At 58.9% G+C, this 57,160-nt stretch carries 53 protein-coding genes, 1 tRNA gene and 3 pseudogenes (1 of these 57 cut by a window edge); 25 read left to right on the forward strand and 32 right to left on the reverse strand.

The genetic code is table 11. The features are described from left to right. Positions 1-118, forward strand: a pseudogene (locus K1W69_RS27195) (IS630 family transposase); the annotation flags it as partial. 6 nt (positions 119-124) lie between these two features. Here K1W69_RS27195 and K1W69_RS27200 read toward each other — a convergent pair. From K1W69_RS27200 to ggt, 10 genes and pseudogenes are all read right to left on the reverse strand, one after another. Then, a pseudogene (locus tag K1W69_RS27200) lies at positions 125-1,069 on the reverse strand (dihydrodipicolinate synthase family protein). Next, on the reverse strand, positions 987-2,171 hold the full coding sequence (locus tag K1W69_RS24145; RefSeq protein WP_220231044.1) for a CaiB/BaiF CoA transferase family protein: 1,185 nt from the start codon (positions 2,169-2,171) through the stop codon (positions 987-989). Before K1W69_RS24145 ends, K1W69_RS27200 begins: the two are co-directional and overlap by 83 nt. A gap of 27 nt (positions 2,172-2,198) precedes the next feature. Then, positions 2,199-3,278 carry an S-methyl thiohydantoin desulfurase family protein gene (locus tag K1W69_RS24150; RefSeq protein WP_258571341.1) on the reverse strand — a complete coding sequence of 360 codons (1,080 nt, stop codon included), beginning with the start codon at positions 3,276-3,278 and terminating at the stop codon, positions 2,199-2,201. 7 nt (positions 3,279-3,285) lie between these two features. Continuing rightward, positions 3,286-3,900 (reverse strand): pyridoxamine 5'-phosphate oxidase family protein, encoded by a 615-nt coding sequence (locus tag K1W69_RS24155; protein WP_220231046.1) that lies wholly within the window; start codon positions 3,898-3,900, stop codon positions 3,286-3,288. Beyond that, on the reverse strand, positions 3,897-4,784 hold the full coding sequence (locus tag K1W69_RS27345) for an ATP-binding cassette domain-containing protein (protein ID WP_220231047.1): 888 nt from the start codon (positions 4,782-4,784) through the stop codon (positions 3,897-3,899). The genes K1W69_RS24155 and K1W69_RS27345 overlap by 4 nt, the downstream gene beginning before the upstream one ends. After that, positions 4,781-5,626 carry an ABC transporter ATP-binding protein gene (locus tag K1W69_RS27350; RefSeq protein WP_220231048.1) on the reverse strand — a complete coding sequence of 282 codons (846 nt, stop codon included), beginning with the start codon at positions 5,624-5,626 and terminating at the stop codon, positions 4,781-4,783. Before K1W69_RS27350 ends, K1W69_RS27345 begins: the two co-directional genes overlap by 4 nt. Beyond that, positions 5,623-6,507 (reverse strand): ABC transporter permease, encoded by an 885-nt coding sequence (locus K1W69_RS24170; protein ID WP_258571342.1) that lies wholly within the window; start codon positions 6,505-6,507, stop codon positions 5,623-5,625. The genes K1W69_RS27350 and K1W69_RS24170 overlap by 4 nt, the downstream gene beginning before the upstream one ends. Continuing rightward, entirely contained in the window at positions 6,507-7,529 is a 1,023-nt protein-coding gene (locus K1W69_RS24175; RefSeq protein ID WP_220231049.1) for an ABC transporter permease, read from the reverse strand. Before K1W69_RS24175 ends, K1W69_RS24170 begins: the two co-directional genes overlap by 1 nt. 105 nt (positions 7,530-7,634) lie before the next feature. Then, the gene (locus K1W69_RS24180) at positions 7,635-9,191 is read right to left on the reverse strand and encodes an ABC transporter substrate-binding protein (RefSeq protein WP_220231050.1); all 1,557 of its coding nucleotides are present in this window, start codon (positions 9,189-9,191) and stop codon (positions 7,635-7,637) included. A gap of 72 nt (positions 9,192-9,263) precedes the next feature. Further along, positions 9,264-10,973, reverse strand: coding sequence for a gamma-glutamyltransferase (ggt, locus tag K1W69_RS24185; RefSeq protein WP_220231051.1), 1,710 nt, complete (start codon positions 10,971-10,973; stop codon positions 9,264-9,266). 206 nt (positions 10,974-11,179) lie between these two features. Between ggt and K1W69_RS24190 the strand changes: the two genes are divergently transcribed. Continuing rightward, on the forward strand, positions 11,180-11,971 hold the full coding sequence (locus K1W69_RS24190; protein ID WP_220231052.1) for an IclR family transcriptional regulator domain-containing protein: 792 nt from the start codon (positions 11,180-11,182) through the stop codon (positions 11,969-11,971). 12 nt (positions 11,972-11,983) lie between these two features. Here the strand turns inward: K1W69_RS24190 and K1W69_RS24195 are convergent, their stop codons facing one another. The 6 genes from K1W69_RS24195 to K1W69_RS24220 form a co-directional block, all read right to left on the reverse strand. Then, on the reverse strand, positions 11,984-12,955 hold the full coding sequence (locus tag K1W69_RS24195) for a phosphatase domain-containing protein (protein WP_220231053.1): 972 nt from the start codon (positions 12,953-12,955) through the stop codon (positions 11,984-11,986). A 145-nt stretch (positions 12,956-13,100) separates the two neighbouring features. Continuing rightward, positions 13,101-14,393 (reverse strand): TRAP transporter large permease, encoded by a 1,293-nt coding sequence (locus tag K1W69_RS24200; RefSeq protein ID WP_220231054.1) that lies wholly within the window; start codon positions 14,391-14,393, stop codon positions 13,101-13,103. After that, positions 14,386-14,916, reverse strand: a complete 531-nt coding sequence (locus K1W69_RS24205) for a TRAP transporter small permease (RefSeq protein ID WP_220231055.1) — start codon at positions 14,914-14,916, stop codon at positions 14,386-14,388. Before K1W69_RS24205 ends, K1W69_RS24200 begins: the two co-directional genes overlap by 8 nt. Before the next feature lie 57 nt (positions 14,917-14,973). Continuing rightward, a complete protein-coding gene (locus K1W69_RS24210) occupies positions 14,974-15,987 on the reverse strand; it encodes a TRAP transporter substrate-binding protein (RefSeq protein ID WP_220231056.1) in 1,014 nt (337 codons plus the stop codon). Between the two features lie 189 nt (positions 15,988-16,176). Next, the gene (locus K1W69_RS24215) at positions 16,177-16,818 is read right to left on the reverse strand and encodes a Vgb family protein (RefSeq protein WP_220231057.1); all 642 of its coding nucleotides are present in this window, start codon (positions 16,816-16,818) and stop codon (positions 16,177-16,179) included. A gap of 9 nt (positions 16,819-16,827) precedes the next feature. Next, the gene (locus tag K1W69_RS24220) at positions 16,828-18,048 is read right to left on the reverse strand and encodes an HTH domain-containing protein (protein ID WP_220231058.1); all 1,221 of its coding nucleotides are present in this window, start codon (positions 18,046-18,048) and stop codon (positions 16,828-16,830) included. 104 nt (positions 18,049-18,152) lie between these two features. Between K1W69_RS24220 and K1W69_RS24225 the strand changes: the two genes are divergently transcribed. The 3 genes from K1W69_RS24225 (at position 18,153) to K1W69_RS24235 (ending at position 20,140) form a co-directional block, all read left to right on the forward strand. Further along, positions 18,153-18,446, forward strand: coding sequence for a hypothetical protein (locus K1W69_RS24225; RefSeq protein ID WP_220231059.1), 294 nt, complete (start codon positions 18,153-18,155; stop codon positions 18,444-18,446). Between the two features lie 2 nt (positions 18,447-18,448). Further along, a complete protein-coding gene (locus K1W69_RS24230; protein ID WP_220231060.1) occupies positions 18,449-19,141 on the forward strand; it encodes a DUF899 domain-containing protein in 693 nt (230 codons plus the stop codon). A gap of 303 nt (positions 19,142-19,444) precedes the next feature. Then, positions 19,445-20,140 (forward strand): Ntn hydrolase family protein, encoded by a 696-nt coding sequence (locus tag K1W69_RS24235; protein ID WP_220231061.1) that lies wholly within the window; start codon positions 19,445-19,447, stop codon positions 20,138-20,140. Positions 20,141-20,215: 75 nt separating this feature from the next. Here the strand turns inward: K1W69_RS24235 and K1W69_RS27210 are convergent. Then, a pseudogene (locus K1W69_RS27210) lies at positions 20,216-20,435 on the reverse strand (transposase); the annotation flags it as partial. Positions 20,436-21,007: 572 nt separating this feature from the next. Between K1W69_RS27210 and K1W69_RS24245 the strand changes: the two are divergent. The 3 genes from K1W69_RS24245 (at position 21,008) to K1W69_RS24255 (ending at position 22,771) form a co-directional block, all read left to right on the forward strand. After that, positions 21,008-21,652, forward strand: a complete 645-nt coding sequence (locus K1W69_RS24245) for a DUF433 domain-containing protein (protein ID WP_220231063.1) — start codon at positions 21,008-21,010, stop codon at positions 21,650-21,652. Next, complete coding sequence (locus K1W69_RS24250) at positions 21,649-22,032, forward strand: DUF5615 family PIN-like protein (protein WP_220231064.1); 384 nt, start codon at positions 21,649-21,651, stop codon at positions 22,030-22,032. The genes K1W69_RS24245 and K1W69_RS24250 overlap by 4 nt, the downstream gene beginning before the upstream one ends. A gap of 214 nt (positions 22,033-22,246) precedes the next feature. Then, positions 22,247-22,771, forward strand: coding sequence for a hypothetical protein (locus K1W69_RS24255; protein WP_220231065.1), 525 nt, complete (start codon positions 22,247-22,249; stop codon positions 22,769-22,771). 53 nt (positions 22,772-22,824) lie between these two features. Here the strand turns inward: K1W69_RS24255 and K1W69_RS24260 are convergent, their stop codons facing one another. Then, positions 22,825-23,304, reverse strand: a complete 480-nt coding sequence (locus tag K1W69_RS24260; protein WP_220231066.1) for a DUF2569 domain-containing protein — start codon at positions 23,302-23,304, stop codon at positions 22,825-22,827. A gap of 231 nt (positions 23,305-23,535) precedes the next feature. Here K1W69_RS24260 and K1W69_RS24265 point away from each other — a divergent pair, with 231 nt between their 5' ends. Next, positions 23,536-23,784 (forward strand): CpaF/VirB11 family protein, encoded by a 249-nt coding sequence (locus K1W69_RS24265; RefSeq protein ID WP_220231067.1) that lies wholly within the window; start codon positions 23,536-23,538, stop codon positions 23,782-23,784. A gap of 91 nt (positions 23,785-23,875) precedes the next feature. Here the strand turns inward: K1W69_RS24265 and K1W69_RS24270 are convergent. Then, positions 23,876-23,951: transfer RNA gene (locus tag K1W69_RS24270), tRNA-Thr, on the reverse strand. A 141-nt stretch (positions 23,952-24,092) separates the two neighbouring features. Between K1W69_RS24270 and K1W69_RS24275 the strand changes: the two genes are divergently transcribed. Together K1W69_RS24275 and K1W69_RS24280 are read left to right on the forward strand one after the other, a co-directional pair. After that, a complete protein-coding gene (locus K1W69_RS24275; RefSeq protein ID WP_220231068.1) occupies positions 24,093-24,866 on the forward strand; it encodes an NAD kinase in 774 nt (257 codons plus the stop codon). An 86-nt stretch (positions 24,867-24,952) separates the two neighbouring features. Then, positions 24,953-25,453 (forward strand): hypothetical protein, encoded by a 501-nt coding sequence (locus tag K1W69_RS24280; protein ID WP_220231069.1) that lies wholly within the window; start codon positions 24,953-24,955, stop codon positions 25,451-25,453. Between the two features lie 13 nt (positions 25,454-25,466). Here K1W69_RS24280 and prfB read toward each other — a convergent pair. From prfB to K1W69_RS24295, 3 genes are all read right to left on the reverse strand, one after another. Further along, a protein-coding gene (gene prfB / locus K1W69_RS24285) for a peptide chain release factor 2 (RefSeq protein ID WP_220231070.1) occupies positions 25,467-26,595 on the reverse strand; the annotation gives its coding sequence in 2 pieces (ribosomal slippage) (positions 25,467-26,525 and positions 26,527-26,595; 1,128 coding nt in all). A 112-nt stretch (positions 26,596-26,707) separates the two neighbouring features. Then, the gene (locus tag K1W69_RS24290; protein WP_220231071.1) at positions 26,708-29,176 is read right to left on the reverse strand and encodes a penicillin-binding protein 1A; all 2,469 of its coding nucleotides are present in this window, start codon (positions 29,174-29,176) and stop codon (positions 26,708-26,710) included. A gap of 174 nt (positions 29,177-29,350) precedes the next feature. Continuing rightward, a complete protein-coding gene (locus K1W69_RS24295; protein ID WP_220231072.1) occupies positions 29,351-30,694 on the reverse strand; it encodes an N-acetylmuramoyl-L-alanine amidase in 1,344 nt (447 codons plus the stop codon). Positions 30,695-31,423: 729 nt separating this feature from the next. On the opposite strand from K1W69_RS24295, the gene K1W69_RS24300 reads away from it, so the two are divergent. Continuing rightward, positions 31,424-34,228, forward strand: a complete 2,805-nt coding sequence (locus tag K1W69_RS24300) for a ribonuclease E/G (RefSeq protein ID WP_220231073.1) — start codon at positions 31,424-31,426, stop codon at positions 34,226-34,228. Positions 34,229-34,266: 38 nt separating this feature from the next. Here the strand turns inward: K1W69_RS24300 and K1W69_RS24305 are convergent, their stop codons facing one another. Then, positions 34,267-35,424, reverse strand: coding sequence for a pyridoxal phosphate-dependent aminotransferase (locus K1W69_RS24305; protein ID WP_220231074.1), 1,158 nt, complete (start codon positions 35,422-35,424; stop codon positions 34,267-34,269). A gap of 270 nt (positions 35,425-35,694) precedes the next feature. Between K1W69_RS24305 and K1W69_RS24310 the strand changes: the two genes are divergently transcribed. The 5 genes from K1W69_RS24310 (at position 35,695) to aat (ending at position 39,557) form a co-directional block, all read left to right on the forward strand. Further along, a complete protein-coding gene (locus tag K1W69_RS24310) occupies positions 35,695-36,450 on the forward strand; it encodes a DsbA family protein (RefSeq protein WP_220231075.1) in 756 nt (251 codons plus the stop codon). A gap of 197 nt (positions 36,451-36,647) precedes the next feature. Continuing rightward, positions 36,648-37,088, forward strand: a complete 441-nt coding sequence (aroQ, locus tag K1W69_RS24315) for a type II 3-dehydroquinate dehydratase (RefSeq protein WP_220231076.1) — start codon at positions 36,648-36,650, stop codon at positions 37,086-37,088. A gap of 21 nt (positions 37,089-37,109) precedes the next feature. Next, positions 37,110-37,583 carry an acetyl-CoA carboxylase biotin carboxyl carrier protein gene (gene accB, locus K1W69_RS24320; RefSeq protein ID WP_220231077.1) on the forward strand — a complete coding sequence of 158 codons (474 nt, stop codon included), beginning with the start codon at positions 37,110-37,112 and terminating at the stop codon, positions 37,581-37,583. 9 nt (positions 37,584-37,592) lie between these two features. Beyond that, positions 37,593-38,939: an acetyl-CoA carboxylase biotin carboxylase subunit gene (gene accC / locus K1W69_RS24325; RefSeq protein WP_220231078.1), complete on the forward strand. Its 1,347-nt coding sequence runs from the start codon at positions 37,593-37,595 to the stop codon at positions 38,937-38,939. A gap of 9 nt (positions 38,940-38,948) precedes the next feature. Next, the gene (gene aat / locus K1W69_RS24330) at positions 38,949-39,557 is read left to right on the forward strand and encodes a leucyl/phenylalanyl-tRNA--protein transferase (protein WP_220231079.1); all 609 of its coding nucleotides are present in this window, start codon (positions 38,949-38,951) and stop codon (positions 39,555-39,557) included. Between the two features lie 8 nt (positions 39,558-39,565). On the opposite strand, the gene K1W69_RS24335 is transcribed toward aat, so the two are convergent. Next, on the reverse strand, positions 39,566-39,949 hold the full coding sequence (locus K1W69_RS24335) for a DUF2155 domain-containing protein (protein ID WP_220231260.1): 384 nt from the start codon (positions 39,947-39,949) through the stop codon (positions 39,566-39,568). Positions 39,950-40,128: 179 nt separating this feature from the next. Then, the gene (locus K1W69_RS24340) at positions 40,129-40,527 is read right to left on the reverse strand and encodes an NADH:ubiquinone oxidoreductase subunit NDUFA12 (protein ID WP_220231080.1); all 399 of its coding nucleotides are present in this window, start codon (positions 40,525-40,527) and stop codon (positions 40,129-40,131) included. A 224-nt stretch (positions 40,528-40,751) separates the two neighbouring features. On the opposite strand from K1W69_RS24340, the gene K1W69_RS24345 reads away from it, so the two are divergent. Beyond that, entirely contained in the window at positions 40,752-41,387 is a 636-nt protein-coding gene (locus K1W69_RS24345; RefSeq protein ID WP_220231081.1) for a cytochrome b/b6 domain-containing protein, read from the forward strand. A 6-nt stretch (positions 41,388-41,393) separates the two neighbouring features. Here the strand turns inward: K1W69_RS24345 and K1W69_RS24350 are convergent, their stop codons facing one another. Next, positions 41,394-41,852 carry a GNAT family N-acetyltransferase gene (locus K1W69_RS24350; protein ID WP_258571343.1) on the reverse strand — a complete coding sequence of 153 codons (459 nt, stop codon included), beginning with the start codon at positions 41,850-41,852 and terminating at the stop codon, positions 41,394-41,396. 47 nt (positions 41,853-41,899) lie between these two features. Continuing rightward, positions 41,900-43,399 (reverse strand): Asp-tRNA(Asn)/Glu-tRNA(Gln) amidotransferase subunit GatB, encoded by a 1,500-nt coding sequence (gene gatB, locus K1W69_RS24355; protein WP_220231082.1) that lies wholly within the window; start codon positions 43,397-43,399, stop codon positions 41,900-41,902. Between the two features lie 204 nt (positions 43,400-43,603). Between gatB and K1W69_RS24360 the strand changes: the two genes are divergently transcribed. The 5 genes from K1W69_RS24360 (at position 43,604) to cyoD (ending at position 47,982) form a co-directional block, all read left to right on the forward strand. After that, on the forward strand, positions 43,604-43,900 hold the full coding sequence (locus K1W69_RS24360) for a DUF6455 family protein (protein WP_220231083.1): 297 nt from the start codon (positions 43,604-43,606) through the stop codon (positions 43,898-43,900). Positions 43,901-44,120: 220 nt separating this feature from the next. Next, complete coding sequence (gene cyoA / locus K1W69_RS24365; RefSeq protein WP_258571359.1) at positions 44,121-45,050, forward strand: ubiquinol oxidase subunit II; 930 nt, start codon at positions 44,121-44,123, stop codon at positions 45,048-45,050. Next, positions 45,028-47,067, forward strand: coding sequence for a cytochrome o ubiquinol oxidase subunit I (gene cyoB / locus K1W69_RS24370; RefSeq protein ID WP_220231084.1), 2,040 nt, complete (start codon positions 45,028-45,030; stop codon positions 47,065-47,067). Before cyoA ends, cyoB begins: the two co-directional genes overlap by 23 nt. Position 47,068: 1 nt before the next feature. After that, positions 47,069-47,671, forward strand: coding sequence for a cytochrome o ubiquinol oxidase subunit III (gene cyoC / locus K1W69_RS24375; protein ID WP_220231085.1), 603 nt, complete (start codon positions 47,069-47,071; stop codon positions 47,669-47,671). Continuing rightward, positions 47,671-47,982 carry a cytochrome o ubiquinol oxidase subunit IV gene (gene cyoD / locus K1W69_RS24380; RefSeq protein ID WP_220231086.1) on the forward strand — a complete coding sequence of 104 codons (312 nt, stop codon included), beginning with the start codon at positions 47,671-47,673 and terminating at the stop codon, positions 47,980-47,982. The genes cyoC and cyoD overlap by 1 nt, the downstream gene beginning before the upstream one ends. Before the next feature lie 9 nt (positions 47,983-47,991). On the opposite strand, the gene K1W69_RS24385 is transcribed toward cyoD, so the two are convergent. Genes K1W69_RS24385 through K1W69_RS24400 form a run of 4 tightly spaced genes read right to left on the reverse strand, consistent with a single transcriptional unit; the run spans position 47,992 to position 51,506 of the window. After that, on the reverse strand, positions 47,992-49,095 hold the full coding sequence (locus K1W69_RS24385) for an SGNH/GDSL hydrolase family protein (RefSeq protein WP_220231087.1): 1,104 nt from the start codon (positions 49,093-49,095) through the stop codon (positions 47,992-47,994). Between the two features lie 13 nt (positions 49,096-49,108). Beyond that, positions 49,109-49,258 carry a DUF5989 family protein gene (locus K1W69_RS24390; protein ID WP_220231263.1) on the reverse strand — a complete coding sequence of 50 codons (150 nt, stop codon included), beginning with the start codon at positions 49,256-49,258 and terminating at the stop codon, positions 49,109-49,111. Between the two features lie 2 nt (positions 49,259-49,260). Then, a complete protein-coding gene (locus tag K1W69_RS24395; RefSeq protein ID WP_220231088.1) occupies positions 49,261-49,668 on the reverse strand; it encodes an SxtJ family membrane protein in 408 nt (135 codons plus the stop codon). Further along, on the reverse strand, positions 49,665-51,506 hold the full coding sequence (locus K1W69_RS24400) for a carbamoyltransferase family protein (RefSeq protein WP_370688309.1): 1,842 nt from the start codon (positions 51,504-51,506) through the stop codon (positions 49,665-49,667). Before K1W69_RS24400 ends, K1W69_RS24395 begins: the two co-directional genes overlap by 4 nt. A gap of 218 nt (positions 51,507-51,724) precedes the next feature. Between K1W69_RS24400 and K1W69_RS24405 the strand changes: the two genes are divergently transcribed. Further along, positions 51,725-53,275, forward strand: coding sequence for a glycosyltransferase family protein (locus K1W69_RS24405; RefSeq protein WP_220231089.1), 1,551 nt, complete (start codon positions 51,725-51,727; stop codon positions 53,273-53,275). Between the two features lie 5 nt (positions 53,276-53,280). On the opposite strand, the gene K1W69_RS24410 is transcribed toward K1W69_RS24405, so the two are convergent. After that, positions 53,281-54,801 carry an AMP-binding protein gene (locus K1W69_RS24410; RefSeq protein WP_220231090.1) on the reverse strand — a complete coding sequence of 507 codons (1,521 nt, stop codon included), beginning with the start codon at positions 54,799-54,801 and terminating at the stop codon, positions 53,281-53,283. Positions 54,802-55,091: 290 nt separating this feature from the next. Here K1W69_RS24410 and K1W69_RS24415 point away from each other — a divergent pair, with 290 nt between their 5' ends. Then, positions 55,092-57,160, forward strand: partial view of a hypothetical protein gene (locus K1W69_RS24415; protein ID WP_220231091.1) — the 5' portion only. The gene runs 430 nt beyond the window's last position; the window shows 2,069 of its 2,499 coding nt (coding positions 1-2,069); it begins with the start codon at positions 55,092-55,094; the stop codon falls past the right edge of the window.

Here is a 57,160-nt window from a genome sequence, read left to right on the forward strand (position 1 = left end):
TCAGAAACGCACCATCGAAGAGACATGGCGTCATGTGGGAAGTCTCATCGAGACAATCGCACCCGGCGAATTTGAAAACTATCTCAAAAATGCAGGCTACGCTTCAATCAAAACCTGACGTGCTCTAATACGAGAGCAAGCCCGCGCGTTCCAGAACGCCGTCAAGGCGTTTCTCTAGTTCGGGCGTCAACGGCGCCATCGGCAGATGATGTTCGTTGCGGGAAATGACGTTCGCGACGGAAATCATCGCGCCGGATACGCCCAGCGCCAGCATCGCCAGCGTCGGCGGTTCCATCCCCGAGAAGATTTTCATGTCAGGAAAGCGGTTGAAGATCGCTGTCACCAGACCCGTCGATTCATCGGTGTTTTTCAATCCGGCGAAGTTCGGCGCATGGTCCCTGATCGCCGCGATCGTATCGACAGTGAGCCGTACGCCAGCGCGACCCGGAATGTGATAGATCATGACAGGCAGCTCCGTGCGCGCCATCACATCAAGGAAATAGTCCACCATCGCCCGCTCCGGCGGCTTGCAGTAGAACGGCGTCACGATGACAATAACGTCGGGCTGAAGATCATTGTATCATCGGATCATCTCGACGGTCTGGGCATGCGATTCCGAGGCGGTCCCAACGCATACCGGAACCCGGCCGTCGGATACTTCGACGGCGACGCTCGCCAACCGACACCTTTCCTCCGTAGTCAGTGTCGTGGGCTCGCCGATGGTGGCGTTCGTCAAAAGACCATTTGCGCCGTTCTCGATCTGCCATTCGCAGAGCCTGGCGTAATCCTCATAGTCGACTTCGCCGTTCCTGAAGGGAACAACAAGCGGCGTAAAGGATCCTCGCAAAAAGTCGAGATTGTCATGGGCCATTGTCACGCCTCCATCGCAGATTGGCGTCACCCTATCACAGCCTGCAATTATTACGTGCAATTTACATTCAAAGATATTCCGGCCGAGAGGACACACGCCCCATGACCAGCTTGATTTATCGCGAGAGCACGCCTGCCTTGCGCAGTTCCGCGATCTCCTCGTCCGAGTAACCGAGATCCGCGAGTATCGCATCGGCATGAACGCCAAGTTCCGGCGGCGGCCCGTCCGGAGTCTCTTCGACATCCATGAATTTCACCGGCTGCGGAACTGATCGCAATCGACCCTCGAGACCGTCTGTCGGTCGGAAGAAATCCACGGCCTGCAGGTGCTCGTCGTGCATCAGGTCCTGCATCGTATTGACGACGGCGTGCGGAATATCGAGCCTCGAGAAAGTGTCGACCCATTCGGCCGTCGTTCGGCTTGGCAACGCCTTTACAAGCACTCCGTACAACGTTTCCGAATTGGCGTTGCGGCCTGCAGCCGTCGCAAACCACGTCTCCTTCATCACCGCCTCTTCTCCGATGTCGGCGAGTGTCTTTTCCCAATGCGCGCCGCTGTACGGCATGACGGCAAGCCATCCATCGGCGGTTTTGTAGGGTCTGCGGTTGGGATTGAGAAGCCGGACGTAGCCGGGCCTGGCGTCTTCATTGAAACTGGCGCCGTCGAGATGCTCGTTGAGCAGAAAAGCGGTGATCGCTTCGAACATCGGCACTTCCACGGCGCAGGCTTCGCCGGAGCGCTCGCGGTGCATCAAGGCCGCCAGAATGGAATATACGACATGTAGCGCCGCGACCTTGTCGGCCATGATCGTCGGCGCGTATTGCGGCTCCCGGCCCATTTCCAGAGGAAGGGCTGCGACGCCGGACACAGCCTGGATCACGTCGTCATAGGCCGCCCTGCCGGCGTAAGGACCGTCGCTTCCGAAGCCGACCGCCGCGCAGTGAATGATCTTCTCATTCGCCGCGCGCGCCGCATTCAGGGAAAGGCCGAGACGGTCGGCGGCTTTCGGACGCATATTGTGCAGCAGCACGTCCGAGCGCTTCATAAGTCGCTTCAGAACCGCCTGGCCTTCCGGTTTGCGCAGATCGACTGCTATGCTCTTCTTGTTGCGATTGTTGTTGGCGAACAGCGCGCCCATGCCGCTCGGGCCAACAGTGCCGGAATAGCGCGCGAGATCGCCGTCGAGAGGTTCGAGCTTGATGACTTCAGCGCCGAGATCGGCCAGAATTTGTCCCGCCAGAGGACCCATCACGATTGTCGTTATTTCGAGGATGCAAATCCCATCCAACAGTTTTTTCATTCAAAATCTCCAGCCGGCGACGAACCTTCAAGCCGCTAGCGGAGTAAATGTCAATTCCGGGTATCCGAACGCCTGCGGGCCGACCACTTCAAGGGCCCTGTCGGATTTCATCAGCGGGTGGGCCGGCATGCCGATAACAGCAACCCGCTGACCGAAGCGCAGCATCTCCGTTGTGATCGGCTCCCCCGTATCGATCTCGAGATTCATGATGAGGTCAGGCACCATGATCGCCGGTTCTCCATCGATCCAGAGCACCAGGTTTTCGTTCTGAATCGCGATTCGCGCTTCCGATCCCGACCATTGATCGAACCCGGACAGCAGGGCGTGTCCGCGGGCGAACCCGCCAGTCAACTCGCGTCTGACATCGGTAATTTTGCCCGTGAAGAATATCCGGCCGGCCGTCAAGTCGACGACACGCTCGATCACATTCAGCCGTTTTTGACGCGCGTCGAGCACCGTTTCTCCGATCTTCAGGGCAAGAGTCACCGTATCCGGCACGGCCGTTATGCGAACGACCTCCATGGAAAGCGGCGCTCCTGCGGCGCCCGCTCCGCCGCCCATATCCACGGCGACCGTTCGCGCGAAACGCTCCAGCCATCGGGAATCCTGCAGTTCCCTCAAGAGCACCACGTTTCCCTTGTCGTCCGCAAGCGCAGTCAGCGACGCCTGCGGTCCGTAGATGGAGAACGTTGTCATCTGCACTTCGGGAAAGGCCCTGCCCATCCCGTCGCCGTCAATCACCGGCAGACCGGCCTTGGCCGCCGTGATGATGGGAGCCATGGCGTTTGCGCCGCCGATTTCCGCCGCGATCAGCGCTGACATCCTTACGCCGGCCGCTTCCTCGATAGCGCGAAGAGCCCTGAAGCATTCGCCGCCTTCGGACAGCTTTTCGATCCCCACCACCGGCGCGCCGATGCTGCCCACACGCCCGACCCATGCATCGTCCGGCAGTTCGTCGAGCGACGCGATTTCCACTTTGGCGCCGCCGCGGATCATCTCCCGGGCGCGCAGCATCCCGATATAGGGATTGCCGCCTCCGCCGGTGCCAAGCAGGGCTGCGCCGATCGAGAGAGGCTGCAAATCGGATTCCTTCAGACAATACATCATCGTGAAGTCACCACATGGATTTCGCGTAGCCATCCGCCAGATTGGCGTCCAGTTCCTCGCCGCTCTGGGCAAGCGCAAGCTGGTCGCGCATGATCTGCCCAAGCGTCGGCAGTTCGGTCCGGTTCGGCCAGGTCTCGGGCTGCCAGAGCTGCGAACGCATGAACGCCTTGGCGCAGTGCATGTAGACGGCCTTGATCTCGACAACCATGACCGCCAGCGCCGGACGGCCGTCCACCGCGAACTCCTGGCGCAAGTCATCATCCGTGGTAAGCCGGGCGATACCGTTGATTCGCAGCGTTTCATTCATCCCGGGAATGAGGAAAAGCAGCCCGACGGCCGGGTTTTGAATGATGTTTTCCCAGGTGTCTAGACGATTGTTTCCCGGCCGGTCCGGAATGGCTATAGTGGTGTCGTCCAGAACTTTGACGAAACCCGGCTTGTCGCCTTTCGGCGTCGCGTCGGCGTTGCCTACCGCGTCCTGTGAGCCGATCACCACGAACGGACAACGAGAAAGGAAACCCTTTGCGTGCTGTTCAAGCTTTTTCAGTTCCTTGAGCACAGCGCCGCCTTTTGCTTCGCGATACACCGTCCTCAATTCTTCCCGTGTCTCGATAAATTTCATTGTTCCAACCTTTCGAAGCTTGTATTGCTCCCCACCGGCAACCTGTCCGAGGTGAGGACTTCCCCGTCAACCAGCGGCAGCGCCGGACGCATCGCCTCCTCTTCGGCCGACATCACGGGAACTGATGCAAGCAAAAGTTTTGTGTAGTCGTGACTGGGTTTTTCAAACACATCGGCGGTCGCCCCCGCTTCCACGATCCGGCCTAGATAAAGCACACCTACGTCCTGAGCGAAATTGCGCATGAGGCTCAAATCGTGGGAAATGAAAAGAAATGTCAGGTCGAGCCGCCGTCCAAGATCCACGAGGAGATCGATAACCTTCGCCTGCACGGATACGTCCAGCGCGGATGTCGGCTCGTCGAGCACAAGAAGTTTCGGGGGCATGGCAAGCGCACGTGCAATCGCGACGCGCTGTTTTTGCCCGCCTGAAAGCTCGTGCGGATAGCGTTCGGCGAACTCAGCCGGCAGCTGCACCATTTCAAGAAGTTCGTCGATCCGCCGCGCCCGGTCGTGGCGCGGATGACCGTGTGCATCCAGCGGCACCGAAATGGACTGTCCAATGGTGCGGCGTGCGTTCAGCGAAGATCCGGGGTTCTGAAACACCATCTGGACCTTGCCGCGCCTTGAGCGGCCGCTGCCGGCGTCGGTAATGTTCAGGCCATCGAGATATATATTTCCGGCGGTGGGGCGGGTCAGCCCCATGATCATGCGAGCGATGGTCGACTTGCCCGAACCGCTTTCTCCCGCCAGACCGTAGACCCGGCCAGGTTCGATGCTGAACGACACGTTGTCGACCGCTGTCACTTCGCCCGAAATCCGGCCGAAAGCGTTGCGCACGGGAAACGTCTTGGTCAGGTTTTCTATCCGGAGCATGGGACCGCTCATCGCGCCGCCTCCGACGTTCCGAACGTCATCCCGCCAGTCAGACGCGGCACCGCCGCGATCAACTGCCTTGTATAGTCTTCCTTGGGTTCAGCGAAGAGTTCGGCTGTCCGCCCCTGCTCGACCACCTTGCCCTTGTGCATCACGTAAACATAGTTCGACGTCTCGCGCACCACGCCGAGATTGTGGGTTATCATCAGCAACGCCAGATGCTGCTCCTGAACCAGCTTTTTCAGGAGCTTGAGGATCTGCGCCTGCGTGGTCACGTCGAGCGCGGTGCCCGGTTCGTCGGCGATCAGCAACCGTGGTTCGCTCAGCAGCGACATGGCGATCAGCACCCTTTGGCACATGCCTCCCGACAGCATCACCGGATAGGAGCGCGCGACCCGCTCTGGCTCGCGCATGCGGACCTGTCCCAGGACTTCGAGCACCCGATCCATGCGCTGCGTGCGCGTGCGCCGTCGACCAAGGCGGCGATCCGCGTATTTCAGGATCGTTCGCATCTGATCGCCGATCGAGAATACCGGGTTGAGGGAGCGCACCGGGTCCTGGAAGACCATGGCCATCGCGGTGCCCCGCAGCGCCAGCCGTTCCTTTTTCGGCATTGTCAGGAGATCGCGTCCGTCGTAGAGGATACGGCCTGCTGTAATAGTCGCAGGCGGTTGGCGAAGAATTCCCATAATCGCCTTGGTGGTCACCGTCTTGCCCGAGCCGGTTTCGCCGACAAGCGCGACTTGCGATTGGGCGGCGACATCGAGAGACACGTTTTTCAGCACACTGAGCGGTCGGCCATAGGTGGTGAAATCGACACAGAGATCACGGACGCTGAGCAAGGCTTCGCTCATCGGATCTCCTCCACGTCGAAGAGGTCGCGCAGACCGTCGCCGAGCAGAATGAAGCCGAGAGCCACGAACAGGATGGCGCAACCCGGTAGCACGGATTCCCACCAGTAATCCGGCAGGAAGTCGGATCCGGACGCGACCATAGTCCCGAGATCGGGCGTCGGCGGCTGTATGCCAAGGCCGAGGAACGACAAGGACGCGCCGACGATGATAACGAAGCCGCAATCCAGAGATGTCTTGACGGCAAGCGCTGAAACGCAATTGGGCAGGATCTCGCGAAACAGAATGTGCATCTTGCCGGCGCCGAGCGTCTCGGCCGCCTCAACAAACTCCTGACTGCGCAGTTGCCGTGTGATCGCGTAGATAAGCCGCGCGTGCCATGTCCACCAAAGGCCGGCAATGGCCAGCATCGCGTTGATGAGGTCGGGAGACAGGACGGCCGCCACGGCGAGCGCCATCACCAGCGCCGGAATGGCGAGAGCGATGTCGGTTATGCGCATGATGATGATATCGACCCAGCCGCCGAAATAGCCAGCGACCAGACCGAGAATAGTTCCGACAGGAACCGCGATGCCTAGCACTACCACCGCCAGAAGCAGCGATATGCGCATGCCGAATATCGTGCGGGAGAAAATATCGCGTCCGACATTGTCAGTTCCGAACCAGTAATCCGCAGACGGCGGAAGGTGACGGGAACGAAAATCCACCACTGCTCCAACATGCTCCGGATAAGGCGTGATGAACGGTGCGAAGATCGCTGCGAGAATGCACAAAATCACGATGCCGGCACCGATCAGCGCCGTCGGATTGCGCGTGAAGCGATACCAGTTCTGATCGGCGTTGGAGAGCCGGCGCGGTTGGGAAACTGATGTCGCGTCCGTCATCAGCGCGCTCCCCTGACACGAACGCGCGGATCGACCACGCCGAGCATGACATCGATCGCCAGATTGACCGCAACGAAGAAGACGCCCGAAACCATCACCACGCCCATGACGGCGTTGAGATCCTTCTGCATGATGGCGCGGACGCCGTAGGCGGCCATGCCCGGCCAGGAGAAGACCAGCTCCACGACAAAGGCGGAGCCGATCAGAGACGCGAAGGCGAGACCGAGAATGGTCATGGGAGGAACGAAGCTCGGCCGCAGCATGTACTTGAAGATCTGCACCCGTTCCGGAACTCCGAAAGCGCGACTCGCTTCAATATAGTCCTGGCTGGAGACGTCGATCATCGACGATCGCGTTGTCAAGGCGATCTGCCCGAGCGTGGCGGAGGACAGCGCAAGCGACGGCAGCAACAAATGCCTTACCGCCTGCACGAAGACGTCGGGACGTCCGAGTAGCAGGGAATCGATGGTCAACAGGCCGGTAATGCTCGCCGTAAAATCCATTCCGTGCGGCAGCCGCCCCGTGGTCGGCAACACATGCAGGACATAGCCTGCGAGGATCTGAAGCAGCAAGGCGAGAAAGAAAGCCGGCGCAACGGCGGAAAAAAGCGCCACCAGCCGCACCACGTTGTCCGGCCATCGATCCTTCCAGTAGGCGGCCGCCACGCCCATCGGCATGCCGAACAGGAAGGCGAGCGTGATCGTGAAGAGCACCAGTTCGAAGGTGGCGGCGAAGGTGTCTCGAATATCGTGGTTGACCGGCCGTTCCGTCAGCAGCGAATAGCCGAGATCGCCGCGCGCCAGACCGGCGACGAAAAGGCCGTACTGCTCAACCATCGGCTTGTTCAGCCCAAGCTTGTCCTGCAGCGCCTGCACCTGTTCCTGGCTTGCGCGCGGACCCAGCGCGAGCCGAGCCGGATCGCCGGGCACCCCGCGCGCGATGGTGAAGATCACCATCGACAGGCCGACAAGCACCAGCAGCGACCAGAGAATTCGCCGGACCAGGAAGAACAGGAATTCCAAGAAAGGGGCTCCTTCGACAGCGCCGGCTGAAGGCGACGGGCAACGGTTTCAAACGAAACAAACCATCATTGCCCGTCACACTAACACGTCAGCGGACTGACCGCTTTACTCGCAGTTCCAGCTCCAGCGCGTAAAGTCGTACGGCACCGACTGCATGGGCACATATTTGTAACCTGTCAGGCACTTGTCGATCGCAAGCTGCGCATCGAGGGTCAGCAGGAAAACGTCCGGCTGCATGTCCACCAGCTTGTGCTGCAGCGACCGGTAGATTTCCGCCTGCTTGTCGACGTCCGCCGTTCCGCGCGCCTCGTTGATCATCGCGTCGACTTCAGGGTCCAGCAGCCATTCCATCGACGCCCACGTGCCGGCTGAATCCGAGTGATACTGCGAGAAGAATATCGAATCCGGAGAGGGATAGACCGGGCCGAAGAAGATCTGGTTTACGGCCGGCGTCGTCTCCTCCTTCGTCGCAATCTCGGTGATCCGGTTCCAGGGATCCGCCTGCTGCGTGACCTTGAAGCCGAGCTGCTCGAGATTTGACTGCATCAGCAGGCTGATCTCCTCCTCGAACTTCGTGCCGGCGACATAACCGAGCGTGATCGGAATTTCCTGCCCGGCGTATTTCGACTTTTCGATTTCCGCCTTCGCTGCTTCCATGTCGAAAGCAGGCGCCGGGATGTCGTCCGCATGGAAATCCGCAAAGGCGGACGGCAAGGGCGTAGACAGCAATCCGCCCGGATAGATCACCTCGCGAATCGTGTCGTAGTCGGTGGCCAGAGCGATCGCCTTGCGAATGTGGATATCGTCGGTCGGCGCGATCTTCGTGTTGAGCTTCAACAGAAACACCGTCGCGGTACTGAACTTGTCGATATAGAAGCGGCCCATGTCTTCCAGCGCCTTGTAGGTGTCCGGCGCCTGGAATGCTCCGCTCACGGTCAGTTCACCGGATGCGGCGAGCGATCGGACGGTCGCCTCGTCGTTCACGACGATCCATCGGACTTCGTCTATTGGCTTGTCGTTGAAGCCTGCGAAGTAATCCTTGTTGCGCACGATCGTCAGACCGGTGCCGCGGTCATAATCCTTCACCAGGTAGGCGCCGGAGCCCGCGACGTTGGTCGACAGCCAGGTCTGGCCGTCATCGTCGCCTGCATTCTCCTTCACGATGTCGGCGTTGAGAATGAAGATCGAGGGGACCGTCGCAAGGAATGGCGAGAAGGTCTTGGACAGGGTGAACTTGACGGTCTTCGGGTCGACGGCCGTCACTGCGCCTTCGTCCAGAACGCCCTTGAAGAGGTTCGCCGGCCCCTGGTTGATGCGCTGCAGTCGTTCGATGGAGTAGACGACGTCGCTTGCCTCAACCGGGGATCCGTCGGTGAAGACAGCGTCGTCACGAATCTTGAACACGACTTCCTTCGCGTCGTCCGAGACCTCCCAGCTTTCAGCGAGCTCGGGCGCCAGCGCGCCGCCCTCCACCACCGTCAGCAACGCGTCATACAGATTGACAACGGCGGCGTAGTCGTTCTGGTCGGACATCTTTGCCGGATCGAGCGTGCGGAAAATCTGTCCCGTGCTCACTGTAATCATGTTGTCCGCCATCGATGGCGTCGCGCCCAGCAAAACTGCCGTTAACGCAGTCGCTGCGATAAAGCTCTTCCTGCTCATTGCATGTTCTCCTTGTTCATTTTCCAGTTCCCCGTTTGCGCCCGAAATCCATGGTCCCGGGTCCGCCGAACTTTATTGTTCCTTGTGCGCCTTCGTTGGGTCGGGCCAGAAGGTGACGCCCTCGCGCGCCAGCCCTCCGCCGATCGCCATGGGGGCGCCGTCCGCTCGCCAGCAGGCGGCGCCCTCCATGTGAGCGCCATCGAAACCGATCGCCGCCATCCCGCCGCCAACATGAGCAACCCCGCGCACCGTGTGTCCGAGTTTTGCAAGCGCCTCGTGAACATCAGGCGGGAATCCGAATTCAACTTCCGCTTCCTGGCCCTGGGTGAAAACCCGTGGCGCCTCCACGGCTTCCTGCAGGCTCATGTCATGGTCGATGATATTCATGATTGCCTGAAACACGCAGGCGGGAATGCGATGCGCGCCCGGCAGACCGAGGGCGAAAGCCAGATCGCCCTCCTTCATGCCGATAAATGCGGATATACCGCTGGTGATCCGCTTGCCGGGCTCCAGTGATAAAGCGTTGCCCGGATGCGGATCGAACAGATACATGTAGTTGTTCGGAATGATCCCCGTTCCGGGGAAAACCAGTCGTGCGCCGAACAGGCTGTTGATCGTTTGTGTGGACGTCACGACATTCCCTTCGCCGTCGGCGATCGTGACGTGGGTCGTATTGTCCGACTCGTTCAACAAAACCTGCGCCTTGTAATCACTCGCGCAATCCATGCTGATTTCCGCGCGCCGACGATCGGCGTAGGTCTTCGATACAAGTCGCGCGACCGGCACGTTGACGAAGGCAGGATCGGCCGTCGCCGCCCGCCGGTCGGATGCGGCGATCTTCAGCGCTTCCAGCACGAGGTGCAGCGTTTCGGGCGCTCCGAAGCCGCTGCCGGCAATATCGTAGCGCTCCATCAGGTTCAGCATCTGGATGACATGAACTCCGCCGGAACAGGGCGGCGGCGGGCCGATCAGATCGTAGCCGCGATAATTCCCATGGACCGGCGTGCGCCACTCGGTTGTGTATCCGGCAAGATCATCCGCAGTCACGAAGCCGCCATTGGCGGTCATGTATTCGGCGATTTGCCGGCCAAGCGCTCCATTGTACAGCGTCTCAGGTCCTTCCCGGGCGATCAGCCGGAGGGTTTGGGCGTAGTCGCGCTGGACGAGCTTGTCGCCTGCAGCCAGCGGCTGGCCTGCGGGAAGAAATATGGCGGCAATTGCCGGATCCCGCGACAGATCGGCGGTGTGCTCGGCGATACAGCTTGCAAGATAGGGCGTTACGAGGAAACCGTTTTCCGCCAGTCGCACAGCGGGTTCGACGACGTCCTGCAGTTTCAGCGTTCCGAATTCATCCAGCATCTCGCACCAGGCGCGAAGATTGCCCGGAACCGCGATGGAGCGAATACCCACCCTGTTTTCGCGGTTCGCTGTTTCCATATAATCCGGCCAGTCATCGGATACCGGCGTGTAGGTGTCAGGTGTACAGCCCATTGGCGCCGTGCACAGGCCGTCGATCACCGCTTCACGACCGTCCGCTGTGCGGACAACCGCACATCCGCCGCCGAAAAAGCCCACCATCATGGGTTCGACCACGGTCAGCGCGAACAAGGCCGCAACCGTGGCGTCGGCGGCGTTGCCGCCTCTCGCCATGATTTCGATCGCCGCCGCCGAGGCCAGCGGATGGTTGGTGACCGCCACGCCGCGGGACCCGGTAACCGGATCCTTTTCACAGGAAAATTGCGCTGCCCGTGCAACCGAAGGCGACACCTGTTGGCTGGACATTCACTCTACTCTCTATAAGGGTTCATCTAGTGAACCCGCTGTTCAAAAATAGATTAACAGACACATCAGCGCTGCTGTCAAGGTATCGGATACAAATAGACCGCATATCTGTTGATCTTCCTTTGCCTGGCGTTACAGGCGATGCTAGGGAGAATCGTCTGGTTCATCAGTTGAACCAATCAGTGCAGAACAGCAAGGGATTCAGAGTGGAAAAAAGCAGCAGGCAGCGCAGCCCGGTTTACAAAGCCGTCTCGGCGTCATTGAAGGTTCTGGAAGTCCTGGAAGCCCTCAACGATGTCGGACCTGCAGGTCTCACCGCGTTACACAAGCGCGCTGAACTTCCGAAAGCCACGACGCTTCGGATGCTCGAGACCCTCTGCTCAGCGGGTTTCGCCACATACGATCCCATCGACAAGACCTACGCCGTCGGCCTGCACGCCCTTGCGTTAAGCCGCGGTTACAATCCGACTGACGAAATCGTTGCGATCGCAAAACCGGTCGTCAACGAATTGCGCGCCGATCTCGGATGGCCGTCGGACATCGTGATCTGCCAGAACGACCGTCTTGTCATCGCCGATACGAACACGAAGCAGGCCCACTTCTCGATTGTGAGGCACCGGGGTCCCGGCTCACAGCTTCCGTTCACGATCTCGGCCACGGGACGCGCCTGGCTGGCCTTCTGTTCGCACGAAATGCGCGAACGCATCCTGGAGTTCGAAAACCCGCATCCCCAGGAATCACGGGATCTGCTCGCCAATCCGGAAAGAATGCGGGCGATCATCGACGAGACGCGCCGCAGGGGTTACGGTCTGCAATCGGGGGAATTCTTTGACGCCGAAGCGGGCGCCGGCGTGCCGGTCATCGTCAATGGCAGCTTGCGCTGCTGCATCAACATCGTCACCGCCCGCAACGCCGTTTCGGTCGAGCAGATCGAGCGGCAATACGTTCCGAAGATGCAAAAGGCTGCCGAAGCGATCGCCGCCACCGCCGGTAAGTGACGCAGACTCAGCCTATACCGACAGGATTCCGGTTTCGAATCGCTCTCTGGCGTGCGCTTCAACGCCCAGGCCGCGGATCTTCTCGATCCACTGGCGGTCGCGCGCGTCGACTTCACGCCCGGCGACACGAAACCATGCGGCCAGAAAACGATCCGGGTGGCGCGCCACCGCCGCATGATAGATCTCCGGATCGTGCTGACCCGTATCGCCGATCAGAATGAACCGAAGCGACGGGTTTGCTTCGAGCACCTTGTCGATCATGCTTCCCTTGTGCTCGCCGTGCGAACCCTTGATGAAGCGGTCTTCCGAAATTCCGAGGTCCCGCAGAAAAAGCGGACCATGTATGAGGTTGTTGCGTCTGAAGATTTCGACCAGGAATGCATGCAGGTTCCAGGGCGACGAACTGATGTAGAACACCGGATTGACGCCGTCATGGAGAGCCTTGAGAAACGCCACGGAGTCCGGAAAGACCTGACGGCTCGCGACATTTCCGGTCAGCGTATTGTAGATATTGCGCTTCAGCGACCAGGCCTGCGTCCGGATCAGCGTGTCGTCTATGTCAGAGATTATACCGAATCTGGCCTTGTCGTGAGGTATGACGACCGAAAGGCTGGCGCTTGCCTCATGACCCGGCAGGCTTGCTTCCACAGCCGTTCTTTCGCCGTCGCCGACAGGCACGTCGATCGCGAAATAACCCTCTTCGTCCGTGGTCGTCGATAGCCCCTCGACCACGACCTCGATATCCGGAATTTCATGCGTGATGAACCGGGCGATCATGTTGCGGAGGTTGCTCCACCTGGAACTGTCCGCCGGCAGGTCGGCGACGGGAGATCCGTTCAGAACCCTGCCCCGCACATGAAGGCCTTCAGGCGATGCGTACCCGATAAAGGGATCAATATAGACGGAATCGGTCTTTCTGCTGGGCTTCAGGCTGTCCCAGATCCGCTCACCGCGGATGGCGTTCTTGAGCAGGAAACGTTTCATACTCGGTCGGGTATATATTTATTCCTGAACTGTCCGCAATGACCCGCGCAACAAGTTTTCACATTCGCGTTTCAAGGTGTGACTGTTCAAACGACACAGGAACTCGCCGTAGCCGATGTCGTCGTGAAGGAACCTTGCTGATGCCCTACATCGAATTCGGCAAAAACAGCACCAGGCCGGGCAGCAGAATAAGGATCAGGAGCCGAATGAGGTCGGTCGCCACGAATGGCAGGACCCCGCGAAAGATGCTGCCTAGCTTCACGTCGCGCGCGATCGTGTTGATGACGAAGACGTTCATGCCGATCGGCGGCGTGATCAGACCGAGTTCCACCGTCATGACGATGATCACGCCAAACCAGATCGGATCGAAGCCCAGTTGCAGGATGACGGGAAAGACGATCGGCACCATGAGAATGATCATGGCCATGGCGTCCAGAAAACAGCCGAGCACCACGAATAGCGCCATGATCAGGAGCAGGGTTCCGTAGTCGCCAAGTCCGAGGTCAATAAGAAAGCGCGTCAGGTTTTGCGGCACCTGGGTCACGGCAAGAAAGTAGCCGAACAGGATTGCCCCGATCAGGATGGTGTAGATCGCCACCGAGGTTCTGAGCGCTTCGACAAGACCCTCGAGCAGTCCCGCGGCGTTGAGCCTGCCCCGCGCGAAGCTGATCAGCGCCGTCAGCACAGCTCCGACTGCGGCCGCTTCGGTCGCCGTGGCAATGCCGAAATAGATGGTGACGATCACCGCCACGAACAAAAGCGCCACCGCCCATACGCCGCGCAGCGCCGCAATCGCCTCGCGCAGATTGAAGGGCGCGTCCGCCGGCAGCCGCGCGCCGAACCAGATCCGCACCGTCGCCATATACATCAACACGGCCAGAATGCCCGGTACGATGCCGGCGATGAACAGCGTGCCGATATCCTGTTCCGTTATGTAACCGTAGACCGCCAGAACGACGGAAGGCGGAATGAGAATGCCCAGCGTTCCGCCTGCGGCGATGACGCCGGTCGCCACTTCGTCGCGATATCCGGCGCGTTTCATTTCCGGATAGGCGATATCGGTCATTGTCGCGGCCGTTGCGACGGATGAACCGCAAATTGCAGAAAATCCGGCGCATGCGCCGACCGTCGCGATGCCAAGTCCGCCCTTGAAAGAGCCGAGCGTGGCGTTGGCGGCGCGAAAGAGTTCCCGGCTCATGCCGGAGCGCGTCGCGAGCACTCCCATCAAAATGAAGAACGGAATGAGCGTCAGGTTGAAGTCAGTCACCGTCCGGATCGGCGAAGTGGCGAGCAAATTGAGCGCAGGCGTCCAGCCCACGACCAGGCCGAAACCTCCGATGCCGACGATGCCCATCGCAACGCCGATCGGTACGCGGATCAGCATGAGCGCAAACAGCGCAACGAAGCCGCCGGCGGCGATCAGGTCCCGCTCACTCATGCGGAGCCTCCTCGGGAATGGTCTCGTAATCCTCCAGATCTTCGTGATAGCGCCAGATGCGCCATATGCGGATCAATGTCATGATCAGCGCCGCGACAAGGCCAAGCACGATAGCGCTCAGAAACGGCCAGTGCGGAATGCGCAGGTCCATGGTGACCTCGCCGCCGGTCAATTGCGAAAGAACCCGTCCGCCGATTTTCCAGACAAGCGCGGCTGTAAAGATGAAAAGCACGGTCCAGGCGACGATGTCGAGCCAGCGGCGCAAGTCAGGGCGCAACATATGGGCCAGCAGATCGACCTTGATGTGGCTGCCGCGATAGGCGACGGAGGCGAAGCCCCAAATAATAGCTACCGCCAGGGTCAGCCTGGAAAGATCGAAAGCGTCCGGAAGCGGCGCTGTGAACAGGTAGCGCCCGATCGCCGATACGAAGATGATCAGCGTCACAACGCCCAGCATCACGGCGGCGATGCGTTCAATCCACAAAGCCACGCGATCCGTCGACCGCCGGCGATCAGAGGCCATGGCGTGTTTCCTCGTTGAAAAAGGAGAGGAGCGCGCCCCTCTCCTTCAGTGTCTGCGTTATTTGTTGAGCGTGCCGTTGGCCTCAAGCGCCGAACGCATGCCTTCCAGAACCGCGTCCGGATCATAACCGGCATTCTTGACGTCCGCCTTCCAGGCCTCAAGAGTCGGGACAGCAGCCTCGCGCCACAATGCGATCTCTTCGGCGGTCGGCGTGTAGACGGTATGCTCCGGATCGTTCATGATTTCCTGACGAACATTCGTGTCATACTCCGTCCAGCCGGCCGAGAACTGCTTCGACCATTCCGGCGTGCAGTGATCGTCGATCACCTTTTTCTGATCCGCGCTCAGTCCGTCATAGGTCGCCTTGTTGAACAGGATGACCTGGGCCGACAGATAAAGCGGCATGTCATTATGGAACTTGGTTTCCTCGCCGATCTTGAAGATCTTCATGGCCTCATAAGGAAAGGTCACGGCGTCCGCCGTGCCGCGGGCAATGGCTTCGCGGGCTTCCGGCGCCGGCACCTGCACCGATGAACCGCCAAGAGAGTTGACGAACCGGGCCATGGTCGAGTGGGCGGGGCGCACGCTCAGGCCTTTCACGTCGGCCGGAACCTTGATCTCGTTCTTGCCGTGGAAACGTCCCGGCTCGTGCGGATTGACCAGGCAAAAATAGACGTCGCTCATTTCCTTGTCGGCGTAGTCGAGATACCACTCGTGAATCGCCTTCGAGGCGTTCAGGCCGTCATTAGCCAGAAACGGAACGCCGACGAGTTCGAAAATCGGAAAACGGCCGGCGTTGTAGCCGGGATTGACGTATCCGATATCGGCGATCCCGTCGCGGGTCATGTCATAGTGGTCCGGCGCCGCGCCCAACTGCTGAGCCGGAAACACCTCGAAAGTGATGGAGCCGCCGGAAGCGTCGGTGATCGATTCCATCCATGGCGCCATGCCGGTCTGCGGCACAGCGTGCTGCGGCGGCAGCCAGTGAGCAAATCTAAGCGTGACGTCCTGCGCCTGCGCGCCGACGACGCTCATGCAGACAGCGGCCGCCGTTAAGAGTGTTCTCTTCATGTAATCCTCCCTTTCGCCCGGTAGCCCGGGCTCGATAGTCCAGTGATGCTCCTCCAGCATCGACCACAAAGTGATCGATAGCCGATCACGAGGCAAGAGGCAAAGAGAGTCAAGCCATAATAGCCCTGCACAAGAACAATTCTGATTGATAACAAAATCTGTCTGGATACCGGAAGGCGGGCAAGCCGCTCAGGATTCCGCTGTCGGCCGCCGAACTTCCCGTAATAAGCAGCTGTCGCCGCCGCCGCAGAAAAAGCGGTCGCCGCCGTCGGATTCCAGCCCGGAAACGCCGGCTCCGTCGGGCATCTCCAGTCGCTCAAGCACATCTCCCGTCGCCGGGTCTATGCGCCGGATATCGCTTTCCGTGCCTTCCCATGTGCCATGCCAGAGCATGCCGTCGACCCAGGTGACGCCGGTGACAAAGCGATCGGATTCGATCGTGCGGACCACCTTTCCGGTATCGGGTTCAACCTGATGGATCTTGCGTCCGCGATGCTGCCCGACCCACAAGAATCCTTCCGCCCAGGCGAGCCCGGAATCCCCTCCTTCGCCTGGCGCCGGGATCGTTGCCAGCACCTCGCCGGAACCGGGATCGATCTTGCGGATCACGGCTTCGGCGATCTGGTAGAGGTGTTTTCCGTCATAGGCTGTGCCGGCGTCGGCGGCGATGTCGAGCGACTGCGTTATCTCGCCGCCTTCGGGATCGAGCGCGTTCAGCTTTTTTCCGGTGGCGAACCATATCCGGTCGCCGTCAAAGGTGACTCCGGCCACGTTGGCGACGCCCGGAAACGGGCCATATTCTCTGAGGATTTCTGCAGGTGAGTGTTTCATAGGCGCATCCTAACCCGCGATGGTTGATGCGGGGAGTAACAAACTTGTCGGGAAACCCGGTACTTGCGGCGCCATCCACCGGCAGGCGCGCCCTCGCCCGAAAGATTCGACCCTGCCCGTTTCGGCGAGTTTATCGAGGGCGCGCAAAACCGTCCGCGAACTGACGCCGAGCGCCAGCGCCAGAGCCGAACTCGACCAGGCCTCCCCATCGGCAAGAAGCGCCAGCACCTCTGCGTGATCGCTATCGGCCGGCGGCGCAAGAACTGCGACCTTGTCAGCGCCATGCGGGATCAGCATAAACCCGTCTTTGGTCGCAACCACATCGGCCAGCAACTCGATTTCCTTGCGCAACCGCGCAATCTCCACACGCAGTCTCGCGCGATGCGAATCGTCGGATTGGCGCGCGCGAAAGGCGCGTTCAAGCAGCGTTTCCCGCGAAGCGTCCTCCGGCCACGCTTCCGCCAGCGCTCGAACGAGCGCCAGCAGGACTGGTCGCGTTGCAAGCGATACAGGTGTCTCTCTCCGGGATATGACATTGCGGCAGGCGTCCACGATGAGCGCATCTGTCGCCAGCAGCGCTTCCACCTCTGCGAGCCCGATCTCACGTTCTTCGTGGTTCGAGATCAGTCTCCCCGCGGGAGCGGAGAACGCGCGCATGGCGCGGTCAACCTCGACGCCCAGTGCCGGAATGGCCGTCTCGCTTGCATAATGCGCCGCCCTTTCCAGCGAAGCTCGCGCGTCGGACGCCCTGACGCGGCGGATTGCGACGCCGGCGGCCACCAGTTCAAAGCCGACGCGTGACGCCGGCGGCAAGGCGTCGGCGTCCAACTCCCTGATCATCCGTTCGGCCTCGTCCAGGCGACCGATCAGCAGATGCTGGCGCGCGTCAAGATAGCCGGCGTGGGCGGCGTTGACGCGATCGCCAAGCCTTTTCAGCGTCGCTTGCGCAGGGCCGAGCAAACGAAGCGACTGGTTGAGATCGCGCGACACGAACGCAATCTCCGCCTCGGCGACGATGCAACGCGCACGGGATATCTGTTCATTTTTGCCGAAGGCGCGCGCGGCCCTGCGCAACAGCTCCCTTGCGCGCGGCAGGTCACCGAGCTGCGCCATGGCGACGCCGCGCAAAGCCAGCGCCGGAGCGTCGTCGCGCAACGCTATCCGTTTCAGCGCGGCTAGAGGATCGCCAACAGAAAGCGCGCGTCCCGCAGAGTTGATCAGCGAGTCCATGCAAATCCCGTCATACTTGTAACTCTCACTTTCTCTGCCTGTTGGCCTACATCCTTGCTCATCCCGCAATGACCGCAAAGCCGGGAACGGACGGAGCAGAGAAAATGACACTATTTGCATTTACACGGAAGAGATCGTCACACAGCGGGCCGACGCGTAACCTTGCGGACTGGCTGGCGTTGGCCGCAGCGCCGACCTTCGCCATGATGGCCTGGCTTTCTGCGGTTGACGCGCAAGAAATGGCGATATGCGCGAGCGACTCCAGCTTTTCGCCAGTCAACACCATGGCCCTTATGTACCTCATTATGGGCCTTTTCCACCTGTCGCCGTGGCTGAAACTTGCCTTCACCCGTACGCAACGCCTCGACAAAACGACGATACCTACCAAAGGAGAGTAATCATGCAACACGCCATCGTTTCACATTCGGACTGGCTCGCAGCCCGCAAGGAGCTGTTGAAAGCCGAAAAGGACCTGACGCGCCTTCGCGACAAGGTCGCGCAAGACCGGCTCGCCCTGCCTTGGGCGCGCGTCGACAAGGCGTACCTTTTCGATACGCCGGAAGGACAACGTTCGCTCCCGGATCTTTTCGATGGCCGGTCGCAGCTTCTGGTGCAGCATTTCATGCTGGGACCGGGTTGGAAGGAAGGCTGTCCCAGTTGCTCTTTCATGGCCGACCATACGGACGGTATGAACCTGCACCTCGCCCACCACGACGTCACAATGATCGCCGTCTCGCGCGCGCCGCTCGATGAAATCGAACTTTATCGCAAGCGCATGGGCTGGAAGTTCAAATGGGTCTCGTCCTTTGGAAGCGACTTCAACTATGATTACCGGGTCAGCTTCACGCCGGAGGAAATCGCGAGCGACCGCATCGACTACAATTTCGGCGAATGGTCCATGGCGGGCGAGGAAATGCCAGGCGTCAGCGTCTTCTTCAAGGACGGGGCCGGCGACGTCTATCGCACCTACTCCACCTATGGCCGCGGCGTCGAGGTCATGATGGGCGCTTACGCCATGCTTGACCTCACGCCTAAAGGCCGCAACGAGGCCAGGGGCATGGACTGGGTGCGCCGCCACGACCGGTACGAATAGATCAGGCGCTATGAAGACAGTAACCGACCTAATAGCACAGTGATAGCGCTCGGGACGGCATTCTTGGGTTTGTAACTCCAGCCATCGATTGCCGTCCTGCCTTTTCAACGGCCGGCCATGTCAGAAACTCACGTCCCGGCTCTGACAGATTGGCGCGGAACCGCACCCTGACAGCCGTAATTGACGTCTCCCCTGTTGGAACCATTCATAGTGAATCAGGGTTTACTGTCTTAAGCACCTCGCGTCCCGCCCGGCATTTGGCGCGAGGGATGCCCAGGAAATCCGACTTGAGAGGATAGCTACATGACAGTTGTGCTTGCCACCGTGTGCCGAGATGGAGTCGTGCTTGGCTCGGACTCCCAGATCACGGACAAGGGGCGAGGCATGACATATCCCGCGGAGAAGATTCACCCCCTGGGCGAGCTTGCGGCATGGGGCGGAAGCGGCGCAAGATCGGTGCTTGCGGATGTAGAACGGAAATTCAACGAAAACAGCGCTGCAATCTTGGAAGCGCCCGACATTGGTCGCGCGCTGCAGGCGCAGGTGCTGCCTGTACTTGAGCATCACTACGACACGTTCATCCCGGACGTGCCGGGCGAAGAAGGCGGCGGAACCCCTTCGGCGTATGTTATGGCCGCCGGTTGGCGAAACGGGGAGCCATGGATCCTGGAAATCACGCCTTCGGGAATGATCGGGCACTACGCCGACATAGGTTTCCATGCTATTGGCAGCGGTGCGCCTATGGCCCAGCAGGCCGGTTCCCTGCTGTCCCACTTTCACCTCGCCGAGCGATCATTGCAATTCGGCTGCGCAGCGGTCCTGCGCGTGCTGAAGGCGCTCGACATGACCTCCGCCAGTGTCGGTGAGCCGTTTAGCCTGTGTCGCATCAACGAAGAAGGCGCCCACCACCTCAGCGACAAGGAAATTGAGAAGGTAAGCCATGTCGTGCGTCGATGGGAGGACGCAGAACAGGCCGTCATCGCCGATATTTTCGATTGAACGGCTCTATTCGAGGCAGGCAAGCAAATCTTCCAGCCAGTGCGCGCCAAGTCGGCTAGAGCCGCAGAGGCATCCCCCACCAGTCTGATGCCTGTCATACCAGGTGTAGAATGTTGATTCCGGGATGCCGGGTTTATCAAGCGTCTGTTTGGCGGACAGATGCGATTGTTCGACCGGCCGGATGATTTCAATCTTCTCGGATGCGGAATATCTCATTCCTCGTCTCCCCCATCCGTGAACATGCTTTTTTGAGAAGCCGAACTTCCAAGGCTTGCTCCGCCGTAATTTCCTTGAGAGGGCAGCGGACGTGCGAGACGGTATTTCGGGCAGATCATCGCGCGGATGGAAGCGCTAGCCAGCGCCATGCCGGAAGCTGACTACAAGACAGCTCAGACGTGGCTTCGTAGCCTGCCTCAGAGCCAACAGAAAGCGGCGCTGAAAGCGTTGATTAACTGAGTGGATATGTGGCGCTGCATTTCGGGTGGACTCCGCCTTTTGCTTCTGCAGCGACCAAAACCGCCATTACCGAAGGAATAGAATTGGCACGACTACCGACCAGGGATGATTTGGTCAACTTCAAGCCGCTCCAGGAGCTTCTGAAGAACGAAGCGGACACAATCGAGCGGATGATGGAGGCCAAATGAGTAGGATTGCTGCTGTGAGTCGAAGAGGTGCATGGACAGCCATGCGGATAATGCCTCGCAGCAAAGTTTGATCGATATGAGAGTGTTGAGAGTGTTGCTTATCGCCAACACTGACATAAATTCTTTGGTAAGTAATTGATTTCACTATATCACACAGACGCTTTGCCATCTTGCGCGTTCTACTACAAGGCGTAACATAGGGATTATCAGGGAACTCGCAGCTATGGCTGATTCGACGAACATAATATCAGCATTCAGCGAAGAACACGTTGAAAGGCTGACAGGGGTATCGAAGCAACAACTTCGATATTGGGACAGGACTGACTTTTATCGTCCTGAAATGAGCGACGACAACCGGCGCGTAGCATTCAGCCGGATATATTCGTTTCGAGATATAGTACAGCTTCGCATCCTGAATGTACTTCGCAACCAATACAATGTGCCACTACAGCACCTGCGCAAAGTATCTCAAGAACTAAGCTATCTATCCGAAGATAAATGGACGGCAACCGAGCTATTTGTTCTAAATAGACGGGTTATTTTTGCTGAACCTGGCACCGAAAAATACAGAGAAATAGTTAGCGGACAGTATATTATTGGCCTTCCACTTAGAACAGTAGTGTCGGATACACGTGAAGCAGTGGCCCAACTGTCCAAAAGAGAACCATCCGACATGGGTCAAATCGAAAAGAAACGGAATGTAAGTAGAAACGCTGCAGTCATAGCTGGTACTCGAATCCCCGTTTCAACCATTGTTGAATTCCACAAAGCTGGTTACAGTCCCGAACAAATCATAAAAGAATATCCGAGCCTTACTAAAGCGGATGTAGAAGCTGCTATAAAATTTGAAGGACGTAATGCTGCGTGAAGCTGCTACTGGATGAGGGGGTTCCGGTTTCGGTCGGGAAAGTATTCGAGAAGGCGGGCCATGATGTTACTTACTTTAACAACAGCGGCCTAGCTAAGGGCGCTGCTGATCCTATAGTTTGCGCCGCTGCAGCGGCAAGCGACGCTATTCTTGTTGCTGCAGATCACGACATGAAGACGCTCGCAAAAGGCCACGGAATTACAAATGCTCGGTTTAAGAAAATGGGCCTGATACGCTTCGAATGTGAAAAACCAAAAGCTTCTGAACGTTGCTCTGAAGCACTATCGTTGATCGAACATGAGGAACAACTAGTGCTTAAAGGGCTTTGTGAGCGGGTATTTGTCGTAGTCGCAAAGGCAACTCTTCGCGTACACCGATGACCCGATCAATGGTTGACGGGAAAAACGGGTTGTTAGCTACCGGAAATTGAAGCATACTGAACGCACCTGACAGGGATTGCCGTCCCCGCCAGGCACTTGCCACCACCAGCGTTGAAGCGCTGCCAGTGACCGACTTCCTTCTACATCACGAATCCGTCGAAGCAACGGCATTGCATCCTCCTGTGCTGGAAAATTTCCAAATGAGGAGAAGACAATGCAATCGACAAATGTGTACTTTACCACAGCGGACGGAAGTCCCGGCACGCTGCTTCAGGCATGCGACTTGCTGAACGAGGCCAAAAGATTGGCAGATGCGGTTTTCATGACTTGTGAAGCCATGTCAGACTATGAAGCCGGCGCTGTTCAAGCAGTGATGCTGCCGCTTAAAAGCAAGATGGAAGATTGCCATACCATCATTGATAGTATTCGTGGCGACAAGTGGAGTCCCGATTCGGAACTGCTCAAAGCCCAACAGGAGTTCATCGAGGCCGATGCTCATTGGCGTGAGCTCGTGAATGCCGACGATCTCGACGACCCTGATAAGGATGGCGCGGTTTCCGAAGCTTTGGACAAATGCAAGGAGATCGCCGACAGGCTTTTCGCGATGCCGGCCAGCACCATGGAAGGGGTTGCTGCCAAGGCTCGTGTAGGGGAACTTTCGGGCTGGGGCACTGACAATCCCGATCCGGATCACGTTCTGGCTTTAACAGCCGACCTCAAGCGGCTCAGCGCCCGATAAAACCGCAACCGTTGCGGATCTGGAGGCCCGTCATCTTGGCGGGTCATTTTTTGTTAGCGGGTGAACGTAGCTTTAACCCTCTCAGATACCAACATGTACGGAACCCATATGAACACAGTAGCACCAGACTTTGCTAACTCCGTTATGGTAGGGGTATCGAAAATTGGTTCACTAGGAAGCACAATCTTGATTGACATCGCATCTACAAAGACGAACACGAAACCAAAAACTGCGAGATATATGAATAGTCTTGGAAAGAACTCTCTTTTTCGAAAGAATAAATATATCAGGTAAACACCCCCTAAGAACAGTAGTGCGTTTATACAGACTTCACTCAATATAATAACAGCCCAAAGTGGATGATAGGCCTCTGTCCCTGGCGTGGTGACATACTGAAAAGTTCCGTCAGTAAAGATAGGTACATATATGGGCAGTAATTCTGCCGCCGTACGAATTGGCGTGACAACGATACCGATTCCAACCAGGATCAGCCAGCCACCCAATCCTTCATATTGTCCCCGAACATCAGACATGGAATTCCCCTTTTCCACTGCCCAAACAATTTTTTTTCAACTTAACCCTGAAAACAGTATCTACCGGAACGCGAAACGTCAAAGTTGATAGTCGTATAGTTTCGTTTTCGCGCCAATTCAGTCGGTGAAATTCATAAGCAGCCAAGCTTGTTGGCTATACCCCACTTTCTCTCTGCGAGTTAAACCAATATATTCCCCGTGCGGCAGACCTGAAAACCATGGAGCCGCATTGTGACCATTTCCCTCGAAACTCTCTCTGACTTCAAACGCTCAAACGGCATCACGCTGTATGGCAATTGCGGCGCTCACGGGTGCAGCCATGGCAGAGCGCTGCCGATCGATGGGCTGATAGAACGCTTCGGACCGGATTACGTCATCATCGGCGAAACCCGCATCGCGTCTGCATTGCGTTGTGAAAGATGCGGCCATCGCGGCGGCGTTATCACCATTTCAGCAAGCGGATATTCGGGAAGGAAGTGAAATGGAAATCCGGACATTATGCGGACACAATTTCGCGAAGACACAGAATAATTCTGATCAACCGTTCATTATGTTGTTTTTGTTGAGTTTTTGGTGCCCCCGGAGAGACTCGAACTCCCGACCGCCTGATTACAAATCAGATGCTCTACCAACTGAGCTACAAGGGCAACGCGGTGCACTTATCATAATCGAAAAGTGTGTAAAGTTAAAATCGTCGAAATTATACAATCCTTAATCGCTGTATCCGATAGCCCTTGTATCCGCGATCGCCGAACGCCATCCTAGAAAGAGCTCTTGAAGGATCAATCATGACAGGTCGGACACCGTCTCTGGCGTTTGTATACAGCGAAGCCGACAGCGCGCGGCGCGCGGCGAAAAAACTCGCCGCTCTGTACGGCCAGACGGACCCTGAACATGCCGATGTGATCGTCGTCCTCGGAGGCGACGGCTTCATGCTGCAGATGCTGCACGAGAACATGCATTCCGACAAATTGCTCTACGGCATGAACCGCGGCTCGGTCGGCTTTCTTCTCAATGAATATCACGAACAGGGACTGATCGAACGCATCGCGGACGCCGTCAAACACAACATCCACCCGCTCGAGATGGTGGCGACCGACACGGAAGGAAACGAAACAGCAGCCTACGCGATCAACGAGGTCTCCCTGCTCAGGCAGTCCTATCAGGCCGCCAAGCTGCGCGTGATGGTCGACGGACGCGAACGTCTCGCGGAACTGATCTGCGACGGCGTCATGGTGGCGACGCCGGCGGGTTCGACCGCCTATAATCTCTCGGCGCACGGGCCGATCCTGCCGCTGGAGGCCCCCCTGCTTGCTCTCACGCCGGTCAGCGCGTTTCGTCCCCGGCGCTGGCGCGGCGCGCTTCTGCCTAACCGCGTGAAGGTCGATATCGAGGTTTTGGAAAACAGGAAACGACCGGTCAACGCCGTTGCGGACCATACGGAAGTCAAATCCGTCGTTCACGTCAGCATCCGCGAATCCAGCGAAGTCACCGTTCAGATCCTCTCGGATCCGGATCACAGTTGGGAAGACAGGATCCTGGCCGAACAGTTTCTCTACTAGCGACGAAGGCTCGGATTCGGTCGCATTGTCGTGCTATAGAAGGTGCTCACAGGCCCTGAATCAGGAAAACAGCCCGGGAGGCCGAAATGCCAACTACGTCCCTACCCTCCGATTTGAAGTCCGGCGCGCGCGCAGCCCTTCTGTCCCTTTTTCTCGCGTCCGGTCCCGCTACCATCGCGATAGCGCAAGAGAATGCGCGTGAAGCCGCCGACGCCCTCTCGCCAAAGGTGGTCGCCGTGGTGAGCGGCGGTCGATGGGAGAGTTCAGCCGACGGCGACGCCGGCAGCGGGTATTACCGCGCCGTCGCGGTTCGTTCGCAGGACAACACCTCAAGGCTCTATCTGCAGAAGCTTGGTCTATCGGACGGCAGCCCGACCGTTCTCGATACAAGAGAGATCCAGGAACTGACCGACATGAGCGCCTACATCACCGACATGCGGCCGGAGAACTCCACCGGCGTGTCGGAAAACGCCGGTTTCGTCACCTATGTCTACCTGAAGGAAGACCCGTCCATCACGGAGCCAGACACCTGGGAGCTCTTTGTCGACGAGTTCGGCGACCACGAATTCCTGCCGGCGAGCAACTGATCCCGCAGCTTTATCAGGCGATATCCTCGACCACCTCGTCGCCGCCATGGACGCGGTGGGCGAGCGCTGCTTCCATGAACTCGTCAAGCGATCCGTCCAGCACGTCCTGGGGGCTCGTGCTTTCCACGCCGGTGCGAAGATCCTTCACAAGCTGATAGGGCTGCAGCACGTAGGAGCGGATCTGGTGGCCCCAGCCGATATCGGTCTTTGAGGCTTCCTGCTCGCTGGCCGCGTCCTCGCGGCGCTTCAACTCTTCTTCGTAGAGACGCGAGCGCAGCATTTCCCAGGCGGTGGCCCGATTCTTGTGCTGCGAACGCTCGTTCTGGCACTGCACCACGATATTGGTCGGAATATGGGTGATCCGCACCGCGGAGTCGGTCGTGTTGACGTGCTGCCCGCCGGCGCCGGACGCGCGGTATGTGTCGATACGCACATCGGAATCCGGAATGTCGATTTCAATCGAATCGTCGACCACCGGATAGACCCATACAGACGAGAACGAAGTGTGGCGTCTCGCCTGGCTGTCGAAAGGCGAAATTCTCACAAGCCTGTGCACGCCGGATTCGGTCTTCAGCCAGCCATAGGCGTTGTGGCCCTTGACCAGCATCGTCACCGACTTGATGCCTGCCTCTTCGCCGTCGTGGATTTCGAGGACCTCGACCTTCATCTTGTTCTTTTCCGCCCAGCGGGAATACATGCGCAACAGCATGTTGGCCCAGTCCTGGCTTTCCGTCCCGCCGGCGCCGGAGTGGATTTCAAGATAAGTGTCGTTCTCGTCCGCCTCGCCTGAAAGCAGCAATTCGATCTGCTGACGCTCGATATCGGTCTTCATCGCGCGCAGCGCGTCCTCGGCTTCGGTCACGACGTCGCCGTCGCCCTCTTCTTCTCCGAGTTCGATGAGGCCTATATTGTCGTCAAGCCGGGTTTCGAGTCCGCGCAGACCGTTGATCCGCTCTTCGAGTTGCTGACGCTCGCGCATCAGCTTCTGCGCTTCCTGCGGATCGTTCCAGATATCCGGATCTTCAGCCTTGACGTTCAGGAATTCCAGTCTTTTGAGAGCAGGTTCCCAGTCAAAGATGCCTCCTCAGCAGGCTTATGGCCTGCTTGATTTCGTCGACGAGAGACTGAATTTCCGAACGCATGATATACCCTGGTTTCTTACACGTGTGTTGTCGCCCTCAGGCAGAATCGCGCGGACCATAGCCCCTTTCAATTTCATAGAAAAGGGCTCTGTCCGTTGCGTGACTGATCAGATCAGTAAAGACCTCCGGCCCCGGAGCCGACAGCCCGGTTCGCCTGCGGAGAGATATCGAGAATTTCGGCGCCGGTGGCGTATTCCGCGCCGATGACGGAGAAGAAGTCGGCCGGTCCGGTGCCTGGCTTGAAGGATTCGTAAATCACATCCGGGTCGCCGGCTCTTGCTTCCATGCCGGTCTTCCGGTTGATCGGAATGAGTTTCAGACCGGGAGGAATGCGGAAGCCGATCGGCTGTCTGCCTTCCAGCGCCGCCTTCATGAACTCGTTGAAGACGGGCGCAGCAAGGCCGCCGCCGGTCGATCCCCGACCCATCGGCGTCGGATTGTCGAAACCGATAAAGACGCCGGCTACGAGATCGGGCGTGTAGCCGACGAACCAGGCGTCCTTTTCCTCGTTGGTCGTGCCGGTCTTGCCGGCGACGGGCCGATCGAGATTGACCTTGCTCGCCGCTGTACCGCGGGTCACCACGCCTTCCAGCATCGAGGTCACCTGGTAGGCGGTCATCGGATCGAGCACCTGCTCGCGCATGTCGATGATCTCCGGCTCAGGCTGGTTCTGCCATTCTTCAGCGTTGCACGCGTCGCAGCGGCGATCTTCGTGCTTGTAAATCGTATGGCCGTATCTGTCCTGGATCCGGTCGATCAGCGACGGGGTTATCTGCTTGCCGCCATTCGCCAGAACCGCGTAGGCGGTCACCATGCGCAGCACCGTCGTTTCGCCCGAGCCCAGCGCCATCGGCAGATAAGGCGGCATGTCGTCATAGATGCCGAAGCGCTCGGCGTATTCGGCGACGAGTTCGATGCCCATATCCTTGGCGAGACGCACTGTCATCAGGTTGCGAGAGCGCTCGATGCCGAGCCTCAAAGTGGAAGGGCCGGCCGATCCGCCGCCATAGTTCTTCGGCTCCCAGATCTCGTTGCCCGAAACAATCTGTATCGGCGCGTCGAGAACCACTGACGCCGGGCTGTAGCCATTGTCGAGCGCAGCGGCGTAGACGAAGGGTTTGAACGAGGAACCCGGCTGACGCATGGCCTGGGTGGCCCGGTTGTACTGCGAATTCGAGAAGGAGAATCCGCCGATCAGCGCGAGCACGCGTCCTGTGTGCGGATCCATTGCGGCGATCGCGCCTTCCACTTCCGGGACCTGGCGCATGACGAACTTGTTGGCCGCGTCCTGCTCGCCGCCGAGCACCTCTTCAACGTAGACGACGTCGCCGACCTTCAGAATATCCGAAACGCTTTTGGCCTTGGACGTCGCGCCGTCATTGTTAAGCCGGTAGGCCCATTCCATGTCAGAGCCGGAAATGGTGACGGTTTCACGCGCATCGTCGACTTCGCCGGACGCCGTGGTGACCGGCCTCAGGCCAAGTTGCGCCGTATCGGCGCCTGCTTCGAGAACGACGCCAAGCTGCCATTCCGGCACGTCGCGCAGCGGTTTGATTTCCGAAACCGCCAGACCCCAGTCGCCGCTGGCGTCCACAGTCGCGACAGGTCCGCGAAAACCGCGTTTCGTATCGTAGCCCATCAGGCCGCGCTGAAGCGCCTTGCGCGCCAGTTCCTGCAGGTGCGGATCAAGCGTCGTGCGTACGGAAAGCCCGCCCTCGTATAGCGACTTCTCGCCATAGCGCTCCATGATTTCGCGTCTGACTTCTTCGGAAAAATAGTCCGATGCGAACAGATAGGAGCCGAAGCGGCGGAGATTGACGCCAAGCGGCTGGGCCTTGGCGTCTTCGCCGTCCTGCGTATCGACGTAGCCGTTTTCAACCATGCGGTCGATCACCCAGTTGCGCCGCTCGACGGCGGCTTCCGGGTGCCGGTAGGGATGGTAGTTCGCCGGCCCTTTTGGCAGGGCGGCAAGATAAGCGGCTTCCGGCAGCGTCAGTTCGCTGACGGATTTGTTGAAATAGATCAAGGCGGCGCCCGCGATGCCGTAGGAGTTGAAGCCGAACGGGATCTCGTTGAGATAGAGCTCGAGGATCCTGTCCTTGGAATAGGCCTGCTCGATGCGGAAAGCGAGAACGGCTTCCTTGATCTTGCGCTCGATCGACTGCTCCGAGGTCAGCAGAAAGTTCTTGGCGACCTGCTGGGTGATCGTCGAGGCGCCGACGAGCCTTCTGCTGCCGGAGGAATAATTCTGGAGATTGGTGACGATCGCGCGCATCAGTCCACCGTAGTCGAGACCCGGGTGACTGTAGAAATTCTTGTCTTCGGCGGAGAGAAAGGCGGCTTTCACGCGGTCAGGCACCGCCTGTATCGGCAGATAAAGACGCCTCTCGCGGGCGTACTCCGCCATCAGGCTGCCGTCGGAGGCGTGGACGCGGGTGGTGACCGGCGGCTCGTAGCTGGCGAGAACCTCGTAGTCCGGCAGGTCCTGGGTCATGTTGCCCACGTATACCCAAACGCCCGCGGCGACGATCAGGAACAACACCGTTCCAATCCCGAAGAGATATCCTATCAGCCTGACCATGAATACTATACCGTTTCCGCGTTATGCATGCCGATTCGCCGTGAGGCTTCAGTATGCCCCAATTCCGAGACGAATGTGCGCAAAATAGGGCTGCGCGTCACACCGCCCGACCAATCGATCCCGTTGCGCCGACAATGTGGCGCCAAAGCAACACGACCACCAGATCGACCAACACTAGTCCCGGCTGAGGTTGACCTCCTCCGGCCCTTCTCCGTCGCCTCTGACAAGCACACGGAAATCGTCGACGGCTTTTGCCAACAAATCGGCCATTTCCGCAAGCCAATTCTCGTCCTGCAGCAGTTTCTCATCTTCCGCGTTGGAAAGATACCCGATCTCAACAAGAATTGAGGGGACGTCGGGCGCCCGCAATACCCGGAATCCGGCGTAACGATGCGGGTTGTTGATCAGTTCTACCTTGCCATCGAGATTTTCAATGACCGAATCCGCGAAACGTACCGAAAACAACTTGGTTTCGCGCCGCATGAGGTCAATCAGGATATCGGCAACGCGCTCCGGTTCGTCTTCGAACGACAGGCCGGCGATTGCATCGGACTTGTTTTCACGCTGCGCCAGGTCCCGGGCGTAATCGTCCGACGCCTTTTCCGACAGGGTGTAGACCGTGGCGCCCCTGATCTTTCTCAGACGGATCGAATCGGCGTGCAGCGACACGAAAAGATCGGCGCCTTGTTCCCTGGCGTAGCGCACCCGGTCGCCGAGCGAGACGAACCGGTCGTCAGTCCGGGTCATGAACACTTCCACGGCGCTGTTGTCGGCCAGCAGATCCTTCAGAGCGGTCCCGAGATTGAGCGTGACCTCTTTTTCCTCAAGTCCGTTTCGTCCGCGCGTGCCGCTGTCTATGCCGCCATGACCGGGATCGATGACGACGGTGAACTTGTGTGCAGGATCTGCAGCGGCGCCGGGAGCAGGCTCCTTGCTCTCGCCCTGCTCTTCCGAATACCACTGCTGTTTCGAAAGCAGGGCCGCGAATTCGTCGTGCGAAATGCTCTCCATATCGAGCACGAGCCGATAGCTGTCCGCCTCGTCGTCTTCGAGGACCAAACTCTCCGCGACCTGAACGGGACCGGACGCCGAGACGACCATGCGCGAACGCCCGGGCGCCATCGCGCCATAACGCACGTCGGTCAGCAGACCGCGCGGCTCTGCCTCCTTCCCGGAGAAACCGAAAACAGTCTCCGGAAAATCGACGACCACGCGGTGCGGAGCGTCAAGATAGTGGTAGGAAAACTCCGGCTTGTCCTCGAATTCAAGGACGATGCGCGTCCGGGTCGCATCGCCTGCAATGCGGATTTCGAAGGCGAACTGCGTGTCGCCGGCCGCATCCGTCGCGCTCGACGGCGTCGTTAGCGCCGCTTCCGTGGTCATCGCGACAGCCAATAGCGTAAGCATCAGTATCACGAACTTGTGATGGAGAGCGTCAGTCAGCACCGAAATTCCGCATTCGCATCTGTTCTTCTGGCAAGCGTCGATCCCGGCGCGACTCCAGGATTCGGACCGCATTTGTCGACACCTATACACGACGTTTCGCGAAGCTCAATTCAAACAAGGACGGCATCCTGCAATTTAGCCGGAGCGCCCTCGGAAAACCGCTATGGGGAGCCTCTCCCCCAACAGGTCCGCATGAGCCTTCCGCTGCTCGGGATATGTTTAGAACGTTTAGTTACATAACAGACGTAAATACTTAATATTAATCGAAAGTTTCGAGATCTATCTAAGAGGGCGCCATTCGCTCAATACAACTCATCATTTAGCAATAGCTGCATCTTGCCTCTTGCAAGACCGTCCGCAAGGACATAAAAGCGGACAGAGGGTTTGATAGGCTGACGAGATAGGATTGTCCAACCCGGGCTGCCACCTGAACCAGGAGAAATGGCGCCATCGGCCGATCCGTCTGACGTCCAAGTTGCTCAAATCCTTCAAGTAATCGATCAATCCTGGAGGATTCCAGGCATCGAGTAACAGCAAATGCTGAGGCTTGTCATCAAGCCAAAATTCATTGGTCAACATTGACCGCATGTTCGTAAATATCTGCTTGGATCAACATGCTACGAGAAACGCCTTCTGAAATCCCAAATACACCTGCATCGCGCGGCGCGTCAGGTGTGGAAGGTCGGCTCCGGCAGGGTTCAGCAGAACAATCAAAAATCGACGGTACAGGCTCCGGCTGGAAAAGGGCGAGATCGCCCGATTCGGCCGGGCGTCGGTATAACGTCGTGGAGCAAACAATTCATGGCAGACAAAATGCTGATCGACGCGTCCCACGAGGAAGAAACTCGCGTCGTCGTGGTTCGTGGAAACAGAATCGAGGAATTTGATTTCGAATCGCAGCACAAGAAACAGCTGCGCGGAAACATCTATCTGGCGAAAGTAACTCGCGTCGAACCTTCACTGCAGGCGGCCTTTGTCGACTATGGCGGTAATCGCCACGGCTTTCTCGCCTTTTCTGAAATTCACCCCGACTATTACCAGATCCCGGTCGCCGATCGTCAGGCGCTTCTTGAGGCGGAAGCCCGGGAATCGATGGACGATGACGACGACCAGCCTGAGGAAACGGAAAAGCCTGCCCGTCGCAAGAGCCGGCCAAGGCGAAGCCGCAGCAAAACGGCCGAATCCGCCGGCAAGACCGCAAAGAGCGAAAGTTCGGATGACGCTGTCGAGGCGACCGCAACTGACGACGGCTCAAGTCCTGAACCGGCTGAAGACGCAGTGCAGGCGTCTTCTGAAGATGTCGCAGCCCCTGCCCCGCAGGACGACCCGTCTGTAGACGCCCCGGAAAGCCAGGGCGCTGCAGACAATGAAGACGACGACAAGAACTCTCCGCCGGAAACGATGGCCGCGGTTATCGACGCCGACCAGGTGTCTGAAGCCGTTCGTCGGGAGCCCGGCGTCGATGATGAGGACGATGGCGACGACGACGCTTCAGAAGACGACAGCGACAGGAGCGTCGAACTCGTCGGCGCCGAAGACGCTCTGGAAGAAGTGCCCGACCGCGCGCGCAAGACGCGCAAGCAGTACCGCATCCAGGAAGTCATCAAGCGCCGACAGATCCTGCTTGTCCAGGTCGTCAAGGAAGAGCGCGGCAACAAGGGCGCGGCGCTGACGACATATCTGTCTCTGGCCGGCCGTTATTCCGTCCTGATGCCCAACACCGCGCGCGGCGGCGGCATTTCCCGCAAGATCACCAATGTGCAGGACCGCAAGCGTCTCAAGGAGATCGCGCGCGGACTGGATGTCGCGCAGGGCATGGGCGTCATTCTGCGCACCGCCGGCGCCAACCGCACCAAGTCAGAGATCAAGCGCGATTTCGAATATCTGATGCGCCTCTGGGAGACCGTACGTAACCTGACCCTAACCTCCATGGCGCCGTGTCTGGTCTATGAGGAAGGCAGCCTGATCAAGCGCTCCATCCGCGACCTCTACAACAAGGATATCGGCGAAGTCATTGTTTCCGGCGAGGAAGGATACCGGGAAGCCAAGGACTTCATGAAAATGCTGATGCCGAGCCACGCAAAGGCGGTGCAGCCCTATCGGGACGTGCAGCCGATCTTCGCGCGGTCAGGCATCGAAGCGCAGCTCGACAAGATGCTGCAGCCGCAGGTGACGCTCAAATCAGGCGGCTACATCATCATCAACCAGACCGAAGCGCTGGTCGCCATCGACGTCAACTCCGGCCGCTCGACCAAGGAGCATTCGATCGAGGACACGGCGCTGCGCACGAACATGGAAGCCGCCGAGGAAGTGGCGCGCCAACTGCGTCTTCGCGACCTCGCGGGCCTGATCGTGATCGACTTCATCGACATGGAGGAGAAGCGCAACAACCGGTCCGTCGAGAAGAAGCTGAAGGATTGCCTGAAGAACGACCGCGCGCGCATCCAGGTCGGACGCATTTCCCATTTCGGCCTTCTGGAAATGTCGCGCCAGCGCATCCGCGCCAGCGTTCTGGAAAGCACCATGCAGGTCTGCGAACACTGCGCAGGCACGGGTTACGTGCGCTCGCTGTCGTCCGTTGCGCTGCACGTCCTGCGCACTGCAGAGGAATATCTGCTGCGCAACACCAAGTACAACATCACCCTGCGCACCTTGCCGGAAACCGCGCTCTATGTGCTTAACCAGAAGCGCGACACGATCAGGGACCTGGAAACCCGGTTCGGCCTCACGATTACGCTCGAGGCCGATCCTTCTGTCGGCCAGCAGATGGTCACCATCGTCCAGGGCGAAAAAGTCGAAGACCCGGTCGTTGTCGAAGACATCGTCATCCCGTTTGTTGAAACCGAAGATGACACCGTCGCAGTGATCGAAAGCGCCGATGAGGAGCAGGATAACGGCGATTCCGAAGGCGAAGGCCGCAAGCGCAAGCGCCGCCGGCGCAAGCGGGGCGGCCGCGGCGGCGGTGAACAGCAGGAAGCCGCGACAGACGATGCGGCGTCGGACGAACAGCCGTCGACAGCAGAAGCCGATTCGGACGAGCAGGATGGCGGCGAAGGCGATCAAAGACGCAAGCGCCGCAGACGCGGAAAACGCGGTGGTCGGCGCAATCGCGACGGCGAAGCCGGCGGTCAGGAAAATGCAGTCGCCGCCGACAGCGACAGCCCTGACGCAACGGTAGCGGACAACGCCGGGGAATCCGCTGCGGAAGCGTCCGTTGAAGCGGAAACACCTGCCGCGACGCAACCGGCGGACGACGCCGCGCCTGCGGAAGAGGCGAAGGCCGAAGAGCAGGAAGCCGCGCCGCGCAAATCCCGTTCGCGTCGCAAACCACGCGCCAAGGACACGGAAGAAAAACCCGTCGCCGACGATGCGCCCGCCGTCGAGACGCCCGCAGTCGAGACGAATGCCGACGAAGTCGCATCGGCGCCCACAGAGACCGGGGCGGAAACTCCGGAAAAGCCCAAGCGCTCACGCCGCAAGACCGGTTCGGACGCAGCAGCAAACAGCGGACCGGTTCTGACGTCCAACGCGCCCGACGACGCTTCAGAGCCGGAAAAGCCGAAGGAGAAGAAAGTCGGTTGGTGGCAACGCCGCGGCTTCTTTTAAGATTTAAGCGAGACGGCCGAACCCTTGTTCGGCCGTTTCTATTTTGCAGTCAGCCAATCCTCGATACGGTCCAGCGCCTCCGCCATGTCCGCGCTCGAACCGGCATAAGAGAAGCGTATCGTCTTGTGTCCGTCGATCGGGTCGAAATCCTTGCCCGGCGTCGCCGCAACGTCGATTGCCTCCAGCATGGTTCGGGCGAATTCGGATGTGTCGTTGGTAAAACGGCTGGCGTCGGCGTAGGCGTAAAAGGCGCCGTCCATCGGTGAGGCGATGGAAAAGCCGATCTTCGGCAATCTTTCCAGAAACATGTTTCGGTTCTCGCCATAGACGGCCTTGACCGCCTCCAGTTCAGACGTCGCGTCGAACGCCGCGCAGGCCGCGATCTGGGAGAGTTCCGGCGCGCTGATATAGAGGTTCTGGCCAATGCGCTCGATCGGGCGAACCGCCTGCTGCGGCAGCACCATCCAGCCGATCCGCCACCCCGTCATGCAGTAATATTTCGAGAACGAGTTGATGACGACCGCTTCGTCGCCAAGCGAAAGCGCCGTCGTTTCGTCCCCGGAAAATGTCAGACCGTGGTAGATTTCGTCTGAAATGAAAGTGATTTCGTTTTCGCGGCAGTAGTTCATGACAGCTTCCAGCGCGCCTTTGCCCGTCACCGTTCCGGTGGGATTGGCGGGGCTGGCGAGCAACACCCCGTCAATCCTTCCATGGGTCCTGGCTGCGTCCTCCAGAACAGCCGGCGAGAGCGTGAAGTCGCTGGCGCGATCGACCGCTATCTCCACCACCTCAAGGCCAAGCGCCGCCATGATGTTCCGATAGGCCGGATAGCCTGGCCGGGTAATCGCAATCCGGTCGCCCGGATCGAAGAGCGCCAGAAAAGCCAGATTGAAACCGGCTGAGGAACCGGTCGTCACGGCGATCCTGGCAGGGTCGATATCAACGCCGTGTCTCCGCCGGTAATAGGCGGATATGGCCTGGCGCAGTTCGATCAGCCCGAGCGTATCCGTATAGCCCAGCCGCCCGACGACAAGCGCCTCGCGCGCGGCTTCCAGCACCGCCTTCGGCGCGGGGCTTGCCGGCTGTCCCACCGCCAAGGAGATAACCGGCCGGCCCTGCCGCTTGCGTTCGATGGCTTCGGCCAGCACATCCATCGCGTGGAATGGCTCTACCTGGCTGCGTCTGGAAATTTTCATGGAAGGTCGTGTCCTGCGTCGGATCCTGTGATCAGCCAGACACATGCCCTATCGGCGTCCTCATCACAACCGTTCCATGCTCTTCACATTCGTGCGAAATGGGAAGGCAAGTCTCTGTGCAAAGCGTGGAAACCGCGCTACATGTCGGCCCAGTCTCCAGGCCCTGTCCGGGAAACGTCGATCACAAAGGCGACGATATTTGTTTGTAACAACTGCAGAAGTAACCGCCGGTCTGGTTCGGCGCATCGAGAGGACCCAATGATTCGATCAATGACAAAACGCTTCGCGACACTCCTTTTTGCCGTCATCGCATCGATTTGCGTCGTGCTGCCTTCCCAGGCGCTCGACGATTCGGAAAAGGAAGAACTTGGCGCATTCATTCGGGAATACCTGATAGCAAATCCGGAAATCCTCTTCGAGGTCCAGAAAGCCTATGAGGCCAAGCAGGAAATCCTGCAGAAGGAAAAATCCAAGGACATCATCGCCAATGCGAGCGACGCCATTTTCAATTCGCCGAACAACGTCATTCTCGGCAATCCGGAAGGCGAAATCACGATCGTCGAGTTCTTCGACTACAACTGCGGATACTGCAAGCGCGCGCTCAAGGACATGGAAGACATCCTGGCGAACAATTCGGATGTTCGGTTTGTACTGAAGGAATTTCCGATTCTCGGAGAAGACTCGGTCGCGGCGCACCGGGTGGCGGGCGCCCTGCACATTGTGGCGCCAGAGCATTACGCGGAGTTTCACCGCTCCTTGCTAGGCGGTCACGGCAGGGCCAATGAAGAATCCGCCATGGAAATCGCGCTGTCGCTGGGCGTCGACGAAGACGCGTTGAAGGCGGCGATGGACGACCCGTCGATAGAACAGGGGTATCGTGAAACCTTCCAGCTTGCGGATATGCTGGGAATATCCGGAACGCCTTCCTACGTTGTGGGCGACGAAACAGTGTTCGGCGCGGTCGGCGTGCAGCAGCTTGCAAGCAAGATCGAAAACGTCAGGAATTGCGACAGCGCCACCTGCTGATCGCGCATCGTATGCGAACGGCGCCTGTGCGCGCCGTTCACGCGCCACGACAATGCTACGTTCGTTGAATTCGCCTGCCTTATAATTTCAACAAGTTTCGAATATCAATTAGCCAAGAACCCTAAGTCAGGGCTTTTCCTGCCGAATTTGCCCGTCTATATGTCGGGGTCTGCGACGATCGAGGATAGTCTGGCACAATGGTTTCCACCGTCTATGTCCTGAACGGACCGAATCTCAACGCCCTCGGCAAGAGAGAACCCGGAATCTATGGCGGGAAGACATTGGATGCCATTGAAGCCGACTGCCACAATCTCGGCGAAACACTTGGATTCAAGATCGATTTTCGGCAGAGCAACCACGAAGGCGTGCTGGTGGACTGGCTGCAGGAAGCCGGCGACAAGGCTAACGGCGTTGCGCTCAATCCAGGCGCCTACGGGCACACATCCATAGCGTTGCACGACGCAATCCGCTCTATCGACATCCCGGTCGTCGAGCTGCATCTGTCCAATATTCATGCTAGAGAAGCGTTCCGTCATGTTTCCATGACAGCCCCTGTGTCGAAGGGCGTCATTTGCGGTTTCGGCCCAGGCAGCTATATGCTGGCCCTGCGGGCGCTGGCCGACATGACAGGCAAATAAAAAAGTGAAGGGCCCATTTTTATGGCAACAAAAAAATCAGGGATCGATCAGGATCTCGTTCGCGATCTGGCGACGATACTGAACGAAACCGATCTGACCGAAATAGAAATCGAACAGGACGATCTTCGCATCCGGGTTTCCCGAAGCCGCGAAAGTTCCGTCACCTACTACGCGCCGCCGTCGCAACAAGCAGCGCCCGCGCCGGCGCCGACAGCAGCCCCCGCCGCCTCCGGCGTCGCCACGCCTGCGGCGAACGATCTTTCCAACGCCGTCACCGCGCCGATGGTCGGAACCGCCTATCTCGCGCCCTCGCCCGACGCGCGCCCCTTCGTCGAAATTGGCCAGGCGGTTTCGGAAGGCGAGCCGCTGTTGATCATCGAAGCCATGAAGACGATGAACCAGATACCGGCCCCGCGCTCCGGCAAGGTGACTGCGATACTTGTTGAGGACGCCCAGCCCGTCGAGTTCGGCGAACCGCTTCTCGTCATCGAGTAGGATCGCATGATGCTCTCGAAAGTTCTCATAGCCAATCGCGGCGAAATCGCCCTCCGCGTTTTGCGGGCCTGCAAGGAACTCGGCATAAGCACCGTTGCGGTCCATTCGACCGCAGACGCCGACGCCATGCATGTCAGGCTGGCCGATGAAAGCGTCTGCATCGGGCCGCCCGCAAGCCGTGACAGCTATCTCAATATCCACCAGATCGTGGCGGCCTGTGAAATCACCGGCGCGGATTCGGTTCATCCGGGATACGGCTTCCTGTCGGAAAACGCGAAATTCGCCGAAATTCTGGAAGCTCACGGCATCACATTCATCGGGCCGACCGCGGAGCACATCCATTTGATGGGCGACAAGATCACCGCCAAGAAAACGGCGGAGGAACTTGGCATACCGGTCGTTCCGGGATCCGACGGCGAAGTGACCGACGCAGCCGCCGGGAAACGCGTGGCCGCCGAAATCGGTTACCCGGTCCTGATCAAGGCGACCGCCGGCGGCGGCGGCCGCGGCATGAAAGTCGCCCGGAACGAAAGCGAATTGGCGGTGGCGCTTGCAACGGCGCAAAAGGAGGCCGAGGCGGCCTTTGGAAACAGTTCCGTCTATATCGAGAAATATCTGGGACACCCGCGTCACATCGAAGTTCAGGTGATGGGCGATGGCGAAGGCGCCGCAGTTCATCTCGGAGAACGCGACTGCTCGCTGCAGCGCCGTCACCAGAAGATCTGGGAAGAGGCGAATTCTCCCGCACTGACGCCGGAACTGCGCGACAAGATCGGCATGATCTGCGCGCGCGCCATGCAGAAGCTGAAATATCGCGGCGCAGGCACGGTGGAATTCCTGTACGAGAACGGCGAGTTCTATTTCATTGAAATGAACACCCGTCTGCAGGTCGAGCACCCCGTCACGGAAGCCATCACCGGCATAGACCTCGTCAACGAACAGATCCGCGTCGCTTCTGGCGACGGTCTCTCCGTCACCCAGGACGAGATCCACTTCACCGGCCACGCGATCGAGTGCCGGATCAACGCCGAGGATCCCAGGACCTTCACGCCGTCACCCGGCACGATTACGCACTACCACCCTCCTGGCGGTCTCGGCGTGCGCGTGGATTCGGGCGTCTATCAGGGGTACAAGATCCCGCCTTACTACGACAGTCTGATCGGCAAGCTTATCGTGCATGGCCGCACGCGTCCCGAGGCGATGATGCGACTGCGTCGCGCGCTTGGCGAATTCGTCATCGACGGCATCAATACCACCATCCCGTTGTTCAGCGATCTGCTTTCCAATCCCGATATCGCAAGCGGCGACTACGATATCCATTGGCTGGAGAAGTACCTGGCCGGAAACCAGGGGTAATCATTTACGATGCACGGGAGTGGTGATCGATCGAATATCACTCCGCAGCTCCTGCTGAAGGCCTATAGTTGCGGCCTTTTTCCGATGGCGGATTCAGCCGACGACCCGGACGTATTCTGGGTGGAGCCGGAGATGCGCGGGATCATCCCGTTCGACGACTTCCATATTCCGAAGAGCTTGAAGAAGGTCGTTCGGCAAAAGCGGTTCGAAATCCGCAGAAATACGGCCTTCACAGCCGTCATGGACGGATGCGCCGAACCGGCGCCGGGACGCCTCAACACCTGGATCAACGGCACAATACGGCAACTCTACACCGAGTTGCATCACATGGGCCATGCACACAGCGTCGAGGCGTGGAAAGACGACAAGCTCGTGGGCGGATTATACGGCGTTTCCCTCAGGGGCGCGTTTTTCGGAGAAAGCATGTTCTCCAGGACGCCCGACGCGTCCAAGGTCTGCCTCGTCCATCTGGTGCGCCATCTCATGGAGAGTGGCTTCGTGCTGCTCGACACGCAGTTCACGACGGAGCATCTGGAGCGTTTCGGGGCGATTGAAGTGCCGAAAAGCGTCTATCGCGAAATGCTGGAGGAAGCCCTGCTGATCGACGCTGAGTTTTAGTCGCAGGATCAGTTCGTCGCTGATGGCGGCGGCACGTCGGAATCCATCCGGCAGTTTTTCAGCCAGACGTCGTAGACCGGATGATCGACGGCGTTGAGGCCCGGCGAATCGGCGAACATCCAGCCGGTGAATATCCGCCGGATCTTGCGGTCGAGCGTAATTTCATCGACCTCGACAAACGTCGTCGTTTTCGGCTGTTCCGTTTCTTCACGCGAATAGCAGACCCTGGGCGTCACCTGAAGCGCGCCGAACTGGACGGTCTCGTTGATGTAGACGTCGAATGTGATGATGCGGCCGGTGATCTTGTCGAGGCCCGAGAATACGGCGACCTTGTTTGCGATGCGCGGGTCGCGCGCCGGTTCCAGCTGCTCGCTCTCGACTCCGGTGTCCATCTGTTCTGTGCCTGAACCGTCCGCCGGAGGGGCCTCCAGATCCAGATCCCGAATTTCGACTTCAGACTGCGCGCCAGCCGGGGTCGCAACGCCCGCCACAACCATACAGATCGAAAGCGCGATCGCGCGAGAGAGAGAAATGCGGGGCTTCGTGTTCATATGCCGCGGGCTTTCCGATGTCAGCTTTCCGGCGACCAGGCGTCATAGTCGCCTGTCACGCGCGGACGTTCGGCAGGATTGAGGATAGATCCCTTCGGACGATAGGCCGCGGCCGTGCCGGTCATGTTCGGCAGATGGGGCAATTGCCAGTCGCGCGGCTTGTATTGCTCGTCTGCAGGCGAAACGTCGGTCCTGTGATGCATCCATCCGTGCCAACCGGGGGGAATCGCGGACGCCTCGGCCGGTCCGTTATAGATGACCCAGCGGCGCGTGCGGCCCTCCGAATCCTTGCCGCCCTGATAGTAGACGTTGCCGAATTCGTCTTCACCCACCCGTTCGCCCTTGCGCCAGGTGTGAAACAGCGTTCCGATGGTCGCCTTGTGCCACCACCCAAAGACTTGAACCAGGCTGATCGTCATCAGAAACCTCTTTTGCCCGCGATCGAACTCGTCCGCTTATGCCGCGCATATCGGCGATTGTCCAGCGGATGAGCCCTGATTGCACGCGAATGCGCCCATTCGGTGACGCTGCGCTCGTTCGAGGCGCGCTTTTCCGGTTTGCGACAAATCAAAGTCGGCGACAATCATATTGATGTATATTCGCACCATGCGCATGTCAGATCGCGCATGTAAAGGATTTGACGATGGATGGCAAAGCCTCACCTCCGAACATGGAAAAGATTACCGTTTGGGATCCGATAGTCAGAATCGGCCACTGGATTCTTGTGATTGCGTTTACAATCGCATATCTGACGGAAGGCGAGCCCGAGTGGCTGCATACCTGGGCCGGTTATTCAATCGCGACTGTCGTCGTCATTCGCGTCCTATGGGGCTTTGTCGGTCCGAAACATGCGCGGTTCTCCGATTTCGTGACCGGCCCAAGCGCCGTATTCGCCTATCTCCGCGGTCTGATAGCGCGGAAATCCAGACGCTATATTGGCCACAGTCCGGCTGGCGGCGCCATGACGGTTGCGATTCTGGTGATGTTGGCCGTTACGACGTTCAGCGGCATGGCCAACTTCGCAGCCAAGGATGGTGAAGGTCCGCTAGCCGGGATCATTTCACAGACCCCGACGAATAGAGAGCGCCACAGCTCCGAAGACCGAAACAATGGCGCGGAGAGAAAACGTGAGGACGATTTTTGGGAAGAAATTCACGAGGTCAGCGCAAATCTGACCCTCGTTCTTATTCTCTTCCATCTGGGAGGCGTCGCGCTTGCCAGTTTCGTCCACAAAGAGAATCTCCCTCGCAGCATGGTCACCGGTAAAAAGCGTCCTTGATATGATTCAAAGGCTTTTCTCGAATTCGAGCGACTGGCCGGACCCGCCGCCTTCATCGAGACTCGCCGCCTTGCCGGTTCTGACAAAACCGCGGCGTCGGAAGAACTCGATCGCCTTGCTGTTGGCATGCTCCACGTGGAGACGCATGGACCGGGCTTGCGGAAAGCAACCACCCAGTTCGTCGAGAAGAGCGGATCCCGCGCCTCTTGCCTGAAACCGCGGTAGCACGCAGATCTGATAAAGCAGGACAGTCCGTCCCTCATCTGAACTGGCGGCATAGGCCATTCCGGCGATAGCCTCGCCGGTGTCGGCGACGATGAACTCGGAATCGGGTCGCGCCATATCCTGCCGCAAACGCTCGATCGAGCTCCACTCGGATGTCATCCGCTCGACTTCCGCGGCGCCGTAGAGAGGATCGTATGCGTCATGCCAGGTTTCCACGATCAATTCGCGGATCTCCGGCAAATCGCGTTCTCCGGCCGTCCTGATGTAGAAGACGGTGTCCGTTTCGATTAGTCGATCCCCAGCTTCTGCCTGACGAGCGCATTCACGGCTTGCGGATTGGCCTTGCCCTGGGTCGCCTTCATCACCTGGCCGACGAACCAGCCGGCCATGGACGGCTTTTCCTTCGCCTGTTCCACCTTGTCGGGGTTGGCCGCAAGCACTTCGTCCACCGCGGCCTCGATGGCGCCGGTGTCGGTCACCTGCTTCATGCCGCGTTCCTCGACGATCTTTGTCGGGTCGCCGCCCTCTTCCCAGACGATTTCGAACAGGTCCTTGGCGATCTTGCCGGAGATGACGCCTTCCTTGATGAGATCCAGGATGGCGCCGAGTTGATCCGCCGTGACCGGCGTTTCTCCAATGCCCTTGCCGGCCTTGTTGAGAGCGCCCAGGAGATCATTGATGACCCAGTTTGCAGCCGACTTGCCGTCCCGGCCTTGCGCGACGTCCTCGAAATAATCCGCAATCGCCTTTTCCGAAACGAGGATCGACGCGTCGTAGGCCGACAGCCCCATGTCCGCCATCAGTCTGGCTTTCTTGTCGTCCGGCAGTTCGGGAAGTCCGGCGGCAAGCGCCTCGACATAGGCGTCGTCGAATTCCAGCGGGAGCAGATCCGGGTCGGGGAAATAGCGATAGTCGTGCGCTTCTTCCTTGGAGCGCATGGAGCGGGTTTCGCCCTTGGCCGGGTCGAAGAGCCGCGTTTCCTGTTCAATCTCGCCGCCGTCTTCCAGTATCTCGATCTGGCGGCGCGCCTCGTATTCGATCGCCTGTCCCATGAACCGGATCGAGTTGACGTTCTTGATCTCGCAGCGCGTGCCGAAATCGTCGCCGACCTTGCGCACCGAGACGTTCACGTCGGCGCGCATCGATCCCTCGTCCATGTTGCCGTCGCAGGTTCCGAGATAGCGGACGATTGTGCGCAACTTGCCGACATAGGCCTTGGCCTCGTCGGAAGACCGCATGTCCGGCTTCGACACGATTTCCATGAGAGCGACGCCGGAACGGTTGAGGTCGACATAGCTCATGGACGGGTGCTGGTCGTGCATCGACTTGCCGGCGTCCTGTTCGAGATGCAGACGTTCGATGCCAACCTCGATATCCTCGAAATTGCCGCTGGAGTCCGGGCCCACGGAAATAATGATCGCGCCCTCGCCGACGATCGGGTCCTTGAACTGGGAGATCTGGTAGCCCTGCGGCAGGTCCGGATAGAAATAGTTCTTCCGGTCGAAAACCGACCGGTTGTTGATCTTCGCCTTTAGTCCAAGCCCGGTGCGAATGGCCTGCTTGACGCATTCCTCGTTGATCACCGGCAGCATGCCCGGCATCGCCGCGTCGACGAGCGACACATTGGCGTTCGGCTCCTTGCCGAATTCCGTGGAAGCGCCCGAAAAAAGCTTGGAATTGGAGGTGACCTGGGCATGAACCTCGAGCCCGATGATGACTTCCCAGTCACCGGTTGAACCGGCGATCAGTCGTTTTGGGTCAGGCGTGCGCGTGTCGATGATGGTCATGTGAAGTCGCTGAACGTTGGGAGGATCGGGATGTTGCGTTACCGGTTAAACGATCGGCAATGATGGTTCAAGCTTTTCCCTGCGGTCCGTCGCGGCGCTGCGGGCTCAGGCAAACTGCGCAAATCCTTGACATGGATCAAATGGACCGCGCGACCAGGCTGATAAGCATCTATTCAACCTCAATTTCCGGTTCCGGAGGAGCGAATGGGCGTCAAATCATATCTGGCCAGGCTTTCGAAGCATAATCGGCTGTTTCACGCCATGATGAGAAAGCTCGGCGTTCAACAGACATTGTTTGATCTGCCCCATTCGTCCGAAATTTCCCGCCGGGCCGTTCAGCGTTGCATGGGCTGCGCTCAGGCCGGCGACTGCGACAATCTTCTGTCGCAGAACGATACGCTGGACACGCCGCCGACCTATTGCAGAAACGTCGCGCTGATTGCCCGGCTCCAGAGGCTGGAAGAAGCCTCGCCCGAATTGGGAAAGGCCCTACTCAACTAAAGGCCTGCCCCTCAACCACTCCCTTGCGGGAGAACATCCCTCTATCTCTACCGGAGCATCAAACGATGTCTCCGGTTTTTTTTAATGGTTCCAGACATGTTGACGTGTCATGCAACTATGCTTTTAAGTTCGTATGCGATTTTTGCGTTCAGATTTCTGATTCGACGCGGGTGCGAGGGGTGCGGTTTTGATTCGACTTCCGAAAACGCTGCCGATACGTTTGCTTCTAACGTCGCTTTTCCTGATCTTTCTGTCGGGCTGCGGTCTCAACACAGCGCCCATACTTTACCCTAAGGGTCCGATCGCTCTCGCGGAGAGGGATCTCTTGTTCGCAGCCCTTTTCGTGATGATGATCGTCGTCATACCGGTCTTCATCATGGCCTTTCTCGTCGTCTGGCGGTATCGGGCCGACGGAGGAAAAGGGAAATATGCTCCAGACTGGGGGTATTCGGTCGGAATTGACGCCATCATCTGGATCGTGCCGGCCATTATCGTCATCGTTCTCGGCTACCTGCTCTGGAACGCGACCTTCAAACTGAATCCTTACAAACCGCTCGCGAGCAGCGAGCCGGCGCTTGAGGTTCAGGCCATTGCGCTCGACTGGAAATGGCTGTTCGTCTATCCACAGTACGGGGTCGCGACCGTCAATGAACTCGCTATGCCGGTCGATCGGCCGGTGAACTTCAAGATCACCTCCGACACGGTGATGAATTCCTTTTTCATCCCGTCGCTGGCGGGTCAGATTTACGCCATGGCCGGTATGACAACGCAGCTTCACCTGGTTGCGGATTCGACCGGGACATTCCGCGGGCGCAACACCCAGTACAGCGGCGACGGGTTCGCCGAACAATGGTTTCAGGCTCATTCCATGTCCAATGAGGATTTCGAAGCCTGGGTCGAGAAGGTCAAGCAGTCCGAAACGGGACTGGACGAGGCCGCCTACACACAGCTGGCCAAGCCCACGATCAAGCATGAAGTCGAGTATTATTCGAGTTTCGCGCCAGGCCTGTTCGGTTCGATCCTGCTGAAATATGCGATGAACCAGGACCACCGCAACCTGATCTGTTCAGCCACGGCCCAATCGGAACCGGTCGCGCCGAAGCTCGCCAGCCTGAGGGAGGACGCCAATGTTCGGCATACTGACGATTGACGCCCTGCCCTTTTACAGCTGGGTCGCGATGACGGGAGCCGGAGTGACCGTGCTCGGCGGCGCCGGCGCCCTTGCGCTCGTCGCCTGGTTCAATTTCTGGAAGCCATTGTGGAATGACTGGCTGACAAGCGTGGACCACAAGCGCATCGGCGTAATGTACATCATTCTCGCGCTGATTATGCTCGTCCGCGGCTTTGTCGACGCCATCATGATGCGCATGCAGCAAGCCTTCGCCATGGGCAATGAGGGCTATCTTCCACCGGACCATTTCGACCAGATCTTCAGTTCGCACGGCACGATCATGATCTTCTTCATGGCGATGCCCTTTGTATCCGGACTGATCAACATTGTCGTGCCGCAGCAGATCGGCGCGCGCGACGTCGCCTTCCCGTTCATGAACTCCGTGAGCCTCTGGCTCACCGCCTCAGGCGCTGGACTGGTTCTTGTCTCGCTTGTCATAGGCAAGTTTTCGACGGCCGGCTGGACCGGCTATCCGCCCTATTCCGGCATCGAATACAGCCCCGGCGTCGGCGTCGACTACTGGCTCTGGGCGCTGCTTGTCAGCGGCGTCGGCAGCACCATGACGGGCATCAACTTCATCGTCACCATCTTGCGGCTGCGCGCGCCCGGCATGACGCTGATGAAGATGCCGATGTTTTCGTGGACGTCGCTTGTCGTCGCGCTGCTGATGGCCTTCGCCTTTCCGGCGCTAACCGTTGTCGCCGTCATGCTCGGCCTGGACCGCATTTTCGGCATGCACTTCTTCACCAATGGCGACGGCGGGAACATGATGAACTTCATCAACCTGCTGTGGATATGGGGCCATCCGGAGGTCTATATCCTCATCCTGCCTGCCTTTGGCGTCTATTCGGAAGTGGTCGCGACATTTTCCCAGAAGCGCCTGTTCGGGTACGAATCGCTGGTCTACGCCACGGCGGCGATCGGGTTTCTCTCCTTCACGGTCTGGCTGCACCACTTCTTCACCATGGGATCGAGCGCGAGCGTCAACGCCTTTTTCGGCATCGCCACGATGATCATCGCGGTGCCCACCGGGGTGAAGGTGTTCGACTGGCTGTTCACGATGTATCGCGGCCGCATCATCATGCACAGCACGATGTACTGGACGATCGGCTTCATTGTCACCTTCGTCATTGGCGGCGTGACGGGCGTCCTGCTGGCGCTTCCGCCGGCCGACTATCTTATGCACAATTCGACCTTCCTGGTCGCCCACTTCCACAACATGCTGATACCGGGCGCGCTGTTCGGCTATTTCGCCGGCATGAACTACTGGTTCCCGAAAGCCTTCGGCTTCAAGCTCGACGAGAAATGGGGCAAGCGCTCCTTCTGGTTCTGGATAAGCGGTTTTTACTGCGCCTTCATGCCGCTGTACGTTCTCGGCTTCCTGGGCATGTCGCGCCGCATGGAACATTATGACGTGCCGGAATGGCAGCCCTATCTGATTTTCGCGGCCTTCGGCGCCGTGCTCGTCATGATCGGCCTGATCTGCATCGGCGTCCAGCTCTGGGTGAGCGTGCGCGACCGCGCCAAGAACATGGATTTGACAGGCGACCCATGGAACGGCCGGACGCTGGAATGGGCGACCGCGTCGCCGCCCGCCGTCTACAATTTCGCGATCGTTCCCACCGTCGAGGAAATCGACGCGTTTCACGACATGAAGAAGCGCGGCCTCGCATACGCCGCGTCGGAGCGGTACGAAGATATCGAGATGCCCGACAACACCCCGCTTGGCCTCATCATCGGCGGATTTGGTTTCGTCCTCGGCTTCGCCATGATCTGGCATATGTGGTGGCTGGCGGTCGTCAGCCTTGTCGTCGTGGTCGCCTGCCTGATCATCAAGAGCAGCAATGACGACGACGAGCATATCATTCCTGCAGCGGACGTTGAGGCAATCGAGAAAGAGCGCCTGAAAATCATCGCGTCGCAACCGCCGCATCCGGTGATCGGGGCCTCCGAAACCCCCGTCCCCGACGGCAGCCCTGTTCCCGGGAGCGCATGACATGAGCCTGGAAGCAACCGCACACGGCGCCGTTCACGGAGAAGAATCCAAATACGAGGATCGCGAATTCGGCTTCTGGGTCTATCTCATGACGGACTCGCTGATCTTCGCGCTCGCCTTCGCCACCTATGTGGTGATGATCGAGAACTACTCGGACGGCCCGACGCAAAAGGACCTCTTCAGCCTCGGCCACACCGCCGGCGAGACATTTCTGCTCCTGACATCAACACTGACATTCGGGTTTGCATCGCTCGCCATGAGGGCTGGTCAGGCGACGCGGGTCATGCTTTGGCTCGCCGTCACCATGATCCTTGGCGTTGGCTTCGTCGGCATGGAACTCGCCGAATTCAGCGGCATGATCGCCGCGGGCGCCGGTCCGGATCGCAGCGGCATGCTCACTGCTTTCTTCACGCTGGTCGGAACCCACGGCGTTCACGTCACGCTGGGCTCACTCGGCATTTTCGTGATGATATGCCAGGTCGCTGTGAAAGGTTTGACGCCGCCCGTGCGCTCTCGCCTCACCCGGCTCGCCATGTTCTGGCATTTCCTCGATATCGTCTGGATCGGTATCTTTTCCGTCGTCTATCTGCCGGGAGTGCTGTGATGAGCAATTCGAACGCCGGAACCCACACCTTGAGCAGCTATCTGACGGGCTATGTCGTCGCGCTCGTTCTCACAGCCATTCCCTTCGCTTTCGCCTGGGCCGGCTGGTTCTCCGTAAGGACCACGCTCCTTGTCGTCGCCGTCACGGCGATCGTGCAGGTGGTGGTGCACCTGGTCTATTTCCTTCACATCAATTACCGCACCACGGCAAAGGAAAACCTGCTCGCGCTCGCCTTCGCCGGCGTGCTGATTTTCCTCATGATCGGCGGAACGCTGTGGATCATGTTCGACCTGCATTACCAGATGCTGTAGCCGATCCGCTTACTGGCATACGCTGACCGTTTCGCGCAATTGCCGATCCGTAATCACCTTGCCGAAGATCTCGTGTCCCTTCGCGTTGAAGTGATTGTCGCGTTCGTTGAAAAGGCTCGCGCCGTCGCGCGCGGCTTCCACGAACATCGCATAGGGATCATAGCAATCAATTCCCGCCTCTGACAGCGCCGGCGTCATCGCCGTGACCAGCGGATGATCCTCGGCCTGCAGAGCCAGGACATTCGGTTTGTAGGGGATGAACACAAGCGAAAATTCGGCGCCGGCGGCTTCCACGTCGTCGCGCAGCCGCTCGATCAACCGAACCGTCAGGTCGACGCCCTGGCTGTCGATCGGACGGATTGCGCGGGGCCCCAGCACCCGGTTGCGGGGATGAGCGAAGGGTTCGTCGTCGCCAAAACGGGACTGCCAGAGATGTTTCAGATTGAGAAAACCGGTCTCGGCAAGCGCCACGACGCGACTGTTGTCCCGGAACCAGAATCCGATACTGCGCGCCGTGCGATCGACCACGTGGTCGTCATGCAGCGTCAAACCGTTCTCATCTGTGAAATACGGCTTTTGATAGCCATATTGTTCGGCGAACATGTTGTTGAGAATGTCGTTGTAGGTGGTGAAGGCAAGCACCACCTCGTCAACGTCGAATTGCTTGCCGAGCTTCTCGTAGAAAAGCAGTTCCTGGTCGGTTCCATAGCCTGAAACGCCCAGATTGATCATTTCGACAGTTTCGTCGCCATGCGCCGAGGGCTCGGTGAAAATATCCTCCTGGTCGGCGCCGTAGCCCCACACATAGGAGTCGCCAAGCACCAGAATTCTGCGCTGGTCGGTCTTGTCCTCGAAGGCATGCTCCCGCGACGCGCGCAACCCCATGGCGTTCTGCAGCACCGTCACGGAAAACCCGTGGTCGACGTGATATTGCTCGACCGAAGGCAGCGGCGCCCACCCGAGTTCCGGATCGAAACGCGAGAAGTAGCCGCGATCGCCTCCGGCGCTGCCGGCGATATCCAAAGGAACGATGCGCAACACCGCCTCGGCCGCCAGCAGCGTGAAGACGATGCTCGCCAGGATAAGCAGGATGTTGCCAAGCGCCTTTTTCATGCCGGACGCCACCTCAGAACAGCGTATAGATGAAGGGGGCGACCACGGAGCCCTGCGCAAAGACGAGCAGCGCGCCAAGCAGCACCGCAATGATGATGATGGGCGCCAGCCAGAATTTGCGGCGCTCCCGCATGAATCCCCAAAGATCGGATAGCAGTTCGATCATCAGTATGGCCTTTCCAGGTCAGTGTCTTTCGGCGGCTTCTGCCGCATAATTCGGTAGGTTGTCGCTGCAGCGTCGCGGCTGCGATGCATCGGATCCTTGCCAATCAACTTCATGATGAGAGCCGTTGGCGTAACAATCAGAAAAAACAGGACGCCCAGAATGATCCGGCTGTTGATCCAGCCGAGCACATTGCCGAACCGTTCCCAGCCGCGATAGACGGGCGCGAGCGACATGGGCGCAACCAGGCTCCAGACGAGGAGCACCGCGGCGATGACGGCAGACGCCGTGACCGTCGGCGTCTGCCAGCGCCAGGGCAGCAGCACGCATCCGAAAAATGCGAACAGCGCCGCCAGTATCCAGGCGAAACGCCTCAATTGTTTTGCGGTCAGGGATGTGTCGCGGGTCAATCCAGTGCGAACTCCTCTTTCCAGGCCTCGTCCTTCTCCCAGGGCGTCTGATCCTCTTTCAGCAGAAGGAAGTTGCCGACCACCAGAACGTCCATCTCGGTGCGCATGAAACACCGATAGGCGTCTGCAGGCGTGCACACGATCGGTTCGCCCCGCACGTTGAAGGACGTGTTGACCAGAACACCGCATCCGGTCTGCGCCTCAAAGGCCTTCAGAAGCGCGTGGTAACGCGGATTGGTGCCCTCATGCACGGTCTGGATGCGCGCCGAATTGTCCACATGGGTGATCGCCGGCAGTTGCGAGCGTTTGAGATTCAGCTTGTCGATGCCGCTCAGCTTCTGCTGTTCTTCATCGAGCTCAACCAGCAAATCCTTCCGCACATCTGCGACGATCAGCATGTACGGGCTATCGGCATCCATGTCGAAATAGTCCGACACGCGCTCGCGCAGAACCGAAGGCGCAAAGGGCCGAAACGATTCCCGGTACTTGATCTTGAGGTTCATGACCGACTGCATCTTCGCCGATCGCGGATCGCCGATGATCGACCGGCCTCCGAGCGCGCGCGGGCCGAACTCCATACGCCCCTGGAACCAGCCGACGACCTTTTCTTCGCCCATGAGACCGGCCAGACGCGACATCAGTTCCGGGTCGTCGAGCCGCTGATACCTGGCGTCTGCGGCGTCAAGCGCGGTCCTGATCGCTTCGTCGTCGAATTCAGGTCCGAGATAGCTGCCTCGCATGGCGTCGCCAGGAACCGCGATCCGTTCCTTCTGCTCGTAGACATGCCAGCCAAGCAGCGCCGCGCCAAGCGCGCCGCCTGCGTCGCCGGCCGCCGGCTGCACCCAGATATCGTCAAACGGCCCCTCTCTCAAAAGACGCCCGTTCGCTACGCAGTTCAGCGCCACGCCGCCGGCGAGGCACAGCGCCGTCTCTCCGGTTTCCTCATGAACCGTCTTCGCCAGTCGCAGCACCACCTCTTCCGTGACCTGCTGGATCGAGGCGGCGATATCCATTTCCTGCTGGCTGATCGGGCTTTCCGGCCTGCGTGGCGGACCACCGAAAAGCGCATCGAAGCGCTTGTTCGTCATGGTCAGTCCGGTCGCGTAATTGAAATAGCTCATGTCGAGCCGGAAGGTGCCGTCGTCCTTCAGGTCAATCAGATTGTCGAGAATGGCGTCCACATAGGTCGGCTCGCCATAGGGCGCGAGGCCCATGAGCTTGTATTCGCCGGAATTCACCTTGAACCCGGTGTAATACGTAAAGGCCGAATAGAGCAGTCCGAGCGAATGCGGAAAGTCGATTTCCCACAGCGGTGTCAGTTCTCGGCCGTTCCCGACCCACACCGAGGTCGTCGCCCACTCGCCCACCCCGTCGAGACACAGTACGGCGGCGCGTTCGAACGGGCTTGGATAGAAGGCAGACGCGGCGTGCGACTGGTGATGTTCGGCGAACAGAAGCGGCGGCAGGTCCTTATTCTTCATGTCGCCGAGTTCGGCCAGGTCTTCGCGGATCGCCTGCTTCAGATACAGCTTGTCCTTCAGCCACACCGGCATCGCCGCGATGAAGGAGCGAATGCCGGAAGGCGCATAGGAAACATAGGTTTCAAGAAGGCGCTCGAATTTCAGGATCGGCTTGTCGTAGAAGACGATGCGGTCGATCTCGCTTAAAGTCAGACCTGCGGCTTCCAGGCAGTACGAGATCGCATGCACCGGAAATCCGGCGTCATGTTTTATGCGGCTGAAACGCTCTTCCTGCGCAGCCCCGACGATCTGGCCATCGACAAGAATCGCGGCGGCGCTGTCATGATAGAATGCGGAAATACCAAGTATGTTGCTCACACGGATCTCTTGTCGATCACCAATATTACAGGACAGATCCGGTAAACTGCGGATTATTCTCCCGAACGGTGGATAGAACAGTTGCTACTGTCATTTCAACCGGAATAACAGTACCTACCCCACCCGGAACCTGATGTAGTGATTGTATTTACAATTTTTAAATGAAAAATTTCCAAGTTTCCCACGCCCGAAACAACCGCGGCGCGAGCAAATTAAACGTGCGAACCAAATCCACTAAACCAGCCAACGAGTCTTTGTACCTCGGTCTTGCCTGGGGTCTCATCGCGTTTGCCCTGTTTGTCGCGACCAGTGGCAATCTGGAGTTTCACGTAGACGAGGTCATTACTTACCGCGTCGTTCAGGAAACCTGGTCGGAAATCGCCCGCGAGCGCCTGGGGGCGACGCATTCGCCAGTCTATTTCTGGCTCGTCAAACCGCTGTATTCCATTAGCGACGACCCGCATATCCTTCGCTATCCCTCGTCGCTTTTCTCGGCGATCGGTTTTGGCGTGATGGTCGCCGCGCTCGGCTCTGCGATATCGAAACGGATTGCCAACATATACGCGATCGGCCTCATGACATGCCCGGGATGGATATATCTCGCGCATTTCGCCAGGCCCTACGCCCTGCTTGTGATGCTGATGATGCTTGGCATGGCCAGCCTGCTCGTCATTCTCGCGCGCACGCTTGCCAAAGAACAGGATGCGATCGGCCAGCCGGAAACCCCGCTAAGGCATTGGATTATTCTCTCCGTCTCCACGGCGCTTGCTCCGGCTGTTCTCATGTCGGGGGCGCTTTACGTGGTGGCGTTGTCTTTCACGCCGCTGCTCAATGCAGATCTCAGACGAAGCAGGACATTCCTCGCCAGATGGTGGCGGGCGATGTTGCCGGGTCTGGCGTCGGCGGCGCTGTTTTCATGGCTGCTGTCGTCGGCGATCATTCGTAAATCCGATTCCTATTGGGTGGACAGGAGATCTCCCCTCTCGTTCGACACTTTCTCTCGTGTCGTATCCCGCACGTTCTCTTCAATCGATCCCTCATGGACAAGCGCGTCCCAGACGCTGGAATCAATCATCGCCGTGGCAGGCGTCGTGCTGGTTTTGAGCGCCTTTCTGCTGCGATCCCGACACAGAGCGCTGTTCTGGACGGCGCTGCCGGCCGCAATTTCACTGCCAATCCTCTACGTCCTCATCAGTTTCAAGACCAGCCTGATGGTTGACCGATATTTCTTTCTGACTACGCCCGGGGTGTTCGCGCTGATCGCCATCAGCACCGACTATGTCTGGCGCAAGCGCATTGGCGCTGGCCTGCTCCTCATACTGCTTTCAGGTCTCTTGTTGCAGGCGGCGAATGCGTATTTCTGGCCACATACCCAGCGCCTCTGGCGCAACTCCGTGGAACACATGCTGGAGGCGCGCAAGGATTCCGACGTGCTGGTGGTTTATCCTCCGAACCGCGTTCTCACGGTCAAGATCATTCTCGACTATGAATTCTCGCTGGATGAGTCCATCGAAGTGACGCCCGGCCCCGGTTCGGACGAAGAACTGGAGCGCCTGATAGCCGCCACGATCGAGCGTGAGGGCCGTATCTGGATCATCGATGACTGGCAAAGCAGGAATGTGCGCCCCATCCTTGATCGTCGCTCTGATCTGGCGGCCTGTCGCATGCGTCACAGAAGCAGACCCGTCCATGTGATCACCGACCGCGCCACCCCGAACCAGCTGCCGAAAACCTGCGAGGCCTATGGGGAGACGCCAACCTCCGGCTAACCGTCCTATGCCAGCATATGCCGCAGTTCCGTCTTCAGCACCTTGCCGTAGGCGTTCTTGGGCAGATCCGGCAGGTGGACATACTGTTTCGGCCGCTTGAACCGCGCAATCTGATCGAGGCAATGCCGGTCCAGTTCTGCGTCGTCCAGTGTGTGTCCTTTTTCGGCCACGACAAAAGCGACGACTGTTTCCCCCCATTCTGGATCGGGTTTGCCGACGACCGAAACCTGCGCCACGGAGGCGTGCGTCAGCAACGCCTCCTCCACTTCACGGGGATAGATATTGGTTCCCCCGGAAATGATCATGTCCTTGGACCGGTCATGCAGGGTGACGAAACCATCCTCGTCCATCGTCCCTATGTCGCCGGTCCGCAGCCAGCCGTCGCGGATCGTTTCGCGGGTCGCGGCTTCGTTTTCCCAATAGCCTTTCATGACCGGTGTTCCGTACACCAGGATTTCGCCGATTTCACCATGGGGCAGTTCATTGCCCTCCTCGTCCGCAACGATGACTTCGACAGAAGTTTGCGCCACGCCTACCGAGCCAAGGCGCTCGCGCCATCGCGGATGCGTCCTGTCGACAATCAACTCACGGGACAGCGCGGTAATCGTCATCGGGCTCTCGCCCTGGCCGTAAATCTGCACGAAGCGCGGCCCAAGCACGTCCACCGCCTCGATAATATCGGCCACATACATGGGCCCGCCGCCATAAACCACGGTCTTCAGCCCCTCGCCGTCATAGCCAACCGATTTTGCATGGTCCACCAGGCGACGCACCATCGTCGGCGCCGCGAACAGGCACAACTGCTTCAATTTAGGCGCAAGGGTCACGATTTCCGCGGGATCGAAACCTCCGGACTCCGGAACGATATGACGCGCGCCGCGCAAGGTGAAGGCGAAGCTGTAGCATCCCGCTCCATGCGATATCGGGGCGGCGTAGAGCGTGCAGTCGGAATGGCTTGTGTCGTCCACGCTGTTGAAATAGGTCAGCGTCATTGCAAGTATATTGCCATGGGTCAGCATCACGCCTTTCGGACGACCCGTCGTCCCGGAGGTGTAGAAAAGCCAGGCGATGTTACTGTGACGCTGACGCAGCGGTTCGGCGACAGGATCCGCGTCGTAGAGGCCGGTGTAGGCGTCGCTGTTGACGTCGATAAGAGGGAGCCCCGCGACGGTGGCCTCCTTGCTGATCCCCGCCAGATCCTTGCCGGCGCTGATAATGAGTTTGGCGCCGGAATTCTCGATGATCCACGCTGCCTCGCGGGGGTGCAGTTTCGCATTGATCGGCGCCACTGTGGCGCCCGCGATCCAGACGGCGTTCATGACCTCCAGATATTCGGTCGCATTCGCCATGAAGATGGCGACGCGGTCGCCTTCGCCGATCGCGTACCGGGTCTGCAAGGCGCCCGCCAGTCCTTTGGCGCGGCGGTAGAACTCTTCATAGGTGGCGACAACGCGCTCGCCTTTCAGGAGCGCCGGCGCGTGAGGGTAAAGCTGCGCCGCCCTTTTCAGCCACAACGCAACATTCATTGCGCCAATCCCGCCGTTTCGACCTTTTCAAGATAAAACAACGCCGCCATCGACCGCCTCTCCCTGGAACCGCTCCAAACCATCACCTTTTGCCCCTTGCTGTTCGTTTATCATCCGGCGGAGCCAGAGACAACGAACGCCAAATGACCTGAAAGATTCTCTCCGAAAGGTTGATTCTGCGGCGATTTTATCTGATGTATCGAACGTTGCCGGAAGGCGCGACGCGTAACCGCCTCATATTCATCAACGCCTGATTTTACCGGTCAAGATTGCCTGTTGGAAAGGACGCCATGGGAGAAGAAAGCGCGAATGCTCATCTCGGGCTTCCGTGGCCAGAAGCCTATATGGACCTGAAACCTCTGCTTCAGGAAAAATGGGGCGTGGGCAATGAAATCTATCTTCACCACAAGCTCAGCGGCAAATCCGGCGCCGCCGTCTATACGACCGACATCAACAGCAGCGAGTTCAACGGCCAGGCGATTCTGAAATTCGACCATTCGAGCGATTCCGGGAAAAAGGAACGCGACGAGGACGAGCGGCATCAACTCGCCTACGAAACGGCTCCGGAATACGCCGCAACCCATTTGCCGAGGATCCTGCACACGCTGCATCACGGCGACAGCCTCGCCATTCTGTCCACGATCGCCGGCCAGGGCCTGGAATTCGCTACTCCATGGGCGGAATGTTCGCACCGGAGACAATTGAGCGTCGTACTGGATTTGTCGCTCGGTCTGCTCGAAGGCTGGAATGCGGGCTACACGTTTTCCGAAGGACTTCGATCGCCCCAGGATCTGCTGTGGAACTGGCTCGACTATCGGATGGATCCGAACAATGGCGGACGCATCCACGCTTTTGTCAACGACACATGCGGCGTCGCGCCCGACGACAGCAGCTTCGTGTTCGAAGGTCGCTGGTATCCCAATCCTTTGGCGTTTGCGGCAAGACACGCCGATTTCGGCAGTCGCTTGAGATTGCGCGCCGTCATGGGTCAATCCCACGGAGACCTCCACGGGTACAATGTCCTGGCGAGCACGGCGAAGAACAGCCCGACCACCTACTACCTCATCGATCTGGCCATGTACGAGAACAGCCAGTTCCTGTTCTACGACCACGCCTATTTTGAGATCAGCCACCTTCTGATGTCTCGCGAATACACCGACGCGACGAACTGGCAGTCGCTTCTCTATCACCTCAGGCCCTTTGAAGAACAAAGCACGGCTATCGATCCCAGAGGCGACGATCTCGGCTTGCTTGAACTGATGAAGGAGTGGCAGAACGGGCTGACGGACTGGGTCCGGGATCACCATCAGTCACGCATTTCCTATATGCAGAACCAGTACCTGCTTGCGCGGGTCGCCGCGGGATTGAACTTCACCCACAAGATGTTGCCTGACAAAAGCCGTCGTATGGCTTTTCTGTTTGCGGCGCAAAACCTCAAGGATTACCTCAACCACAATTCCATCGACTGGCCGAAACACGGGTCGAACTTCATCCTGTCCGTTCCGTCGTCCGAAACGGTCGTGTCGACATCGGCCGCGCCGCCCCAAAGCGACGCGCCTCACGCGTCGAGACACCGCGACACCGAGCATCCTCCGCTACCGGCAAAGCCGTCGATCGCGGTGCTGGCGTTCAAGAACCTCAGCGGAGACGTCCGCCAGGAGCGGTTCTCCGACGGCGTCACGCAGGAGATCATCACGGCGTTGTCGCATGTCGACTGGCTTATGGTCATCTCGCGCGGCTCGTCTTTTACCTACAAGGATCAGGAAGCCGATGTCATGCGCATCGGACAGGAACTCGGCGTGCACTATGTCGTGACCGGAAGCGTGCGCAAGGCCCGCTCACGCATTCGCATTTCCGTCCAGCTGATCGACGCGCGCACCGGCCAGCACATCTGGGCGGAACGGTTCGATGACGCCATTGTCGACGTGTTCGACCTGCAGGAGCAGATCGCCGACACCATAGCAGCCAATATCGATTCCCAACTCAAGCTCACCGAGCGCCAGCGCACGCAACGCTCTGCCGAACATCTGGGCGTCTGGGAACGCTATCAGGACGCTCTGTGGCACGTATACCGGGCGACGGACGATCATACGGAACACGCCAAGCGGCTCCTGACAGACATCATCAAGGACACGCCCAATTACAGCGCAGCCCACGCCCTGCGCGCGATCATCCTATGCCGCGACGTAACCGTGTGCGTCACCGATATGCCTGAAAAGGATCTGGAAATCGCCAACCAGGAGGCGACGCTCGCCGTTTCCCTCGACGAGACGGACAGCCTGCCGCGTGTCGCCTTCAGCAGGGTTCTGATGCTTCAGGGGCAAACAGAACTGGCGATCGATCAGGCGGAAGAAGCCGT

Origin of the sequence: Flavimaribacter sediminis, from assembly GCF_019492055.1 — a bacterium.
In the GTDB taxonomy this organism is placed as follows: domain Bacteria; phylum Pseudomonadota; class Alphaproteobacteria; order Rhizobiales; family Rhizobiaceae; genus Flavimaribacter; species Flavimaribacter sediminis.

Excerpts from the sequence above, each read along its gene's own strand:
- gatB (WP_220231082.1), bottom strand. The coding sequence starts at position 43,399 with ATGACCATCATCGACACGCGCACGCCTGACCCAAAACGACTGATCGCC.
- K1W69_RS24155 (WP_220231046.1), bottom strand. The coding sequence starts at position 3,900 with ATGAAATTTATCGAGACACGGGAAGAATTGAGGACGGTGTATCGCGAA.
- K1W69_RS24310 (WP_220231075.1), top strand. The coding sequence starts at position 35,695 with ATGACAAAACGCTTCGCGACACTCCTTTTTGCCGTCATCGCATCGATT.
- K1W69_RS24225 (WP_220231059.1), top strand. The coding sequence starts at position 18,153 with ATGACACTATTTGCATTTACACGGAAGAGATCGTCACACAGCGGGCCG.
- K1W69_RS27345 (WP_220231047.1), bottom strand. The coding sequence starts at position 4,784 with ATGAGCGGTCCCATGCTCCGGATAGAAAACCTGACCAAGACGTTTCCC.
- cyoB (WP_220231084.1), top strand. The coding sequence starts at position 45,028 with ATGTTCGGCATACTGACGATTGACGCCCTGCCCTTTTACAGCTGGGTC.
- K1W69_RS24255 (WP_220231065.1), top strand. The coding sequence starts at position 22,247 with ATGCAATCGACAAATGTGTACTTTACCACAGCGGACGGAAGTCCCGGC.
- K1W69_RS24300 (WP_220231073.1), top strand. The coding sequence starts at position 31,424 with ATGGCAGACAAAATGCTGATCGACGCGTCCCACGAGGAAGAAACTCGC.
- K1W69_RS24200 (WP_220231054.1), bottom strand. The coding sequence starts at position 14,393 with ATGAGTGAGCGGGACCTGATCGCCGCCGGCGGCTTCGTTGCGCTGTTT.
- aat (WP_220231079.1), top strand. The coding sequence starts at position 38,949 with ATGCACGGGAGTGGTGATCGATCGAATATCACTCCGCAGCTCCTGCTG.
- K1W69_RS24210 (WP_220231056.1), bottom strand. The coding sequence starts at position 15,987 with ATGAAGAGAACACTCTTAACGGCGGCCGCTGTCTGCATGAGCGTCGTC.
- K1W69_RS24145 (WP_220231044.1), bottom strand. The coding sequence starts at position 2,171 with ATGAAAAAACTGTTGGATGGGATTTGCATCCTCGAAATAACGACAATC.
- K1W69_RS24295 (WP_220231072.1), bottom strand. The coding sequence starts at position 30,694 with ATGCGGTCCGAATCCTGGAGTCGCGCCGGGATCGACGCTTGCCAGAAG.
- K1W69_RS24235 (WP_220231061.1), top strand. The coding sequence starts at position 19,445 with ATGACAGTTGTGCTTGCCACCGTGTGCCGAGATGGAGTCGTGCTTGGC.
- K1W69_RS24280 (WP_220231069.1), top strand. The coding sequence starts at position 24,953 with ATGCCAACTACGTCCCTACCCTCCGATTTGAAGTCCGGCGCGCGCGCA.
- K1W69_RS27350 (WP_220231048.1), bottom strand. The coding sequence starts at position 5,626 with ATGAGCGAAGCCTTGCTCAGCGTCCGTGATCTCTGTGTCGATTTCACC.
- K1W69_RS24340 (WP_220231080.1), bottom strand. The coding sequence starts at position 40,527 with ATGACGATCAGCCTGGTTCAAGTCTTTGGGTGGTGGCACAAGGCGACC.
- K1W69_RS24410 (WP_220231090.1), bottom strand. The coding sequence starts at position 54,801 with ATGAATGTTGCGTTGTGGCTGAAAAGGGCGGCGCAGCTTTACCCTCAC.
- K1W69_RS24215 (WP_220231057.1), bottom strand. The coding sequence starts at position 16,818 with ATGAAACACTCACCTGCAGAAATCCTCAGAGAATATGGCCCGTTTCCG.
- ggt (WP_220231051.1), bottom strand. The coding sequence starts at position 10,973 with ATGTCCAGCCAACAGGTGTCGCCTTCGGTTGCACGGGCAGCGCAATTT.
- accC (WP_220231078.1), top strand. The coding sequence starts at position 37,593 with ATGCTCTCGAAAGTTCTCATAGCCAATCGCGGCGAAATCGCCCTCCGC.
- K1W69_RS24260 (WP_220231066.1), bottom strand. The coding sequence starts at position 23,304 with ATGTCTGATGTTCGGGGACAATATGAAGGATTGGGTGGCTGGCTGATC.
- K1W69_RS24230 (WP_220231060.1), top strand. The coding sequence starts at position 18,449 with ATGCAACACGCCATCGTTTCACATTCGGACTGGCTCGCAGCCCGCAAG.
- K1W69_RS24335 (WP_220231260.1), bottom strand. The coding sequence starts at position 39,949 with ATGGACACCGGAGTCGAGAGCGAGCAGCTGGAACCGGCGCGCGACCCG.
- K1W69_RS24305 (WP_220231074.1), bottom strand. The coding sequence starts at position 35,424 with ATGAAAATTTCCAGACGCAGCCAGGTAGAGCCATTCCACGCGATGGAT.
- K1W69_RS24290 (WP_220231071.1), bottom strand. The coding sequence starts at position 29,176 with ATGGTCAGGCTGATAGGATATCTCTTCGGGATTGGAACGGTGTTGTTC.
- aroQ (WP_220231076.1), top strand. The coding sequence starts at position 36,648 with ATGGTTTCCACCGTCTATGTCCTGAACGGACCGAATCTCAACGCCCTC.
- accB (WP_220231077.1), top strand. The coding sequence starts at position 37,110 with ATGGCAACAAAAAAATCAGGGATCGATCAGGATCTCGTTCGCGATCTG.
- cyoD (WP_220231086.1), top strand. The coding sequence starts at position 47,671 with ATGAGCAATTCGAACGCCGGAACCCACACCTTGAGCAGCTATCTGACG.
- K1W69_RS24195 (WP_220231053.1), bottom strand. The coding sequence starts at position 12,955 with ATGAAACGTTTCCTGCTCAAGAACGCCATCCGCGGTGAGCGGATCTGG.
- K1W69_RS24170 (WP_258571342.1), bottom strand. The coding sequence starts at position 6,507 with ATGACGGACGCGACATCAGTTTCCCAACCGCGCCGGCTCTCCAACGCC.
- K1W69_RS24245 (WP_220231063.1), top strand. The coding sequence starts at position 21,008 with ATGGCTGATTCGACGAACATAATATCAGCATTCAGCGAAGAACACGTT.
- K1W69_RS24180 (WP_220231050.1), bottom strand. The coding sequence starts at position 9,191 with ATGAGCAGGAAGAGCTTTATCGCAGCGACTGCGTTAACGGCAGTTTTG.
- K1W69_RS24345 (WP_220231081.1), top strand. The coding sequence starts at position 40,752 with ATGGATGGCAAAGCCTCACCTCCGAACATGGAAAAGATTACCGTTTGG.
- K1W69_RS24360 (WP_220231083.1), top strand. The coding sequence starts at position 43,604 with ATGGGCGTCAAATCATATCTGGCCAGGCTTTCGAAGCATAATCGGCTG.
- cyoC (WP_220231085.1), top strand. The coding sequence starts at position 47,069 with ATGAGCCTGGAAGCAACCGCACACGGCGCCGTTCACGGAGAAGAATCC.
- K1W69_RS24275 (WP_220231068.1), top strand. The coding sequence starts at position 24,093 with ATGACAGGTCGGACACCGTCTCTGGCGTTTGTATACAGCGAAGCCGAC.
- K1W69_RS24150 (WP_258571341.1), bottom strand. The coding sequence starts at position 3,278 with ATGATGTATTGTCTGAAGGAATCCGATTTGCAGCCTCTCTCGATCGGC.
- K1W69_RS24205 (WP_220231055.1), bottom strand. The coding sequence starts at position 14,916 with ATGGCCTCTGATCGCCGGCGGTCGACGGATCGCGTGGCTTTGTGGATT.
- K1W69_RS24385 (WP_220231087.1), bottom strand. The coding sequence starts at position 49,095 with ATGAAAAAGGCGCTTGGCAACATCCTGCTTATCCTGGCGAGCATCGTC.
- K1W69_RS24220 (WP_220231058.1), bottom strand. The coding sequence starts at position 18,048 with ATGGACTCGCTGATCAACTCTGCGGGACGCGCGCTTTCTGTTGGCGAT.